Origin of the sequence: Flavobacterium sp. LM5, assembly GCF_002017945.1 — a bacterium.
GTDB classification, from domain to species: domain Bacteria; phylum Bacteroidota; class Bacteroidia; order Flavobacteriales; family Flavobacteriaceae; genus Flavobacterium; species Flavobacterium succinicans.
Map to the genome: position 1 here is coordinate 1267629 of NZ_MUFX01000001.1, position 57671 is coordinate 1325299.

49 protein-coding genes, 5 tRNA genes and 1 riboswitch (2 of these 55 cut by a window edge) are annotated in these 57671 nt (G+C 37.2%); of the genes, 27 read left to right on the plus strand and 27 right to left on the minus strand.

All coding sequences use genetic code 11. The features are described from left to right. From BXU11_RS05330 to BXU11_RS05345, 4 genes are all read left to right on the plus strand, one after another. Positions 1-432, plus strand: the final stretch of a protein-coding gene (locus BXU11_RS05330; protein ID WP_078211270.1) for a type I phosphomannose isomerase catalytic subunit. Its footprint begins 537 nt before the window's first position; 432 of the gene's 969 nt are visible here — the last part of the coding sequence; its start codon lies beyond the left edge, outside the window; its stop codon occupies positions 430-432. Between the two features lie 69 nt (positions 433-501). Then, positions 502-768 carry a hypothetical protein gene (locus BXU11_RS05335; protein ID WP_024982409.1) on the plus strand — a complete coding sequence of 89 codons (267 nt, stop codon included), beginning with the start codon at positions 502-504 and terminating at the stop codon, positions 766-768. A gap of 78 nt (positions 769-846) precedes the next feature. Beyond that, positions 847-920: transfer RNA gene (locus BXU11_RS05340), tRNA-Thr, on the plus strand. A 138-nt stretch (positions 921-1058) separates the two neighbouring features. Beyond that, a tRNA-Thr gene (locus BXU11_RS05345) sits at positions 1059-1132 on the plus strand. A 143-nt stretch (positions 1133-1275) separates the two neighbouring features. Here the strand turns inward: BXU11_RS05345 and BXU11_RS05350 are convergent. From BXU11_RS05350 to BXU11_RS05360, 3 genes are all read right to left on the minus strand, one after another. Next, a complete protein-coding gene (locus BXU11_RS05350; protein ID WP_078211271.1) occupies positions 1276-2109 on the minus strand; it encodes a hypothetical protein in 834 nt (277 codons plus the stop codon). 158 nt (positions 2110-2267) lie between these two features. Beyond that, a complete protein-coding gene (locus tag BXU11_RS05355) occupies positions 2268-8990 on the minus strand; it encodes an MBG domain-containing protein (RefSeq protein ID WP_078211272.1) in 6723 nt (2240 codons plus the stop codon). Between the two features lie 209 nt (positions 8991-9199). After that, positions 9200-9847, minus strand: coding sequence for a phage tail protein (locus tag BXU11_RS05360; RefSeq protein WP_223253672.1), 648 nt, complete (start codon positions 9845-9847; stop codon positions 9200-9202). 226 nt (positions 9848-10073) lie between these two features. Between BXU11_RS05360 and BXU11_RS05365 the strand changes: the two genes are divergently transcribed. Then, complete coding sequence (locus BXU11_RS05365) at positions 10074-10649, plus strand: pseudouridine synthase (RefSeq protein WP_024982414.1); 576 nt, start codon at positions 10074-10076, stop codon at positions 10647-10649. A 79-nt stretch (positions 10650-10728) separates the two neighbouring features. Further along, entirely contained in the window at positions 10729-11193 is a 465-nt protein-coding gene (locus BXU11_RS05370; protein ID WP_078211274.1) for a tRNA (cytidine(34)-2'-O)-methyltransferase, read from the plus strand. 667 nt (positions 11194-11860) lie between these two features. Here the strand turns inward: BXU11_RS05370 and BXU11_RS05375 are convergent. From BXU11_RS05375 to BXU11_RS05385, 3 genes are read right to left on the minus strand one after another with little or no spacing between them, the layout of a single operon-like run. Further along, complete coding sequence (locus BXU11_RS05375) at positions 11861-12646, minus strand: ABC transporter ATP-binding protein (RefSeq protein WP_078211275.1); 786 nt, start codon at positions 12644-12646, stop codon at positions 11861-11863. After that, the gene (locus BXU11_RS05380; protein ID WP_078212085.1) at positions 12646-13677 is read right to left on the minus strand and encodes an iron ABC transporter permease; all 1032 of its coding nucleotides are present in this window, start codon (positions 13675-13677) and stop codon (positions 12646-12648) included. Before BXU11_RS05380 ends, BXU11_RS05375 begins: the two co-directional genes overlap by 1 nt. Position 13678: 1 nt before the next feature. Beyond that, the gene (locus BXU11_RS05385; RefSeq protein WP_078211276.1) at positions 13679-14821 is read right to left on the minus strand and encodes an ABC transporter substrate-binding protein; all 1143 of its coding nucleotides are present in this window, start codon (positions 14819-14821) and stop codon (positions 13679-13681) included. Positions 14822-14940: 119 nt separating this feature from the next. Between BXU11_RS05385 and cobU the strand changes: the two genes are divergently transcribed. The 5 genes from cobU to cobC all read left to right on the plus strand — a co-directional run bounded on the left by cobU (position 14941) and on the right by cobC (position 20213). Then, a complete protein-coding gene (gene cobU / locus BXU11_RS05390) occupies positions 14941-15456 on the plus strand; it encodes a bifunctional adenosylcobinamide kinase/adenosylcobinamide-phosphate guanylyltransferase (RefSeq protein WP_078211277.1) in 516 nt (171 codons plus the stop codon). Positions 15457-15774: 318 nt separating this feature from the next. Further along, complete coding sequence (gene cobT, locus BXU11_RS05395) at positions 15775-17454, plus strand: nicotinate-nucleotide--dimethylbenzimidazole phosphoribosyltransferase (RefSeq protein ID WP_078212087.1); 1680 nt, start codon at positions 15775-15777, stop codon at positions 17452-17454. A gap of 994 nt (positions 17455-18448) precedes the next feature. Then, complete coding sequence (gene tnpA / locus BXU11_RS05400) at positions 18449-18889, plus strand: IS200/IS605 family transposase (protein WP_078211278.1); 441 nt, start codon at positions 18449-18451, stop codon at positions 18887-18889. Beyond that, positions 18886-19686 (plus strand): adenosylcobinamide-GDP ribazoletransferase, encoded by an 801-nt coding sequence (locus tag BXU11_RS05405; RefSeq protein WP_078211279.1) that lies wholly within the window; start codon positions 18886-18888, stop codon positions 19684-19686. Before tnpA ends, BXU11_RS05405 begins: the two co-directional genes overlap by 4 nt. After that, the gene (cobC, locus tag BXU11_RS05410; RefSeq protein ID WP_078211280.1) at positions 19671-20213 is read left to right on the plus strand and encodes an alpha-ribazole phosphatase; all 543 of its coding nucleotides are present in this window, start codon (positions 19671-19673) and stop codon (positions 20211-20213) included. Before BXU11_RS05405 ends, cobC begins: the two co-directional genes overlap by 16 nt. A 123-nt stretch (positions 20214-20336) precedes the next feature. Here the strand turns inward: cobC and BXU11_RS05415 are convergent, their stop codons facing one another. The 10 genes from BXU11_RS05415 to BXU11_RS05460 form a co-directional block, all read right to left on the minus strand. Beyond that, positions 20337-20636 carry a type II toxin-antitoxin system RelE/ParE family toxin gene (locus BXU11_RS05415; RefSeq protein ID WP_223253673.1) on the minus strand — a complete coding sequence of 100 codons (300 nt, stop codon included), beginning with the start codon at positions 20634-20636 and terminating at the stop codon, positions 20337-20339. Continuing rightward, complete coding sequence (locus BXU11_RS05420; protein ID WP_024982426.1) at positions 20633-20875, minus strand: addiction module protein; 243 nt, start codon at positions 20873-20875, stop codon at positions 20633-20635. Before BXU11_RS05420 ends, BXU11_RS05415 begins: the two co-directional genes overlap by 4 nt. 441 nt (positions 20876-21316) lie before the next feature. After that, complete coding sequence (locus tag BXU11_RS05425; protein WP_189318506.1) at positions 21317-23086, minus strand: discoidin domain-containing protein; 1770 nt, start codon at positions 23084-23086, stop codon at positions 21317-21319. Positions 23087-23319: 233 nt separating this feature from the next. Beyond that, positions 23320-25626 (minus strand): beta-glucosidase BglX, encoded by a 2307-nt coding sequence (gene bglX, locus BXU11_RS05430; RefSeq protein ID WP_078212093.1) that lies wholly within the window; start codon positions 25624-25626, stop codon positions 23320-23322. 128 nt (positions 25627-25754) lie between these two features. After that, positions 25755-27146, minus strand: coding sequence for a glucoamylase family protein (locus tag BXU11_RS05435; protein ID WP_078211281.1), 1392 nt, complete (start codon positions 27144-27146; stop codon positions 25755-25757). Positions 27147-27210: 64 nt separating this feature from the next. Then, positions 27211-27645 (minus strand): LamG domain-containing protein, encoded by a 435-nt coding sequence (locus BXU11_RS05440; protein ID WP_139363447.1) that lies wholly within the window; start codon positions 27643-27645, stop codon positions 27211-27213. A 41-nt stretch (positions 27646-27686) separates the two neighbouring features. Further along, a complete protein-coding gene (locus BXU11_RS05445; RefSeq protein WP_078211283.1) occupies positions 27687-28142 on the minus strand; it encodes a hypothetical protein in 456 nt (151 codons plus the stop codon). A 17-nt stretch (positions 28143-28159) separates the two neighbouring features. Beyond that, complete coding sequence (locus BXU11_RS05450) at positions 28160-29614, minus strand: RagB/SusD family nutrient uptake outer membrane protein (protein ID WP_078212095.1); 1455 nt, start codon at positions 29612-29614, stop codon at positions 28160-28162. A 4-nt stretch (positions 29615-29618) separates the two neighbouring features. Next, on the minus strand, positions 29619-32618 hold the full coding sequence (locus BXU11_RS05455) for a SusC/RagA family TonB-linked outer membrane protein (RefSeq protein ID WP_024982432.1): 3000 nt from the start codon (positions 32616-32618) through the stop codon (positions 29619-29621). A 241-nt stretch (positions 32619-32859) separates the two neighbouring features. After that, entirely contained in the window at positions 32860-35604 is a 2745-nt protein-coding gene (locus BXU11_RS05460; protein ID WP_223253674.1) for a histidine kinase, read from the minus strand. A gap of 120 nt (positions 35605-35724) precedes the next feature. Beyond that, positions 35725-35987, plus strand: a riboswitch (cobalamin riboswitch). Positions 35988-36018: 31 nt separating this feature from the next. On the opposite strand from BXU11_RS05460, the gene BXU11_RS05465 reads away from it, so the two are divergent. Together BXU11_RS05465 and BXU11_RS05470 are read left to right on the plus strand one after the other, a co-directional pair. Continuing rightward, entirely contained in the window at positions 36019-37872 is a 1854-nt protein-coding gene (locus BXU11_RS05465) for a TonB-dependent siderophore receptor (protein ID WP_078212097.1), read from the plus strand. Positions 37873-37876: 4 nt separating this feature from the next. Then, a complete protein-coding gene (locus BXU11_RS05470) occupies positions 37877-38926 on the plus strand; it encodes a YncE family protein (RefSeq protein WP_078211285.1) in 1050 nt (349 codons plus the stop codon). 75 nt (positions 38927-39001) lie between these two features. Here BXU11_RS05470 and BXU11_RS05475 read toward each other — a convergent pair whose 3' ends face one another. Both BXU11_RS05475 and BXU11_RS05480 read right to left on the minus strand, forming a co-directional pair. After that, positions 39002-39628: an N-acetylmuramoyl-L-alanine amidase gene (locus tag BXU11_RS05475; protein WP_078211286.1), complete on the minus strand. Its 627-nt coding sequence runs from the start codon at positions 39626-39628 to the stop codon at positions 39002-39004. 96 nt (positions 39629-39724) lie between these two features. Beyond that, positions 39725-41173 carry a S41 family peptidase gene (locus BXU11_RS05480; RefSeq protein ID WP_078211287.1) on the minus strand — a complete coding sequence of 483 codons (1449 nt, stop codon included), beginning with the start codon at positions 41171-41173 and terminating at the stop codon, positions 39725-39727. A gap of 123 nt (positions 41174-41296) precedes the next feature. Here BXU11_RS05480 and BXU11_RS05485 point away from each other — a divergent pair, with 123 nt between their 5' ends. The 5 genes from BXU11_RS05485 (at position 41297) to BXU11_RS05505 (ending at position 43902) form a co-directional block, all read left to right on the plus strand. Then, positions 41297-41806 carry an RNA polymerase sigma factor gene (locus tag BXU11_RS05485; RefSeq protein WP_024982438.1) on the plus strand — a complete coding sequence of 170 codons (510 nt, stop codon included), beginning with the start codon at positions 41297-41299 and terminating at the stop codon, positions 41804-41806. Further along, on the plus strand, positions 41793-42260 hold the full coding sequence (locus BXU11_RS05490) for a hypothetical protein (protein ID WP_024982439.1): 468 nt from the start codon (positions 41793-41795) through the stop codon (positions 42258-42260). Before BXU11_RS05485 ends, BXU11_RS05490 begins: the two co-directional genes overlap by 14 nt. A 13-nt stretch (positions 42261-42273) precedes the next feature. Continuing rightward, positions 42274-42849 (plus strand): DUF4252 domain-containing protein, encoded by a 576-nt coding sequence (locus BXU11_RS05495; RefSeq protein ID WP_078212099.1) that lies wholly within the window; start codon positions 42274-42276, stop codon positions 42847-42849. A gap of 256 nt (positions 42850-43105) precedes the next feature. Continuing rightward, positions 43106-43642: a DUF4252 domain-containing protein gene (locus tag BXU11_RS05500; protein WP_024982441.1), complete on the plus strand. Its 537-nt coding sequence runs from the start codon at positions 43106-43108 to the stop codon at positions 43640-43642. Positions 43643-43716: 74 nt separating this feature from the next. After that, positions 43717-43902, plus strand: coding sequence for a hypothetical protein (locus tag BXU11_RS05505; protein ID WP_078211288.1), 186 nt, complete (start codon positions 43717-43719; stop codon positions 43900-43902). 488 nt (positions 43903-44390) lie between these two features. Here BXU11_RS05505 and BXU11_RS05515 read toward each other — a convergent pair. The 3 genes from BXU11_RS05515 to BXU11_RS05525 form a co-directional block, all read right to left on the minus strand. Then, positions 44391-44473: transfer RNA gene (locus BXU11_RS05515), tRNA-Leu, on the minus strand. A 39-nt stretch (positions 44474-44512) separates the two neighbouring features. Beyond that, a tRNA-Lys gene (locus BXU11_RS05520) sits at positions 44513-44585 on the minus strand. 38 nt (positions 44586-44623) lie between these two features. Then, a tRNA-Lys gene (locus tag BXU11_RS05525) sits at positions 44624-44696 on the minus strand. A gap of 126 nt (positions 44697-44822) precedes the next feature. On the opposite strand from BXU11_RS05525, the gene BXU11_RS05530 reads away from it, so the two are divergent. Next, positions 44823-45341 carry a shikimate kinase gene (locus tag BXU11_RS05530; protein ID WP_078211290.1) on the plus strand — a complete coding sequence of 173 codons (519 nt, stop codon included), beginning with the start codon at positions 44823-44825 and terminating at the stop codon, positions 45339-45341. Here the strand turns inward: BXU11_RS05530 and BXU11_RS05535 are convergent. Next, positions 45333-45833 (minus strand): phosphoribosyltransferase domain-containing protein, encoded by a 501-nt coding sequence (locus BXU11_RS05535; protein ID WP_078211291.1) that lies wholly within the window; start codon positions 45831-45833, stop codon positions 45333-45335. The two genes, BXU11_RS05530 and BXU11_RS05535, sit on opposite strands and share 9 nt — an antisense overlap. Positions 45834-45907: 74 nt before the next feature. After that, positions 45908-46300, minus strand: coding sequence for an RNA-binding S4 domain-containing protein (locus BXU11_RS05540; protein WP_078211292.1), 393 nt, complete (start codon positions 46298-46300; stop codon positions 45908-45910). A gap of 78 nt (positions 46301-46378) precedes the next feature. On the opposite strand from BXU11_RS05540, the gene BXU11_RS05545 reads away from it, so the two are divergent. Next, positions 46379-47368 (plus strand): FKBP-type peptidyl-prolyl cis-trans isomerase, encoded by a 990-nt coding sequence (locus BXU11_RS05545; protein ID WP_078211293.1) that lies wholly within the window; start codon positions 46379-46381, stop codon positions 47366-47368. A 281-nt stretch (positions 47369-47649) separates the two neighbouring features. On the opposite strand, the gene BXU11_RS05550 is transcribed toward BXU11_RS05545, so the two are convergent. From BXU11_RS05550 to BXU11_RS05565, 4 genes are all read right to left on the minus strand, one after another. Continuing rightward, a complete protein-coding gene (locus BXU11_RS05550) occupies positions 47650-48603 on the minus strand; it encodes a transketolase family protein (RefSeq protein WP_078211294.1) in 954 nt (317 codons plus the stop codon). 115 nt (positions 48604-48718) lie between these two features. Continuing rightward, entirely contained in the window at positions 48719-49567 is an 849-nt protein-coding gene (locus BXU11_RS05555; RefSeq protein ID WP_024982450.1) for a transketolase, read from the minus strand. Positions 49568-49804: 237 nt separating this feature from the next. Further along, positions 49805-50119, minus strand: a complete 315-nt coding sequence (locus BXU11_RS05560) for a rhodanese-like domain-containing protein (RefSeq protein ID WP_078211295.1) — start codon at positions 50117-50119, stop codon at positions 49805-49807. 1 nt (position 50120) lies between these two features. Then, positions 50121-50414 (minus strand): rhodanese-like domain-containing protein, encoded by a 294-nt coding sequence (locus tag BXU11_RS05565; RefSeq protein WP_024982452.1) that lies wholly within the window; start codon positions 50412-50414, stop codon positions 50121-50123. A 351-nt stretch (positions 50415-50765) separates the two neighbouring features. Here BXU11_RS05565 and BXU11_RS05570 point away from each other — a divergent pair, with 351 nt between their 5' ends. The 7 genes from BXU11_RS05570 to BXU11_RS05600 all read left to right on the plus strand — a co-directional run. Next, positions 50766-51428, plus strand: coding sequence for a transposase (locus BXU11_RS05570; RefSeq protein WP_078211296.1), 663 nt, complete (start codon positions 50766-50768; stop codon positions 51426-51428). Positions 51429-51593: 165 nt separating this feature from the next. Next, positions 51594-52724 (plus strand): tRNA guanosine(34) transglycosylase Tgt, encoded by a 1131-nt coding sequence (gene tgt / locus BXU11_RS05575; protein WP_078211297.1) that lies wholly within the window; start codon positions 51594-51596, stop codon positions 52722-52724. 103 nt (positions 52725-52827) lie between these two features. Next, positions 52828-53919 (plus strand): LptF/LptG family permease, encoded by a 1092-nt coding sequence (locus tag BXU11_RS05580; RefSeq protein ID WP_035717894.1) that lies wholly within the window; start codon positions 52828-52830, stop codon positions 53917-53919. After that, complete coding sequence (locus BXU11_RS05585; protein ID WP_024982456.1) at positions 53906-54793, plus strand: DMT family transporter; 888 nt, start codon at positions 53906-53908, stop codon at positions 54791-54793. The genes BXU11_RS05580 and BXU11_RS05585 overlap by 14 nt, the downstream gene beginning before the upstream one ends. A 112-nt stretch (positions 54794-54905) precedes the next feature. Further along, a complete protein-coding gene (locus BXU11_RS05590) occupies positions 54906-55859 on the plus strand; it encodes an acetyl-CoA carboxylase carboxyltransferase subunit alpha (RefSeq protein ID WP_024982457.1) in 954 nt (317 codons plus the stop codon). Between the two features lie 141 nt (positions 55860-56000). Beyond that, complete coding sequence (dnaB, locus tag BXU11_RS05595) at positions 56001-57539, plus strand: replicative DNA helicase (RefSeq protein ID WP_078211298.1); 1539 nt, start codon at positions 56001-56003, stop codon at positions 57537-57539. Positions 57540-57634: 95 nt separating this feature from the next. Further along, positions 57635-57671: the 5' end (the start) of a hypothetical protein gene (locus BXU11_RS05600; protein WP_024982459.1), read on the plus strand. 338 nt of this gene lie beyond the right edge of the window; only the first 37 of its 375 coding nucleotides appear in the window; its start codon is at positions 57635-57637; its stop codon lies beyond the right edge, outside the window.

Here is a 57671-nt window from a genome sequence, read left to right on the forward strand (position 1 = left end):
CATGCCATAGGTGCTGGATTGGTCATTGCAGAAATTCAGCAGACCTCAGATATCACTTATCGCTTGTACGATTTTGATCGAAAAGATGCCGCTGGAAATACTAGAGAATTACACGTTGATCTGGCTTTAGAGGCCATCAATTACCAAAAAGTAGATACGCAGCAATCGTATACTAAAATCAAAAACGAGTCCAATGTTATGGTGGATTGCCCTTATTTTACCACCAATTTGATTCCTTTAGAAGGGCAGGTTGAGGTGAACAAAAACGGAACTTCATTTACTGTCTATATGGTGGTTGAAGGAAGTTGTAGTATTGAAGCAAATGGAGAGCAACATGGCTATAAAACTGGGGATACCATTTTAATTCCTGCTGCCTTACAGTTGTTTACCTTAAGCGGAAATGCTTCTCTTTTAGAAATTTACATTTCATAGCTCGTATTCAAAAGATTATATGTACTTTTGCAAACGCAAATTTTAATACACTATATAAATTAAATAAAAATGGCAAACGTTAAGAATTTAAAAAAAGACATCAACTACGTTTTAGGAGATATTATTGAAGCAGTTTATTTATACGAACTGACTACTACAGGAAAACCAACTGAAGTGACTAATGCACTTATTGACGAAGCAATTAGTGCTTTTGATGCTTTAATTGTAAAAGTGAACCAAAAAAATGTAGAAAATAAAAAATCTCATTTCAAACAAATCAATGTAGAGTTGGAACAAGTTGCCAATCAATTGATTGCTAAAATCAACGAATTGTAATTCAAAAAAAGTAAAAAAAAGTCTGAATTTGTTTTGTAAAATTCAAATTCAGACTTATATTTGCACTCGAAATAAGACGCCAGCGTAGCTCAGTCGGCTAGAGCAGCTGATTTGTAATCAGCAGGTCGTGGGTTCGAGTCCCTCCGCCGGCTCTCAGTAAAACCATCTAAGAAATTAGATGGTTTTTTTCATTTAGATCAGTTTTTAATCGATATTTTTTTTAAAAAAACTTTATAAAAAATGTTTTGTATATATGATTTATGTCATTATATTTGCACCCGAAATAAGACGCCAGCGTAGCTCAGTCGGCTAGAGCAGCTGATTTGTAATCAGCAGGTCGTGGGTTCGAGTCCCTCCGCCGGCTCTCAGTAAAACCATCTAAGCAATTAGGTGGTTTTTTTATTTACGAAAGTGTACATAAAGGATCAATATTTTGAGATGAGAATGTTTTGCAAAAAAAAGGCCTTGATTGAGTCAAGACCTTTCGTAGGAGTTTAAAAAATGAACTTATTTAAAATTCCATCCAAGGGTTACACCGAAAGCTACAGGTTTTATTTCAGCATCTTTATCAGTACTGTACAAACCATTAGCTTTCCTATCAGATACAGATGTTGGGTTATAACCAATATAGGATTCATTCTTGTTTTGGTCTAAAATTGTACCATATCCATTTTCCAGAAACATTGCCGCATATAACGAATTTTTCTTTCCCATATCAAATGTAAATCCTAACTCAAAAGAACTCATTATAATTCCTTTAGTTTTGTACTCTCCTGATGAGGAGTACTTATCCTGGCCACCAAAACCGTATTCTGGTAAATCAACAATAGTCAGGTTTACATCAGGATAATAAGCGGTTCCATTTACGTAATCGGCTGTTGCTTTAATTTTATAGTTTACCGGTAAAAAATATTTAGCACCCGCTCTAAGGATAAAATCAATGCCTGTGCCAATATTTACGTTATACTGCACAAAAAGTGGGATTTGCAAAGCGTGTAATGTTTGCTTTTCCATATAATTCTTAGTGGTAACATTGTAGACAAATGCTGATGTGGAAGCATCAATTTCAAAATTTGCCAGCGTGGCTGTAGGCTGAGACAAAGAAACGTATTGTTTGTATTGTGAAAATTCAAGACCTGAACCAATACCAAAATGAGTAGTTAAGGAGTAGATATAACCTGCTTTTACAGCTCCACTAAGGCGATTACCTTCTTTTGTACCAGCAATAGTACTCTGAATATTTCCTATTCCCGACTGTAAACCTACATAAAACTGTGCAGTTATTCCTTGGGAAATTAAAAAAGCTATAGTTCCAATTATGTTTTTACTATTGAATTTCATAGATGTAAAAGTTATTTGTTAGTGGTCATATATGGTGTCGCCTTTTCTAATTCGTAATTGTTTGCAACAAACCTGATTGTAATGGCGATTTCATTTTTTTATTAGAATAATCCATCCTCATTCATTACAAATGAGGATGTCCTATTCGGTAAATTATGTTAATTTTTCACTAAAAGGTTTTTAGTGAAATATTTGCCATTTGCTAAGGTCATTTTTACGATATAAATTCCCCCAGCATTTGGAGCTATCATGTCAATAGTGTTTTGATTTGGGTTTGTAATAGTAGTCAACAAGCTTCCTGTTAGATTATAAAGTTCAACACGTGCATTTTGTAATTTGCTTGAGCTAACGTTAGTAATCAATTGGAAATTCGCATTACTTCTAACAGGGTTTGGAACAATTCTTATGTATTCTTCTTCCACTGATGGAGATAAAGTTAATGGACAGGTTGTAATTAATGTTCCGTCTAATTTTGTTGCTACAGCATAATACGTTCCATTCAAGGCACCATTTTCTTTGAAATATTGTGAGGTTTGGCCCGGAACTAAACCCCCATTTTTATACCAGCTATACGATTTAAAACTCTTAGAACTATTGTCAAAAAAGATAATATTTTCAAATTGTTTTCTAATCAGGTTAGGTTGACTAGTTACTACTGGTAAAACTACAGTTGGAGCTGCATTGTAATTCATATTACCTGCCTGCGAAGCTGTTATAGTTGTAGACCCATAATTTTGGAAAAGTAATGAATTATTTGATACACTAGCAATAGTAGCATTAGAAGAGGTATAATTTACCGCTAAACCACTATTAGCAACTGCAGTCATAACAAGACTAGTTTCTCCATTACAACCTAATCCCAAAGTCTGATTCCAAGTAATTACCTGATCTGCCTTAGTAATAGTGAAATTAGAGCCGTTGTACATAATGGTATAATTTCCACCTGCACTTAAGGTGCCTTGTGTTATAGCATAAATGCCCACGTTCTCTCCAGCAGCTTTTGTTAATGTTCCAGTGAAAGAATCACCACTTACTAAACTCGGAGAAACCGTATAAGCAAAAACAGGATCTGTTGTTCCATATATTTTGGTTTGTGAAGTATTTGCAGTTACTGTAATCGGTTTTACCGTAATAGTAAAGTTAGCACCTGCGTAACTAATGGTATAATTAGATCCGGCACTCAAACTTCCTTGTGTGATAGCGTAGTTTCCAATGTTCTCTCCAGCAGCTCTGGTTAAAGTTCCAGTGAAAGAATCGCCACTTACTAAACTTGGCGAGACAGTATACGAGTAAACAGGATTTGCAGTTCCATATTCTTTGGTTTGTGAAGGATCAGCCGTTACTATAATGGGTTTGGCGGTTATAGCAAAATCCTTACTTATATAACTAATGGTATAATTAGAACCTGCACTTAAGTTTCCTTGTGTAATGGCATAGTTTCCAATGTTTTCTCCTGCAACTCTAGTTAAAGCTCCTGTAAAGGCATCACTACCTACCAAGTTTGGTGAAACTGTATAAGTAAAAGCAGGATCTGTTGTTCCATAAACTTTAGTTTGCGATGGAGTTGCCGTTACTGTAATTGGTTTTGCGGTAATAGTAAAGTTAGCATCTGCGTAGCTAATCGTATAATTAGATCCGGCACTCAAACTTCCTTGGTTAATAGTATAAGTTCCTATGTTTTCCCCCGCAACTCTAGTTAAAGCCCCAGTAATGGCATCACTACCTACTAAACTTGGCGAAACAGTATAATCAAAAATAGGATCTGTTGCTCCGTAAACTTTGGTTTGTGATGGAGTTGCTGTTACTGTAATTGGTTTTGCTGTAATAGTAAAGTTAGTGCCAACGAAAGTAATTAAATATTTAGATCCAGCTGAAAGCGAACCTTGATTAATAGCATAATTACCAATATTTTTACCACTAACTCTTGTCAAAGATCCAGTAAATGAATCTCCAGGAAGCAAACTTGGTGACACTGTATAAGTTAAAACGGGATCACTCTCCCCATATACTTTAGTTTGAGAAGGTGTTGCAGTTACGGTAATTGGGATTTGATTTAATTTCAGCACATAATTATAGGTAGCAATACAATTATTATCATCAGTAGCGGTAACTGTAAAATTACTATCAGCAATTTGAGTTGAAATACCCGTTATCTGCCCAGCCGATGATAGCGAAAAACCAGAAGGTAGACTTCCCGCTGTAACAGCATAGGTTTTAGTTCCTGTTCCTCTTGAAGTTACTATAGTTTCACTATATCCAGTATTATAATCATAACCAGACAAAATGGTTGTTGTGAAATCAATTGGCATGGGTTCTGTGATGGTAAAGTTTTGAGTAGCAGTACAAGAATTTGCATCGGTAACAGTTACGGTATATGTTCCAGCTGCAAGTCCAGTGGCTGTAGCAGCCGTTCCACCCGAAGGCGACCAAGAATAAGTATATCCACCAGCACCTCCCGAAGGAGTAACGGAAGCAGAACCATTAGAATCTCCATTACAAGACACATTTGTTTGCGCAGCAGTTGCTGTACTGATAGCAGTTGGTTGTGTAATTGTAAAGTTTCGAGTAACTGTACATGCGTTAGCATCGGTTACCGTTACAGTATAAGTGCCTGCACTTAATCCAGTTGCTGTAGCAGCCGTTCCACCTGAAGGCGACCAAGAATAAGTATATCCACCAGCACCACCAGACGGAGTCACGGAAGCAGAACCATTAGAACCTCCATTACAAGACACATTTGTTTGCGCAGCAGTTGCTGTACTGATAGTCATTGGTTGTGTAATTGTAAAGTTTCGAGTAACTGTACATGCGTTAGCATCGGTTACCGTTACAGTATAAGTGCCTGCACTTAATCCAGTTGCTGTAGCAGCCGTTCCACCCGAAGGCGACCAAGAATAAGTATATCCACCAGCACCTCCCGAAGGAGTAACGGAAGCAGAACCATTAGATCCTCCATTACAAGACACATTTGTTTGTGCAGCAGTTGCTGTACTGATAGTCGTTGGTTGTGTAATTGTAAAGTTTCGAGTAGCGGTACATGCGTTAGCATCGGTTACCGTTACAGTATAAGTTCCAGCACTTAATCCGGTAGCTGTAGCAGCCGTTCCACCTGAAGGCGACCAAGAATAAGTATATCCACCAGCACCTCCTGAAGGAGTCACTGAAGCAGAACCATTAGATCCACCGTTACAAGACACATTTGTTTGCGCAGCAGTTGCTGTACTGATAGTTGTTGGCTGTGTAATTGTAAAGTTTCGAGTAGCTGTACATGCGTTAGCATCTGTTACCGTTACAGTATAAGTTCCAGCACTTAATCCGGTAGCTGTAGCAGCCGTTCCACCTGAAGGCGACCAAGAATAAGTATATCCACCGGCACCTCCTGAAGGAGTAACGGAAGCAGAACCATTAGAACCTCCATTACAAGACACATTTGTTTGCGCCGCAGTTGCTGTACTGATAGCAGCTGTTTGTGTAACTGTAAAATTTTGCGTTGTGTTACAACCATTAGCATCCGTCACAGTACAAGTCCATGTTCCAGCAGTTAAGCCAGTCACAGATGTGGTTCCATCACCTGTTGGGGTTCCTGGTGTCCAGTTGTAAGTATATGGTCCTGTTCCTCCAGTAGCAGCATTTACTGTTGCAGCTCCAGTTGAACCACCATTACAAGCAATGTTTGTTTGAGATGCTGAAGTTAAAACAATATCACATAGATTATTCACAGTAATTGTAAACACTTTTTCGAAAGTCAAACCTCCTTGATCTGTTGTACGAATGCGAACCGAATACGAAGATTTAGTTTCAAAATCAGGACTTGCATTGATGGTCAGGCTGTTTCCAGTGATGGTGAATGCTGTATTATCGGTACTTCCCGTACCAGCAACTAAAGTATAGGTAAAAGTATTTGACGCATCAGCATCGGTAGAAGACAAAGTTCCCACGGTTGAGTTAGCCGCTACATTTTCGTTGATAGCAGACGTAGAAAGAGCGACGTCAGTTGGTGCTTCATTGGCACTATTCACAGTAATTGTAAACACTTTTTCGAATGTCAAACTTCCCTGATCCGTTGTACGAATACGAACAGAATAGGATGATTTGGTTTCAAAATCCGGACTTGCATTAATGGTCAGGCTGTTTCCTGTAATAGAGAACGAGGCATTGTCTGTACTACCTGCTCCAGCAACCAAATTATAGGTAAACGTATTTCCTGAATCAGGATCAGTAGAAGAAAGAGCTCCTACAGCCGAATTAGCACTTACATTTTCGTTAATCGAAGTATTTGAAAGGGCAATATCCGTTGGCGCTTCATTCACATTATTAATGGTAATCGTGAACGCTTTTTCGAAAGTCAAACCGCCTTGATCCGTTGTACGAATACGAACCGAATACGAAGATTTAGTTTCAAAATCAGGACTTGCATTGATGGTCAGGCTGTTTCCAGTGATGGTGAATGCTGTATTATCAGTATCACCCGATCCAGCAACTAAAGTATAGGTAAAAGTATTTGACGCATCAGCATCAGTAGAAGACAATGTTCCTACAGCCGAATTAGCACTTACATTTTCATTGATTGAAGTAGCGGAAAGAGCAATATTCGTTGGTGCAGTATTTGATGCGACTACTGGCGATGATACCTGAATAGAGTTTATACTATGATTGGTAGCTGATTGATCATTAAAGTATCCTCCAGCAGTTATATAAAATCTTACCTCGTCTACATTTTGAAAGGCAGATGTTAAGGTTATCGTTTTTGGAGTATAATCTGAATCAAAACCATCAAAAGTGGTAGAAGCTACTTCACTGCCATCCCTATAACCCTTTACTGTATTAGTAAAAGATGAGGCTTCTCCCCAGTTGTAATAAATAAACTGGTTAAGACGAAACTCACTTCCATTAGCTGATTTTATCGCCATTCCTTTTGAACCAGCATTGTTTTCATTGGTTAGACCTGTATAGGAGGTGCTGGAACTTGCCATAAAAGTATTGTTTTGCAAAGATAATGCGGATAGTAAAGTTCCGTTGCTATTTGAAATATTATATACTTGGATATCAATATCGGATATAGTTTGAGAACCACCTTCTCCATCGCTTGCAATATCATCGCCAGTAATGGCTGCGGAATTACTGGTAAATGTCAATGTTGGAGAGCTATTTAGTAAAATTCCTTCAGCAAGATTATTGATTGTAATGGTAAATTGTTTATCAAAAGTTAATCCGCCTTGATCTGTTGTACGAATACGAACAGAATACGAAGATTTGGTTTCAAAATCCGGACTTGCATTAATGGTCAGGCTGTTTCCTGTAATAGAGTACGAGGCATTGTCTGTACTACCTGCTCCAGCAACCAAATTATAGGTAAACGTATTTCCTGAATCAGGATCAGTAGAAGAAAGAGCTCCTACAGCCGAATTAGCACTTACATTTTCGTTAATCGAAGTATTTGAAAGGGCAATATCCGTTGGCGCTTCATTCACATTATTAATGGTAATCGTGAACGCTTTTTCGAAAGTCAAACCGCCTTGATCCGTTGTACGAATACGAACCGAATACGAAGATTTAGTTTCAAAATCAGGACTTGCATTGATGGTCAGGCTGTTTCCAGTGATGGTGAATGCTGTATTATCAGTATCACCCGATCCAGCAACTAAAGTATAGGTAAAAGTATTTGACGCATCAGCATCAGTAGAAGACAATGTTCCTACAGCCGAATTAGCACTTACATTTTCGTTAATGGTATTAACGGAAAGTGCAACATCTGTTGGCGCTTCATTGACATTATTCACCGTAATTGTAAACACTTTTTCGAAAGTCAATCCGCCTTGATCCGTTGTACGAATACGAACCGAATACGAAGATTTAGTTTCAAAATCAGGACTGGCCGTGATTCTTAAATCAGAATCATTGATGTTGAACGAAGCATTATCGGTATCACCTGTTCCAGCAACCAAAGTATAAGTAAAAGTGTCTCCTGTATTGGCATCCGTAGAAGTCAATGAGCCTATAGTAGAATTTCCAGTCACATTTTCGTTGATAGTAGTAGCTGATAAAGCGACATCCGTTGGGGCAGTGTTAGGAGGAGTAGTAATTGTGAAAATAGGATTTAAACCTGGAAAGTTTGTTCCCCCAGGATCTATATTATAAGGAACTGTTTCATGATGATTCCATTTGTTTAAATTACATATTTCTGCAAGTATAGATTCTTTTGTACCTATTCTTATCCCAGTATAAACATTGTTGTCGCCGTGATACGTTACAGTTGTCAGTGCTATCGCGTTTGTGCCTAATGTTAGTGATGGTGGTAAGTAGGTAACAGTAGTAAGGCTTAAATCTCCAATTCCTGTTGTTACAAATTTGCCAGCGGTAATATTAATACTGTTTATATTGAATGGAAATCCATTTCCCCAAAGAAAAATAAAATTACTTACGTTAGTTATACTGCTGCCTTGATAAATAAACCAATTTTCTCCACCAGGGTTTCCAGGACTAGCTGTTGGAGATGGATCGGTCCATCCTGTAACGGTGACATTTCCAGGTAAACCGGTTACAGTATTTGCTCCCTTAGTGATTTCAATTTTGAATACAGTTCCAGGAGTTATAGCAGCGGTTGGTTGCCATAAAATACCACCTTCGGCTTTCAAAGCAATACCGCTTGCAGCCGAAACATTTGTTAAGGTGTTTGGAGTACTTTCGTTGTACCAATAGTCACTAATTCTAATTTGAGTATTAGCAACAATCGGAGCAAGTGTAACGATAGTTATTTCGTAATTTGGAGAGGTGTCAAAGTTAACTCCAATAATTGCAATGTCACCAGCTGACAATGTTTGAGCATTTAAGGATGTAAACAAACTTAGAAAACATCCAATTAGAAGTAGTTTTTTTATCATAATTTTTTAATATAAGTAATGGTAAAAATTTGATGTCGTGTTTTAAAGCTATACATTTCTTAACCACAGCTTTCAAAGATTAGCACAGATTAATTCGTGGCGTAGCAAAAACTCTTTTAAATAATTATGACAATATAAAGTTCTTGCTACTTAGTTATTTTCAAATAAATTAAAAATGGACTATTGAATAATAGTCCATTTTTAATTTATTATGGTCTAGAAGGATAAATACCTATGTAGCAAATTATATATTGCATAGCCACAAAAGGAGGTACCGTTGGAAGAGCTTGAACTCCATTTCCCCAAGGAGTCAAAGTTAATCCTGTTGGATCAAAACTCAAGGAGTTGTTTACTGTTGAACTGCATCCTGCTAAAGGGATGGTTGGTTGAGTATTAGTATAGAGACTGGGTTGGCTAGCTCCTCCAAGATCTATTGCTGTTCCCAAAGCATTATTTGGTGATGCAGATGGAGATACTCCATCTGCAGTACTCGCTTGTAAAACAGTATTTACTGTTACACCACCTGAAAAATTTGTTCCAGCTCCTTTTATAATTGAGTGAGAGTGAGGAGGCATGTTGTTAGCAGTAACTACTACTGATGGTGCACCGCCAATTTCTCCTAATGAGTATGTTTCGCCTGGATGCGAACCAGAAAAATTGGAACATTGTGTTGGAAATGCACCGCGTAAATCAGGAAGTCGAAATGTAGTTTTTCCATCTCCGCCATAAATATTTCCAATTATAGAAAATAAAGCTGTGTTTTGGCTTATTGATAAAATTTGTCCTTCACAAGTATAAAATCCTCGTGGCGCAAAATTTCCTGCAAAAAGTTTAATAGTTCCCATTATTTCGTCCATAATAGTATAATTTTAGGTTTATAATTATTTAAAAATGTAGAAATTGAGGTATTTTTTAATTGTCTTATATAAAGGTAGTTAAAATATGTTAAAAAAAATATTTTTTGTTATGGCATTGATTTTTAATGGTATAAGATGGGGATAAAGAAGCATGAAAAAAGACTTTTTATTGGCTAGTTTTTTTAAAATAAGATAACCAAGTATCTTTGTTGTTCAATACTAGAGTATGCATCATCATTTCCTTCTTCACAAACCCTACGGCTATCTTAGTCAGTTTATCTATGAACTTAAACGAAAAAAACGTTTGTTGGGGGAACTCTATGATTTTCCAGAAGGCACCATGGCAATCGGTCGTTTAGACGAAGATTCAGAGGGATTGCTATTGTTGACAACAGACGGAAAAGTCAGTGAGCAAATTAGAAGCAAAAAAGTGGATAAAGAATATTATGTGCAAGTGGATGGGCTAATCACTCCCGAAGCCATTGAGCAAATAAAAAAAGGTGTTGAAATTGGTTTCAATGGAACCAAATATACAACCAAGCCTTGCGAAGCTTTTATCTTGAATGAAATCCCTAATTTTGGTCCACGCGGCAAGAAAATTAGAGATGAACGTCACGGTCCCACTTCGTGGGCTTCGATTATAGTTAGTGAAGGTAAATTTCGTCAAGTACGCAAAATGACTGCCGCTGTAGGTTTTCCCACCTTGCGATTGGTTCGCGTTCGAATTGGAAGTGTACATTTGAATAATTTACAAGCAGGCGAAGTACGTGAAGTAAAGAGTTTTGAAATAGCTACTTCCTAAATTCCAAAACCCAAATTCCAAAACCCAAATTCCAAAACCCAAATTCCAAAACCCAAATTCCAAAACTCAAAACCCAATTATGTTAAACATTGTACTCGTTGAACCCGAAATCCCTAATAATACTGGTAACATTGGCCGCTTATGTGTTGGCACTGAAAGCCGTCTGCATCTCATTCATCCTTTTGGTTTTGTGATTAATGACAAAAACCTCAAACGTTCTGGACTGGATTATTGGGTGCATTTGGATGTGACCGAATACCAAAATGTAGCCGAATGGATGAAAGTAATACCTGATACTTCAAGAGTTTTTTTAATGAGTTCGCACGCGGAGCATTCCTATTTGAATATCGAATTTCAAGACGAAGATTGGTTGGTTTTTGGTAAAGAAAGTGTGGGTTTGAGTCAAGAAGTATTGGATTTGTTCGCCAAAGAAAATCAATTAAAAATCCCTATGTCGCCTCTAATTCGCAGTTTTAATATTGCCAATTCAGTTGCCTTTGTTGTTGGTGAGGCAAGAAGACAACTTTTAGTTGGCAAAAAATAGTTGGCAGTATACAGTTGTTAGTGTTCAGTTTTTATAAGCTGTTACTATTTGTGCCTTTTGCGGTTAATTTTTTACCACAAAGGAACAAAAAGTAGGCACGAAGCAACACAAAGTTATTTAGTTTACTTTGCGATTAATTTTTTACCACGGAATACACGGATTATAAGGATTTATTAATTGTTTAGTGTGCTTTGTCATCTTTGTGATCTTTGTGTTTGATTTTTAGCTACAGGATTCAAAACTAACCTTATATGGTCTAGTTTGCCTTATATGGTTCAAAATAAACAGTCAATTCAAAAAACTGTTCTGACTTATATGTTTTAGTTGACTTTGCGCCCCTTGCGTAATTCCTTTGCGAACTTAGCGGTTAAACTTTTTTGCCAAGGATTACAAGGATAAAACGGATTTATAGCAAATTTAATTGTTAGTGTGCTTCGTGTCTTCTTTGTGAATCTTTGTGTTTGAATTTTTTCAGTTATAGATTTCAAATCTAAACTTATATGCCCTTATTTGCCTTATATGGTTCAAAAAAAGCATTCCAATTCATAAAAAACTGTTATGTCTTATATGTTTTAGTTGACTTTGCGCCCCTTGCGTAATCCCTTTGCGAACTTAGCGGTTAATTTTTTAGACACAGATTTTAATTATCCTTTTGGGGTTAGGGGGGCTAGTTCGTAATCACAAACTTCCCTTTTTCAGCATCAAAAACAATATGCTCATCTTTAAAAAGCGTATTAAAACTTCCTTTCGCAATCAAATTACAAGGTTCATCTTGCACTACGGTTTCTGGCGTCATAATAATCATTTCGTCGCTCAATTGAATCGCCATATCGATATCGTGAGTAGAGAAAAGAATACATTTACCCGTTTCGTGGGTAAGTTTTTTAAGTAATTTCAATAACGAAACTTTGTGTAGCAAATCCAAATGCGTAGTAGGTTCATCCAAAATAATCAAAGGCGTATCCTGAGCTAAGGCGCGTGCAATGAGTACTTTTTGCAATTGCCCATCACTAATTTGATAATGTTTTTTATCGGCCAAATGACTGATTTGAGTAAGCGACAAGGCTCTTTCAACTTGAATTTTATCTTCTTCGGTTAAGGTGCCAATCCAATTGGTGTAAGGCTGACGTCCTAACGCGACTAATTCATATACGGTTAAATTACTGGGAGGTAATTTTTCGGTCAATACCAAACTCATTTCTTGTGACAAATCGGAAGCGCTATAGATTGCTATATTTTTACCGTGCAACAAAACATCACCCTCAATAGGCGTTTGAATTCCAGTAATGGTTTTTAAAAGGGTCGATTTTCCAATGCCATTCGCACCAATCAAAGCCGTTAGTTTTCCTTTTTTAAGCGCAATGGAAACCTCCTTAGCAACAAGAGTGCTTACTTTTTTGTTCTGATAACCAATGCTTATTGACTCAGTTTGAAGGATGATAGTGTGTTCCATTAGCCCATCATTTTTTGTTTTCTAACTAATAACCAAATCACCACAGGAGCCCCTAAGATAGAAGTCACCGCATTAATGGGTAGACTCACTTCGGTGCCGGGGACTTGTGTAAATATATCGCAAACTAGCATAATGCCTGCTCCAAAAAGGAGTGTACTCCAAAATAACACACGATGATTACTAGTTTGGAAAGTCAATTTGGCGATATGAGGAACGGCCAATCCAACAAAGGCAATCGGACCAGCAAAAGCGGTAATGCTTCCGGCTAGTATACTAGTAGCAAAAATGATAATTAATCGTGCTTTGTTGTAGTTGAGCCCCATGCTCTTGGCATAGTTTTCACCCAAAAGCAAAGCATTGAGCGGTTTGATGCTAAAGGCACTCAGAACCAGCCCAATTCCCACGCAAAGACTCAAAATCCACACCGATTCCCAAGATAAATTCCCTAAATTTCCCAACGACCAAAAGGTGAATTTCTGCAATTGCTCTGCCGAACTAAAATAGGTGAGTGTCCCTACAATGGCAGAGGTTAAGCTGCCAAACATTAGACCAATAATGAGTATCGCCATAGTATCTCGTAACCGTTGGGATACAATTAGTACCAGTAATAAAACGCTACTGCTTCCAATGGTCGAAGCCAAAACAATACCGTAATTTGAAAGTAACAAGGGAATTAAAAAGGAAGGCATAAAACCAGCACCTAGAATCACAAAAGCCACACCCAAACTCGCACCAGAGCTCAATCCCAATACATAAGGACCAGCCATTGGATTTCTAAACAACGTTTGCATCAACAGTCCGCTCATCGATAAGCCCATACCAACCAATACAGCTGTAATCGCTTTCGGTAATCGATAATTCAAGATAATGTATTCCCAAGTGTCTTTGGAAGCGGTTTGGCCTAATAAACTTTTCAAAACTTCCTTTGCAGGAATAGCGATGGAGCCATAACAAATGTTGACCACAAACAGCGCAAACAATCCTAGACTTAAGATGATAAAAAGAATACTGTGTTTATAGGAAGACCTCAATTTATTGTAATTTTTCAGCAAAGGTAAACGTATAATTCGGAAGTAATTCGGGATGAAAAATTTTGATATAATCTTTCAATACCAAATCGGGTCGACTTGCTGCCAATTCATAATAAACAGTACCACCGGTGGCTCCGTGTTTATTTTCAAAAGTATAGACATTTTTGTTTTTCACAGCGTAAAATTGTTGGTAATGCGGATTGCTATTTTGCAATTCCGCTAAGTTTTTAAAGGAGCCCGTGGCAATCCAATAATCAGCCTTTTGTGCTTTTTCCAAAATCTTTTCAAAGGGCAACGATAAACTTCCAGTTCCTTTGGTAGTGCTCCACAAATAATTAGATTTGGCATCTTTTAAAAACTGTGCCACCCAACTGTCGCCTTTGGCCACAAACCATTGATCTTGGTACATTGAACCATACAATACCGTTGAATTTGTCTTTTTTTGAGCGATCAAGGCTAGGGTTTCGTTGTAACTTTTTACAATGTCATTAAATAAAACTTCGGCTTCTTTTTCTTTGCCAAACAAAGCGCCGTACAATTTAATCCATTCGGCTTTGCCTAGTGGCGTTTGTTCCATCCAATCGGCTTGAATGAGTACTTTTAAACCGCTTTTTTGCAGATTAGTGATAGCGGTATTGGAATTGTCAATCCCAAAAGCCACAATCAAATTAGGACTTAAATCAATCAATTGTTCGGTGTCTAGTTTTTCATTTTGACCAATGTTTTTCACTTTTCCCGCATCGATTAATTGACGTGTTTTTGGAGACGAAATATAATCGGTATGCGGAAAACCAAGTAATTTTTTTTCCACACCCAACATTTCCAAAAACGGAATATTGGTGGTCGAAGTCACCACTATGCTCTGTAAAGGAACAGCGATGGTAGGGTATTTTTGTAAACTATCTGGAACGATACCGTTTTTTTCTTTCAAAATATAGGTGAAGTTCTGCTTCGCGTCAGGCCAAGCATTGCGAACCGTTACCACCGAAAATCCTTCGTTTTTCTGTATCGAAAGTCCAGAAGCATAACGAATACTATTGATGGCAGCGGTTTCCGAAAGAGGGGTAGTGTTACCTTTTTTCTCGCAAGCACTCAAAGTGAGCAACAAGCTTATTAAGGCAATAAGAACAATTTTAGTCTTCATAATCAAATTTTGATAGCAGCAAATGTAACGCAAAAACTAAAATTTCTTGTTTATTTTTAACATTAAAAAATTCAACAAAGACTATCTTTGCTCTTTAATGAAACCATAAATTAGCCCAAATGATGTACTTGATTACTGGAGGAGAACGTTCTGGAAAGAGCGGTTTTGCTGAAAAATTAGCCAAAGAAAAGTCGGATAACCCAATGTATGTTGCCACAGCGCGTCAATGGGATGCCGATTTTAAAAACCGCATCGACAGACACCAAAAAGACCGTGACGAACGTTGGGAAAACATCGAAAAAGAAAAATTCCTAAGCGAGATAAATTTCGAAAACCGTGTGGCTGTCATCGATTGTGTGACCTTGTGGTTGACCAATTTTTTTGTAGATAACAACAACGACATCGATTTGTGTTTGGCACAAGCCAAGAAAGAAATCGATGCCCTCGTACAGCAACCCAACACCACCATCATCATCGTTTCGAACGAAATCGGGATGGGTTTGCACGCAGATACACACATCGGTCGAAAATTCACCGAGTTGCAAGGTTGGACCAATCAATACATCGCCCAAAAAGCCGATACCGTAGTTTTTATGGTAGCGGGAATCCCAATGGTAATCAAAGGCGAAGTTTAAAATAAGATGCTACTCCAATTGTTTGGGTTTTGTAATTGATAATTAAAGTAAACACGAATTACACTAATTGACACCAAAAAGATACCATTTTAAATATACAAATGTATTGACGCCAAAAATATTTGTGTAATTATATTTTTAAATTGAATAGTTTTCGTGTCAATTCGTGTCGAAATTTGTACCCAATACTATTTGAGTTAGAGCCTATAATAAAGTAGATTTGGGCGTTTCCACAAGGGCCGGGCTGTACGTTATATCTTTACTGCCGAACCCCGGCAGTAAAGGATGCCACTACCATCCCTAACGCAAAAAAAGACTATGACACTACAAGAAATCATACAATCCCGTCGCGATACCCGCCACTTCACCACCGACGAAGTGCCAGAAGACGTCTTGCAAAAAGCGTTACAAGCTGGGCATTATGCACCTTCTGTTGGACTTACCGATGCCACACGATATTACGTTATACGTTCCTCCGAAGTCAAAAAAGCCATCAAACTTTTGTTTGAAGACTATGATAAAAAAGCTGCTAATGCCACCAATAACGAGCAACAAAAGCAACAATACCAAGCCCTAAAACTCGAAGCCATCGAAGAAGCTCCTGTGGGATTGGTCATTGCTTACGACCGTTCGGTGCTGAATAGCTTTACCATCGGAACCGTGGGGAGCAATGAAGCGATTAAGTTTAGCGCGGTTTGTGCGGCACAAAACATTTGGTTATCCTTAACTGAACAAGGCTATTCTATGGGATGGGTGTCGATTCTAAACTATCACGAATTCAAATCCATTTTAGGATTACCCGAAAGCATAGAGCCTTTGGGCTATTTTTGCGTTGGCAAACCCGCCTCTAATTATGAACATCAGCCGATGTTGCAACAATTAGGTTGGAAGAAAAAAGAGCCATTTCCGGCTATCACTGCGATTGATTCGGTACAATCAAAAGAAACTATAATTTCCTCCATCGAAGAAAAAGTAACGAAACCCAACGCGATTTTATCTAACCAATTGCAACACAAAATCGATAACAAAACGAAACCAACAGGAGCCTTGGGAGATTTAGAAGCACTCGCTCACCAAATAGGGATGGTGTTTCAAACTACTTCGCCCCAAATTAAACAACCGCATTTGGTGGTTTTTGCTGCCGACCACGGTATTGCCAATCACGGCGTAAGTGCCTATCCACAAGAAGTAACCCGACAAATGGTGACTAATTTTCTGGAAGGTGGAGCAGCAATCAATGTGTTTTGTAAACAAAACCAAATCGAATTGTCGATTGTAGATGCGGGAGTGAATTATGATTTTCCAACAAACACCAAGTTGATTCACAACAAAATTGGCAAAGGCACGCAGTCGTTTTTGCATTGCGCTGCTATGAGCCCTTTAGAAGTTGAGACTTGTTTTTCGAAAGGTGCTGCTGTTGTGTCACAAATCGCGCAATCGGGTAGTAATTGCATCGGTTTTGGAGAAATGGGGATTGGGAATACGGCAACGGCTTCGGTAGTAATGCATTTTTTGACCCAAATTCCCTTAGCAGATTGCATCGGAAAAGGAACGGGAGTTACAGCTGAAAAGCTACAAAATAAACATCAAATTTTAGCAACAGCAATTGCGAATTATAAAGGCACTACCGATTTAGACTCGATTTTGGCCTACTTTGGAGGTTTCGAAATTCTGCAAATCGCTGGCGGAATGCTCGAAGCTCATCGAAATAAGATGTTGATTTTAGTCGACGGATTCATTACAACAGTAGCCTTTTTGATTGCTTTTAAGAAAAACCCAGCTATTATGGGTAAGGCTGTTTTTTGCCACGCTTCGGCTGAAAAAGGACACCAACAACTCTTGGAATATCTAGGAGCAAAAGCATTGTTGCACCTTCAATTGCGCTTGGGGGAAGGAACGGGTTGTGCTTTGGCTTTCCCTTTGGTGCAATCAGCAGTGGCTTTTTTGAACGAGATGGCTAGTTTTGAATCGGCTGGGGTGAATAACAAAAAGGAATAATTGTTTTGGCTAAAGCCATTTGAGGCAAATGCTAATTTTATTCCTCCAGATAAATCTGGAGGCAATTCAAAGAGAGAATAATGAAAATCATTGTTTTAGATAAATTTGGAAGCAAATCAAAAGATGAATTAATCAAAAATTGTGTTTGTTTTATTGCAAAATTTGAATAGGAATGGGCTTTAGCCTGTTTTGTTTTTATTGTAAAACTTGAATAGGAATGGGCTTTAGCCCATTCATTAAAATGATTTTAGCATTGGGCTTTAGCCTAAATTACTATTGTAATTTAGGCTAAAGCCCATTTGAGGCAAATGCTATTTATTCCTCCAGATAAATCTGGAGGCAATTAAAAGAGAGAATTATAAAAAAAACATTGTTTTAGATAAATTTGGAAGCAATTCAAAAAGATGAAATAATAAAAAACAATGTTTTTTTTATTGCAAAATTTGAATAGGAATGGGCTTTAGCCCATTCATTAAAATGATTTCAGCATTTGGCTTTAGCCAAACTATTGTAATATAGGCTATAGCCCATTTGAAGCAAATGCTAATTTTATTCCTCCAGATAAATCTGTAGGCAATTCAAATTGAGGAATAATAAAAAACATTGTTTTAGATAAATTTGGAAGAGATTCAAAAAGATGAAATAATAAAACAATGTTTATTTTATTGCAAAATTTGAATAGGAATGGGCTTTAGCCCATTCATTAAAATGAGTTTAGTATTGGGCTTTAGCCAAAACCTATTGTAATTTTGGCTAAAGCCAGTTTGAGGCAAATGCTAATTTTATTCCTCCAGATAAATCTGTAGGCAATTCAAATTGAGGAATAATAAAAAACATTGTTTTAGATAAATTTTGAAGAGATTCAAAAAGATGAAATAATAAAACAATGTTTATTTTATTGCAAAATTTGAATAGAAATGGGCTTTAGCCCATTCATTAAAATAAAATCTCTAAATTGGCTTGAGCCGAATTTTAAACAACTAAAAATATAAGAATGCCATTTGTAAAAGTCTATCTTCATAGTGTTTGGAGTACAAAAAACAGAATTCCATATTTAAATACTATTGAATTACGCCAAAAAGTTTGGAATCATATCAGAGAGAACGCCATTCAAAAAGGAATTTTTATTGATTTTATAAATGGATATTCTGACCATTGTCATTGTTTGATTTCCTTAGGAGTGGACCAAAATATTCAAAAAGTAATTCAGCTTATCAAAGGAGAATCCTCTTTTTGGATTAACAAAAATGAATTGACTAAAGAAAAATTTCAATGGCAGGAGGAATATTTTGCCGTTTCCGTGTCAGAATCGGTTCTCGATAAAGTTAGAGATTATATTAAAAATCAAGAGACACATCATAAAAAGAAGACATTTCAAGAAGAGTATGATGAATTTATTTTAAAATATGGATTTAAAATGATTGATAATAAATGAAAAAACAATTCCACATCTTTTTTACCGCTTTGATGTTCTACACTCGAATTCCGTGTCCGAAGAACATTGACCATAATCCTGATTATTTGAACAAAGCGTCTCGTTATTTTCCATTAATTGGTTGGATTGTGGGGGCTATCGCATTTGGAGTGTATGCCGCGGCTTCTTGGTTGTGGAATACGGAGATTGGGATGGTGCTTTCGATGATTGCGAGTGTGTTGGTTACAGGCGCTTTTCACGAGGATGGTTTTGCCGATGTCTGCGACGGATTTGGTGGCGGTTGGACCAAAACTAAGATTTTGACCATTATGAAAGACAGCGCTATTGGCGCTTATGGTGCGATTGGTTTGGTATTGCTTTTTTTGTTGAAGTATATGAGTTTGGTTACTTTGTCCAAAAGTGATTCACTATTCACTAATTACACTTCACACTTCATACTTTTCTTTGTTTTCATAACAGGGCATTCTTTGAGTCGATTGGCGGCGATTTCGATTGTGTTTACCCACGAATATTCTAGGGAGGATGCTACGAGTAAAAGCAAACCCATTGCACAGCAATATTCTTGGAAAGAAGTGCTAGGCGCCTTGTTTTTCGGGCTATTACCTCTGTTGTTTTTGATGTCGAGTCACCTGATTATTGGGTTGGTAGTGTTGCCTGTTTTTTTGGCTCGTTATTTTTTGGCTCGTTATTTCCAGAAATGGATTGACGGCTACACGGGCGATTGTTTGGGAGCAACACAACAAGTGTGTGAAGTTATTTTTTACTTAAGCTTACTAGCGATATGGAAATTTATTTAGTGCGCCACACCGAAACGGTTTGTGAAAAAGGCATTTGTTATGGGCAAAGCGATGTTGGCATTCGAGCACCTTATGAAGCTGTATTTCAAGAGATTTTGGAGCAATTGCCAGAGCAAGGTATTTTGTATACCAGTCCGCTACAACGCTGTTCGATTTTGGCGCAGCATATTCAGCAAATAAAAGGAATTCCTATAGTTGCCCAAGAACCTCGACTGAAAGAAATGCATTTTGGTGATTGGGAATTGCAGGCTTGGAACGCCATTCCGAGAACAGTTTTGGACCCTTGGATGAATGATTTTGTAAATGTTGCGGTGCCCAATGGCGAATCGTTTATTGATTTGGACCAACGGGTTTGGGAATTTTTGGAGGAAGAATTAGAGAAACCCAATGAAATACCGCTGATTTTAGTCACGCATTCTGGAGTGATTCGAAGTGTTTTGTGTAGAATAAATAAGATTCGTTTACAGGAGGCATTTGCTACACCCTTAGATTATGGAGTGGTGGTGAAAGTAGATTTTACTGGTTGAGCAGGCTTTGCGTGAGGGCTTGACTATTTAACTGTGTGATGAATTTCATTTGTAGTTAGATGATCGAATACTCTCTACAATTAAAATTGTAGCTATAAAACCAGCCTACATTGTCTTGTTTTTTTATCTATTGGAATAATCCTTAGGTTCTTTGTGCGAATGAATAATTGCTAAGATTACAATTTGTTTTTGGTTATCATCAATCATATAATGGATGTGATACGGAAATTGTTGGAGTAAAATAGTCCTTACGTTATTGTATTTTATTTGAAATCCAAAAGGAGTCTGTGCGATATGTTGTTTAGCCTCTTTAACTCGTAACAAAAAGTGTTGTGCCAGTTTGGGACTGATTTCTTTATAATATTCAATGGCATTAATGATGTCAGCCTCTACAAGCGGACGGTTCTTGATAGAATAAATCATAGCAGCCGTTTTTCAATAGCCTCTATCATTTTGTCAAAATCCATGACATCTGTGGGGTTTTTGTAATAATCGTCTAGTCGAGCATCGAGTATCTCTTTTTGCCATTGTGGCAATTCATCCTCTACAGCAACCTCAGAGGGTAAGATGATTACCTCTACTCTACGCGCCGTAAATCCTTCGGGTAGAGAAACCTGAATGGCATTATCTTTTACGTCTATAAATTGTCTGATAGCCTCCATACGATTATATTTATTGAATTGTTGTTCTATTTATTTAGAGAGTCCATGCATAAGGTTTCAAAACATTTTTTCTTCTGAAAATAGTGTGAACTAAAGTCGGAATGTTTGTTATCACAGCGGTAGTGCATCAAAAAAAACGCTGTGTGGTACTTCCGTAGATAATCAAAATTAGCAAAAACAAAACTGGCATCCTAAAAAAAATCTAGTTTATAACGTCATTACTTCAAGACCTAAAAAATTATTCCTTTAAAAATGTGCTTTCAGTTGAAAAGTATAGATGTAAATTTGCTCCTTTTCAGTTGTTTTTTTTTTTTGATTCTAATGAAAAAACAAGGTTCATTTAGTCATCGAATTTGAAAATCCAAGCATAAATCAAAAGGTCGAAAAAACAAATATTTTTTCGACCTTTCACTTTTAGTCACCTCTTTATTTCAAAATGTACTACTCCACTTTTGCCACAGGAGTTTTGGGTCCGATACCATTATTGTTAAAGGCTTCGATTTGGAAATAATACGCATCGGAGCGGTCTAAGGCATTCAAATAGTATTCGTTTTTGCCGTACACCATGACAGATCCGTATAATTTATCAGGCGATTTTCCGAAGTAAATCACATAACCATCCGCTTGGGGTTCTTGTTCCCATTTGAACCACACGTTGCGGCGTTCGCCTTTTACTTTGGGTCCGGAACGCAGTGGCGCGAAGTTTTTGACCATTGCAGGGGCTTTTCCGTTCCCTTTTCCAAAAGCTCTGAAGCCACTGATGGCAAATTTACCGTCTGGCATGGCTATGTTTTCTATTTTCAAATAGCGGCCTTTGATTGGTTTTTCGAATTCTAGGTACTCGTGCGGCACGTCTTTGGTACTTTTACTTTTATCAGCAATCACTTTCCAGTTTTTTTGATTGTCAGAAACCGAAAGGATGTATTTATGTCCCGAAGTCGTTTCGGGTTTGCCCATTAGCGTGGCGTCTTGATCGGCAAAATTGATTTGCACGGCGTTGATGGTACTTACTTCACCTAAATCCGAAATTATCCATTCGCCTTTGCCACCGGTTTTGGCCGACCAATAGGTTTTGATGTCTTCATTAACCGCATTGTTGGCTTGAAAGCCACCCAAAGTTGAGGAAACACTTACTGGTTTGTTGTAATTCAGCAACATCCAACCCGAAAAACTTTCTTGGCCATGGCTTTTTTGTTGGGCAGGCAAGAAGGTAGGATAGTCGCCATAAGCAGTGTTAGAATACAAAATCCCATCCTTGTCGATACCCGCGGGCCAAATCCCTAATCGACGTTCGAAGTTATTTTTGGTACCCACCACAATGGTCGAAACGTGCCAAAACGCATCGTTCGCGTCTTCAAACGTGGCACCATGTCCCGCGCCACGAGCATACCCACCCGGTTTGTATGAAAACGGGTTGTGTGATTGGTATTCAAAAGGCCCTAATGGATTTTTACTAGTGTACACGCCGTCGCCATAACCGCTAAATTCGGTACCAGGCCCTCCGTATTGCAAGTAATACGTGCCTTTGTGTTTGGTCATAAACGCACCTTCCATAAACGGTTGCATGAAGGTATTGTCGTTGTTTTCGCCAAAACGTTCCCAGCCGTGCTCGTGGTCGTTGAGAGCGATAAGCGGTATCACTTCGCCTTCGGGTTGAAAGGTTTTACGATTCAATTTCACGCCATACAACGGATAGACATTGCTTGAACCATAATATTCATAGACTTCGTCTTTCTCTTTATCCCAAAAAATTTGTGGATCCCAAGCGCCGGCTTCTGATTTGTGCACCAATTCTTTCCAGTCGTCTTTGGTGGGGTTTTTACTCATCCAAATCGGGAATTCTTTCCCATGCGTAGAACCCACCACGAGTAGCGTATCGTTCACAAACGAAAGCGAAGGCGCACAAAGTTCGTCATACACTTTGTGTTCTGGACGTAAAAATTTACGCGACACAAACTTCCAATCCAGCATGTTTGTACTGTGCCAGTAGCCCCATTGATTGGTGGCAAACAAATAATAATTGCCTTTGAAAAAAGTAATCACCGGATCGGCCGTAGCGCGGTGTTTGCCTTGGGTAACAAAGTTAGGAATAGGGCAGTAGCCATAATCAATATTTATGGGGTTGCAATACGTTTTTTGTTGCGCTTGAACCGAACCAAAAAAGAGGGTCAGCAAAAGAGCAACAGCTAATTTTTTTATAGATAAAATCATTGTAGTCAAATTATTTGAAGGGTTAAGACAGTGTTAGTTTTTTAGGAACAAAAACAAAAGGCCTATCAGGAAACATGGGACCCGCTATCCGCTATATCTTTGTTTTTTTTGAAAAAAAAACAAAGGATGCCGCTACTATCGGGGTTAAAGAGTCACAAAGAGCTTTTTTATTATCATCCCAATGCTTGTAAAAAAAACACCCTCCGAAATAAGTATCGAAGGGTGTTTTTAGTTTAGTCTACTAACTCGAAACTTACTTTGTTTTCGGCATTGGAATCGGTGCCTACAAAAACTTCGAAAAGTCCAGGTTCGGCTACAAAATCCAAATCAGAGTTATAGAATTTTAATTTTTCAATTGAAATTTCAAACGTAACGGTTTGTTTTTCTCCTTTTTTCAAACTGATTTTTTTGAAATCTTTCAATTCTCTAACCGGTCTGGTTACACTTCCTACCATATCTCTGATGTATAACTGAACCACTTCTTTACCATCGTAATTTCCGGTGTTGGTTACATCAACCGAAACTTTCACAGTTTCATTGGCTTTCATTTTATTAGAAGAAATAGCCAAATTACTATAGTTGAAAGTCGTATAGCTCAATCCGTAACCAAAAGCAAATAAAGGCTCGTTACGCTCGTCAATATAATTTGAACGGAATTTTTCAAATTTACCTTCTTTGTTCATCAATGGGCGACCCGTATTTTTTGCGTTATAATAAATGGGCACTTGCCCGATACTTCTTGGGAAAGTAGCGGTTAATTTTCCAGAAGGATTCACGTCGCCAAACAACACATCAGCGATCGCTAATCCTGCTTCACTACCCGCAAACCAAGCATTCAAAATAGCAGGTACTTTTTCATTTTCATCTACCAAAACCAAAGGTCTTCCGTTGAAAAGCACCAAAACTACTGGTTTTCCTGTTTTTAATAAAGCAGCCAATAAATCCTTTTGTACTTGAGGAATTTCAAGATTCGTACGGCTACTTGATTCTCCGCTGTACTCTGCAGATTCTCCAAGCGCCGCCACAATCACATCTGATTGGTTGGCAATTTTTAATGCTTCGTCTAATAATTCTTTATCGGTACGGTGGTCTCTGTGTAATGTTTTTCCAAACATGGTCGCTTTTTCTTCCAAAGCAGCGTCGTATTCTAAGTTACTTCCTTTAGCGTACAAGATATTGGCGTTTTTTCCTGCCACGGTTTGCATACCTGAAAGTAATGAAATGGATTTTTCAAAGCGTGTAGCCACACTCCAAGTTCCTGACATGTTTTCTTTAGCATCTGCCAAAGGTCCAATTAAAGCAATCGTACTTGATTTTTTCAAAGGCAATAGTTGTCCTTGGTTTTTTAACAATACTAAAGACTGTGCTGCTGTAGTTCTGGCTTCATTACGATTTGCTGTAGTGAAAATTTCGTTTTTAGCACGTTTTTCATCGCAATATTTGTATGGGTCGTGGAATAACCCAAGGTCGTATTTGGCTTCCAACATCAATCGAACGGCATTGTCGATTTGTGCGATGGTTACCTTTTTTTCATCCACAGATTTTTTTAGGGTTTTCAAGAAACCTTCTCCTACCATGTCCATTTCAACTCCTGCATTCAAGGCCAAAGCCGAAACGGTTTGTAAATCGCCCATACCGTGATCGATCATTTCAGGAATTCCTGTAAAATCCGTTACTACAAATCCTTTGAAACCCCATTGTTTTCTCAATACATCGGTCATTAACCATTTGTTTCCAGTAGCTGGAACACCGTCTACTTCGTTAAATGAGGCCATTACTGATCCTACACCTGCGTCGATAGCTGCTTTGTAAGGGGCGAAATATTCGTTGTACATTCTGATTTTACTCATGTCAACTGTGTTGTAATCTCGTCCTGCTTCTGGAGCGCCATACAAGGCAAAGTGTTTTACACAGGCCAAGATCGTATTGTTTTTGGTCAAATCATCGCCTTGATACCCTTTAACCATGGCCTCAGCGATTAGTGAACCCAAATAGGGGTCTTCTCCTGAACCTTCAGAAACTCTTCCCCATCTAGCATCTCTCGAAACATCCACCATAGGCGAGAACGTCCAGTTGATACCATCGGCGCTGGCTTCTTGAGCAGCGATTTGTGCACTTCTTTTGATCAATTCCATGTCCCAAGTGCTTGATAATCCTAATGGAATTGGGAAAGTGGATTCATATCCGTGAATCACGTCCATCCCGAATAACAACGGAATTTTAAGACGGCTTTTTTCAACGGCTATTTTTTGAACTTCTCTAATTTTTTTAGCCGATTTGATGTTGAATAAACCACCTACTTTACCCTCTTCAATATTTTTACCCACATTCGTACTACTAGAAGCTCCTGTGGTAATGTCTCCTGAAGTCGGAAGGTTTAGCTGACCAATTTTTTCATCCAACGTCATTTGGGAAATTAAATCGGCTACAAATTCGGCTTTTGGTTTGATTTTGGCAGTGTTTTTTGCTCCCTTTTTTTGGCTGTAGCCAATACAGGAAACACTTAATAGTAGTACTAGTAATCTTGTCGTGTTCATCATCATTGTCTTTTTTTAATTGATTCTATGTTCTTTTGAAATCTCAAAAGAAGGGTAAAATTTGTACCAGAATTAGGCTTGTTAAGGCTCAATTCTGGTACAATTGATAATTCATTTAACCGAAATACGGCTTATCGAATTCCGTATTTTGGGGATTCAAATCCTAATTTAGTCAAGCCGGCTTTTACTTCGGGGGCGTTCATAAATAGTTTCCATAACAATCCAGATCTATAATTTTCGATCATAGGAGCGATGGTTCCTTGGTCGATGGCCAAATAGCGAGGCGTTACCCAATTGTAATGCGGTGAAAAGGCATCGTAAGGACCAGCGATTCCGACATATTTTGCTTTATTTTCATCGTATACATAGCGTAAAAATTTCATAGATTCTACGGGAGTAAACGGGAACGAAGACAAGGCAGCCGTTGGTGTAATTACTCCGTTATCGTTTTTGGGTTCATGGGCGGTGTAGCCTGTGGTGCCATCAGGATTACGGGTGTAACTTGCTGTTAATCCCCAACATTTGTCAGAGTAATCTTTAAAGTTTTTAGGATTGTCTTGACTGTATTTCACCATGATTTTGGCGTGATTTTGCGTCAAAGTGCCATAGTCGGCATATTGGTCTTTCAATTGGTTTGGATCTAATCCTAAATAGGAATAATGCGACCAAAACATTGGGCCCACATGACCCGCTGAACCGTTATAGCTCAACACGACAGGTAAGCCGTATTGCGAACCACCGTGTTTGATACCGCCATTTCGAGCCCAACCTTCGGTATAGGCTTTGTTGGGAATAGTATGCGTTGGAGAGGCAGCAGCCATGATATAGGTGATGAAACATTCGTTGTATCCTTCCAATTTAAAATTCATGTCCCAACCGTAGTTAGGTGACCAGTGCCAATACAAGGCGTTTTCACCTTTGGTATACCAATCCCATTCTACACCTTTCCAAAGCTCGTCAGCTTTTTGAGCTAAGGCTTTTTCGGTAGCGTTTCCGTTTTTGAAATATTCTCTAATGGTGATTAAAGCCTGGCATACAAAAGAAGTTTCTACTAGATCTCCTCCGTTGTCTTTGGTGCCAAAAGGAATCACTTTACCATCTTTATTATTCATCCAATGGGGCCAAGCTCCATGAAAACGATCGGCTTTTTCCAAAAAGTTTAAGGAAGTAGTTAGTCTTGCAACAGCTTCACCTCTTGGTAAAAAACCACGGTCTATTCCAACAATTAGCGTCATTAACCCAAAACCAGAGCCACCTGTTGTAATAATGTTAGCATCGAAATTTGGGTCGTCCGTAATATAGCGTTCTCTTGCCAATTTTGAGATCGGATCGGCATAGTCCCAGAAGTATTTGATGGCGTCTTTTTGAACCAAATCGAGTAACTCATTGTCGGTCAAAACGGCTTCTGGTGGAGTAGGTAGTGGGCTACCTTCTCCTTTGTTGTTGTTGTTGTTGTCAGAGGTGCATTTAGTACAAGCACTGACCGTCACAGCTATTAATAATATATACCAGTATTTTTTCATCTTCATTTATTTTATGATTTGATACCCATCAGAGAGAAGTATTCTGATGGGTACTAAATCCTTATTATCGATTGTCTTTTTCTAGTTTGAATAAAGCAGACACTTCATTGTCGGTTAGTGCCGAGTCATACATCCTAAATTCATCCATCAAGCCAGCAAAACTTGTTGCCCAAGGTTGGTCAGAACCGTTATTTAAAGGTGGAGTGGTTTCAAATTGATGCGTTCCAAATACTACCTTTCCATTGGTGCCTACCATTTCGAAATTGCCATATTTTGGGGCATTGTTCGGATTGTCAGGACCACCAGGATTGTTGGCATAACATAGTTTAGCTAAAACGACAGCACCATTTAGGTAACCAGAAATAGTGCTTGTTGTTGCGTTATATGAAAGCACTACATGAATCCATTTGTTTAAACTATCATCAATATTCATGATAATACTTTGTCCTCTCCATACTACACCAGCTCTTCCATTTTGAATGTCGAGTTTTAGTCTCAATCTATTTGGGAAGTTTTTATCTGGATTTTCCAAAAAGACATTTAGTCCCCCCAAAACTCGGTAGGTCGTACAATAGAGAACAAGCCTTGTGCTCCTTTTCCTTGTCCAGGACTACCTGCATCAGGCACGGTGTTGGCGGTGTTTAGCCAAAATGAGATCGTATGGTTGTTAACACTAGTAATTTTAGATGTACCAGTACCTATGGCATATCGAGCTTCTGTACTCGATCCTTTATAGGCATTACCTTTGATTCCTTTAGTGAAGTTTACTTTTGTGCCTTCTACATTCGAAATATTATTTTTACTATCGTTTAAGTTTCCATCAAAACTAAATTTAGCCACTAAATGATCTTTGGCGATATCGTCTGAATTTTCATATCCACCTACCGGTACGTAGGGAATAGGACTATTTACTTTGTCGATACTATCTTCGCAACCCAAAAGAAAAAGCGAGGCAATAGCAGCAGTTACTAATGAAATTGGTTTTATGTTTTTCATTTTGATTATTTTAAAAGTTAATAGTTAGGGTTTTGGGTAGTAATACCAGCACTTTGACGGATAAAATCAAATGGGATTGGGAATACTTCATGTTTGCCTTTGACAAAAGTTTTCCCTTGTTTAGCAAATGCGCTTTCTGCTTGTCCTGTTCTCACTAGGTCAAAATAACGATCGTGTTCAAAGGCTAATTCTACGCGTCTTTCTTTCCAAATAGCTTGCTTCACTTCGCTTTGTGAAAGCGCAGTAGTGTTGGCTAAACCTGCACGGTTTCTAATTTGGTTCAATAAAGGAATGGCTGCACTTGTTTGTCCTAATTCGTTCAATGCTTCTGCTTTCATTAAGAGTACTTCGGCATAACGCATGTACTTGATGTTGGTGTCAGAATGGTCAGCATCAGTAAATTTAGAGGAATAAGCTTTTAAATTATAGGCAGCATTTTCAACCGTATTTGGAACTACTCTGCCATCGTATAAGGTTGTACCTCTAAAAATAATAGTTCCCTCTTTACGGACATCACCAGGCTCATAAGCATCTATCAGACTTTGTGAAGGTGTGTTGAAGCCCCATCCCCAACCTCCGGCACCACGAGCACCTTGAACTTGGGAATATTGTTGAATTCCTTTTGCTGGAATTTCTCCCACTCCTTGAATTTCATAAATGGATTCCGCATCGTTTTCTCCTTCTATGCGAAACATTTTAGCGTAATCAGGGCTTAAGGAATAACCAGTCACTGCATTACAGTGGTCTACCACATTTTGCCATTTTTGTTGGTACAAACTTACTTTGGCTAATAAGGCATGTGCTGCACCTTTTGAAGCTCTTGCTTTTTCACTGCTTGGATAAGCAGATCTATCTGGTAAGGCTGCTATAGCATCTTTCAAATCATTTTCGATAAAAGCATACACTTCAGTGGCACTTTTACGAGTCAAAAGCATTAATTTATCTTCTTCAGAAGAAGGATTGGGTAATCGATCCACGATAGGTACTCCACCAAAGGTTTTAACAAGGGTAAAATACATCATGGCGCGTAGATACTTCGCTTCGCCAATTAATCGGTTACGAAGTCCTTCATCTGCTTTTGTTAGTTTAGGAAGGATATTCAAGGCTTGATTTGCTCTGTTGATTCCGACATAATTAGCATTAAAAACATCTCGTACCGATGGAATAGAAGAGTTAAACGTTAATGCATCTAATAGGTCTTTATCCGATCCTGTGTCGCCAGGAGACGATCCTTTGTCTGCATCATCAGAAGCGATACTCGTAAGGCCGATCCATTGGAAAGAAGACATGTCGTAGTCTAAAAATTTACTATAAATAGCCGTTACAAAAGATTTGGCACCTTCGTTGTTGTTGAACAATTCAATATCATCTGTAGAAATAGATTCGTTTTGATCTACGTCTAGAAAATCATTAGCACATCCCGCAAAAAGGAAAACGGATAGTGAAAACAGGGATATATATATCTTTTTCATTGTATTAAAATTTAATGTTAGCTCCAATAATAAAGGATCTTGTAGTAGGATAAGCATCTAATTCGATACCTTGAGAACCATAAGGATCACCATTACCATTCAATTCAGGAGAGAATCCAGAGTATTTTTGGAAAATAAAAGGGTTGATGACATTGACATACAAACGACAAGCGCTAATTAGCTTGTTATCCATTTGAAGTTTATAGCCCAATGAAATATTATTGATTCTAAAGAAATCTCCCGATTCTAAGTAATACGTTGAAGCTACAGGTACTTGATTGAATGGACCTACCGAGCTTCCTCCCGGGTTATTTGGCGTCCAAAAGTTGTTAGCTAATGATTCTTCGATATTCTCACCAGCAAAACGTTGTGCTTTTTTTCCGTTGTAGACTTTACTACCAGCGGTTCCGTATCCATCCACAGAGAAGTCCCAGTTTTTGTAGGCAACTCCTAATGATAAACCAAAATTTGAGGTAGGCAATACAGATCCTACGTATTTTTTGTCGGTTTCAGCTAAGGCATCTTGTTTTACTTTTTCCCCTTTGGCATTGAAATATTGCATTTTACCATCTGCAGGATCAAAACCTGCATATTCATACATAAAAAAGCTTCCTAATGACTGACCAATTGAAGTATTGTCTAATAGCTTGGTGTTTTGTCCATTACCTAAACCTCCTCCTACTATTGGAGAAAGCTGCACATCTTTTAATCCTTGCAATTTGTTTTTGTTGTACGAATAATTAGCTCCTACCCAGTACGAAAGATCATCGGTTATTTTATCGTCCCAACGTAACGAAAGTTCTAGTCCTTTGTTAGATACTTCACCAACATGCGCTGGAGAGGCTTGATTAATTCCAGAAGTTGCATACGGTTTGGTGTTCAAAATGACATTGGTTGTCGTTTTATCATACACATCAAAAGTACCTTTTAATCGGTTGTCCAGCATTTCGATATCTATACCAAGAGAACCTTCTTGAGTGATTTCCCATGATAAGCTTGGGTCAATTTGAGAAGCAATAGTAGTTCCTTCATAAAGGATTGAACCTCCTAAATAAGAATTCAATCCAGAGGTATACCCTTGACGGTTCAAAGGCACACTTTGATTACCTAATTTACCCCAACCCCCTCTTAATTTCAATACATTGATTGCGGTTACATTGGCCATAAAGTCTTCTTTTGAAATTACCCATCCTAATCCAAAGGCTGGAAAGGTACCCCAACGATAGTCTTTAGAAAAATTGGAAGATCCGTCACGACGTAGCGTTCCTGTAAACAAATATTTGTCCATTAATTTGTATTGGAAACGTCCAAAATAAGAAGCTAAACGTGTTTGGTTGAACATTTCATCTTTGTAACTAATTACATTGGCAGCATTTTCAACGCCTGCTAATCCCCAATAATTTTCGTTTGGGTTTACATTTTTTCTAGCAATTGTTAGTCGTTCTCTGTTTCCTCTCACAGAAGCTTCCATACCTGCAGTTATTTCTAGATCGTGAATATCTGCAAACTTTTTGTTAAATGTAAGGTAGTTCATAAGGTTCCAATTGAAGTATTGCTCTCTTCCTCTAGTCAACACATTATTGAAATTACTAGTAGGGTAGGCTTCAGGAACACGTGTAGGATCTGCGGCTAACCAAATGTTTTTTCTATCCTCAAAATTATAGTTCTTCCAAGTATAAAATTCTCCGTTGAATTGAGAGGTGAATTTTAAAGGTTTGGCAATTTCGTAGTCTAATTTCAATCCCCCTTGAAGCATGACACTTCGTTGTTGTTCATTAAAAAAGTCCAATTGTGCTACTGGATTGCCTACATTATTAAAGGAGGATCCTGATGGGGAAGCAAAACCATTCGCTCCCACAAATGACACCCCATATTGACCATTCGGGAAACGAACCGGAACGATAGGCGATTGTTTGTAAGCGCTGGTAAAGGCACTTAAGGGTTTAGGTGCTGAATTAGCCGAGGTAAAACTGAAATTTTGGTTTAAGGTCAGTTTTTTAGAAATTTTATACTCATTATTGTTTCTAAAAGTAGTTCTGCTGTAATCTAATCCATTCAAAATACCTTTTTCCTCATAGTGACCCGCACTAAAGAAATACTTAACATTCTCGGATGACCCTAAAACAGAAAGGTTGTTTTGGGAATAAATTCCTGTTCTTGTAATTTCGTCAAACCAATCGGTGTTCACTGGTTGATCTTGAGAAAAAGTAGTGTTTTGTAAGGCGGCATTGGAATAGTGTGCATACTTATTGGAACCCGCCATTTTTACTTTTTTAAGGGTGTTTCTAAATCCTGTAAAGTGTTCAAGCTCTACCGATACCTTGTCACCTTTCCCTTTTTTGGTGGAAATGATAATTACCCCATTAGCGGCTCTTGTTCCGTAAATTGCCAAAGAAGAGGCGTCTTTTAAGATTTCATACGAAGTAATATCATTAGCATTGATGTTGGTAATGTTATCCGTTGGCATTCCATCTACCACATACAAGGGATTTCTTCCTCCCAAGGCGGTACCCAAACCTCTAATCAATACCGTTGGTGCGCTACCAGGTACATCTGAAGCGATTACTTGAACACCGGCTGCTTTACCTTGAATGGCTTGTGAGGCATTCAACACTTTAACTTTGGTGATTTCTTCTGCTTTTATAGATGAAATAGAAGTGGTATTGTCAATTTTCTTTCGAGATCCGTACCCAATGATGACTACGTCTTTCAAAAGGGTATCATCAGATTCGATTAGTGTTATTTTCATAAAAGCGGCAGTGGCTTTTATACTTGCGGCTGTAAAACCTAGCATGGAGACTTTTAGTAGTTCTCCCTCCTTTGCTTTGATTTCAAAACCACCATCAAAATCAGCCTCTGCTGAAGTATTTGAAGAGGTGGCAATAATTATTGCTCCCGGTATTCCTAGCCCTTGATTGTCTAGGACTTGTCCTTTTATAGTCTGTGCATAAAAATATGCAGGAGCTAAAAGGAAAAGTAATACAGTTAAATAAAGATTTCTCATAACATTATAATTAGATAAAGTTGTTGAGCAAAATTAGTTAATTACAACGTTGTAGTTGAGGTGTGTGAGTACTACATAACTACATCAATCGAGTTTTTTTAAATGTAAAAATTCTGTAAATCAGCAATTTAAAAGGCTTTTTTACGAAATTACACAAAGTGATGATGTAGTAATGATGTAGTATGTTGAAGTAGGATTTATAGCATTTAACTAATTATCGGTATGTGATAAAGAAGACGGTTTATATTGTTAGTAAGAATTTAGTTAAATTTTCTTCCTGTTTTAATTCCAATTTCTTTCTTAATCGATAACGATGTAATTCGACTCCTCTAAAAGAAATATTCATCATCGGAGCAATTTCTTTAGAAGAAAGGTTCATTTTAAGATAAATGCATAACCTTATATCTTTTGGAGTCAAATTTGGGAACGAAGTACTCAAGGTGGCAATGAACTCTTTGTGAATTTGATTCAAGTTGGTTTCAAAAGTTTCCCATTCATGTTTGTTAACCGCATTGATTTTAATCACTTTTCGAATATCACTCTTTAGTTTACTGATATCTGAATCTGATTCCAAGATGGTTTGTATGCTATCCATCATTTCGGTTTGTTTGGCAATAGAAAGCGATTTGCCAGCTACTTCAGAAGATTTAGTTTGCAATTCTAGTTCTAGTATGTGTTTTTCATATGATTGAATCTGCAAATCATTTTGCACTTTCAACTCCATTTGTTTTAACTCGTTTTGATGTTTAAATTCTTCTTCTTTTAATTTCATTATTTGGACGTAGCGAAGTTTGTTCCATTTATAATATAAGAAAAGAATACCTCCTAAGGCCAATAAGTAAAGGAGGATCATCCAAATTGAAAAATACCAAGGTTGTCTCACAGCAAAAGAAAAGCTTTTGACTTTGTTGTAGTGTATGCCGTCATAATGGTGAATCGTAAGGGAGTGAGATCCTGTACTCAAATTATTTAACCTAATGATACCAGTTCTCAAAGGAGTAAATCGGTTTAATCCGTCTAATTTGTAAAATAAATTGGGTTTGTTTATGCCAAAAACACCAGAAACCACCTGTATTTTTAATTCAGAATCATGGTCAATTTTAGCCCCATCTTTGACAATTGTTGTGTTATTATATGCCTCAATTTCTGGGATCTCATGAGGTCTGTTTTTAAAATCAAACTCCAATGAAATAAAGCCATCGTCTAAATTTAGCAAGTACTTGTTTTGCGTTTTAAAAATTTTCAACTGATTATTGATCAATTTTCCTTTGTAGTATTTTTCAGGAATAAGGTTCCATTGGAATCGATTTCCTTTGGATCGAATATGATACAACAATTCACCACTGATGACTAAAAATTGTTGATCATCTATAGGTATGATGTCTGAAATATTTTTAAAGTTAGATTGAAACCAATCGTTAATTTCTAAGGTATTGGTCAAAGAGTTGAAAACATACCACGAGTTATTGATCAAAAAGAGGAGTTGGTTTCTAAATTCAAAGAGTTTAACTCCAAAATCGTTTTTAATCTGCGAATTTTGGGTAATATTCTCTATTTTTTGGGTTTGATACTTCTCATCAAGAGTTACTCGGTACAATCCGCGATAATTATCTGCGGCCCAAATTTCGTTTTTACGAATTTGAGCTACATATTTTATGGGCTTTATTAATTTTAGAATAGCACTACTTTCCTTAAAATTATTCGTATTGGGATACAACCTGATGCCTGCATAGCTAGCTTGCAGGTAAGTCGAATTGATACTGCTTTTAACAAAATTCCAACCACCTGCAACTTGATTTATTAGGGATAATCCACTCGAAGTGTCATAAAAAAAAGTGCCGTCGTTATGTCCGATAATATAGCCAGAAGGTACGGCCGTTATGTTCCAAGCTTGTCTTTCGGTATTGGGAAGTTGCGTGAGTTTGTTTTGCTCGAATTCAAACAATCCATGGTTAGAAGCTAATAAATATTTTGAATTGGTAGTTTTTGTTACCGCATATACCGATCCTAAAACGCCTGAATTATCATTTAAAATAGCAACAGGCGAATTGGTTTCTATGTGAGAAATTCCATTGTCTAATCCTAGCCACAAATCTTTCTCTTTGTCCACAAAAACACTCAAGACCGTGTTGTTCAATAAGGTGTTTTTGCGATTGATATTTTGATACGTGCCATTTGTAAAATCATAAAGATACAATCCGTTTGATCCAGAACAGATAATCATTTTTTCTGGAGACAGCATTTTCGCTTTATTGATGTTTACCTTTTTTAAAACGGAATTTAAAGGAGAAGACCATGCTTTTAATTGGTTGTTTTCAGTAACAAAAACCCCGTTTTTTTGAGTAAAAACAAACCATTGTTTACCTCTTTTTTGTAAGCCGTGAATGACATTGTTTTGGAGTGCCTCCCAGCCCGGAATAGGTTGCAGTTTTTGACCCACTAATTTAAAAATTCCTTGCTCCACCGAGGCGACATAAATAGCGTTATCCACAAGAAAACAATACGATATTAAATACGGAAAATTTATTTTTTGAATGTTTCCGTTTTCATAAATGTATAAGTTGTTGAACGATTGAAAATAGAGTTGATTTTTGAGTTTGAAAATTTTCCAAACTTCTTCATTTTCTTTCTCATTAAAAACATTTTTACCTTTGGAAATAGAATAATACGTCATTTTTCCATCCTTTCGTTTCCAATATCCAAATTCTTTGTAGGACCCAGAATAGATGCGATCCTGATCTGCAAAAACCGAACGAATTACTGTTTTGTTGGGTAAATAGTATTTCTCCCAAACCACTCCATTGTATCGTAACAAATATTGGTTGTTGGCAAAATAGAGTGCGTTGTCTAGGCCTTGTGTTACATCCCACACTTGATTGTCACCTTTGTAACTTGACTTATCATATTTTTCGACAAAAGGGAGTAATTCTTGGGAGGAAGTGGTCAAAGTAGTTAAAAACAAGAAAAGGGAAACTATTTTTTTCAAAACGATATTTTTTGTATCAAATTTAATAGGTTTTTGTCAAAATCATTAATTTTTAGGTCAATTTTACAATTTGAACTTTTATTTTGAGAATAGCTATAGGACGATACTTTTTTAATTCTATATTTGCATCCGAATTAAGGTTGCGTTTTACTGTTTTTAGAAAACGCATTAAAAGGGAATTAGGTTCAAAACCTAAGCTGTACCCGCAACTGTAAGCTATCAAGCTTGTTGTTATCTACAAAGCCACTGTTTTTAAAGTGGGAAATTAGAAATTAGAAATAGAAGTATAGCTTCTGACCTCTAACTTCTAACTTCTACCTTGGAATGGGAAGGTCAACAACAAGACGCAAGCCAGGAGACCTGCCTTTTTTCTTAACCAATAGCGGACTTTCGGGAAAAAAGGTTCAGGAAATTATGATACATTTAAAATCTTTTCTTTGTTTTTGCCTGCTGGCAAGTCAACTGACTTTTGCTCAGAATGATTCGATTACTCGCTTGAAAGAGGTCATCATTGCTGATGCGAAGCTGCGCAAATTCTCTAGTTCTCAAACAATTTTGAGTTTGAACGATTCTATTTTGTCTAAAAATAGCGTGTTGTTGACCAATTTACTCAATTACAATTCGGTTTTATATTTTAAAGAATACGGTCGTGGTATGTTGTCGACGGTGGCTTTTAGGGGAACAACTGCGTCGCAAACGGCTGTGATTTGGAACGGTCTCAATATCAATTCTCAAATGAATGGGAGTACAGACTTCAACACTTTGTCTGGAATGGATTACAGTACTATTGCGGTTAAAGGTGGCGGTGGTAGTGTGATTTATGGCAGTGGAGCTATTGGAGGAACGGTACATTTGAACAACGACTTAAAGTTTGATGACTCATTTTCTAATCAATTGCGATTGGATTACGGGAGTTTTTCTACGCAAAATCTCAATTATAGTAGTCATTTTTCTAATACAAAATGGTCGGCTCAAATAGGTATTTCTCGAAACTATTCTGATAACGATTATGATTATCCTGATAGTTTTGATTGGAAAGGCAATCAACGGTTCAATGAAAACGGGGAATATGAAATTATTGGTTTCAATACAGCCATTGGTTTTAAAATTTCGAATCGTCAGATGTTGAAGTTTTACAGCCAATCTTCGAATACCGATAGGAATATTTCCTTGATCTTGCCCTCTGAATCTCGTACGAAATATAAGAATGATTTTAGTAGAAATTTATTAGAATATGAAGCCAAATCAGGGCTTTGGGTGACTAATTTGAAGGCCGCTTATCTTGCCGAAAACTATCAATATTTCCCAGACAATACGCTAAATCAATTCACTTATGGCGGTACCAATATGCTGATCGCCAAAGCCGATTTGAGTTATCAAGCGAGTCGTTCTATTCTTCTAAATTCTATCGTAGAATACAATAAAACCAAAGGTAAAGGTTCAGGATTTGGATATCATGAACGTGAAATTACTGGTGTTTCATTTTTGGTCAAACAAGAAGTTTCGTCCCAATGGCAAAATGAATTGGGGATTCGTAAGGAGTTTACCAGCAATTACAAATCGCCTGTTCTTTTTTCGGCAGGAAGTGCTTTGCGCATTGCACCTTGGTACCAATTGAAAGTCAATGTTTCGCACAATTTCCGAATTCCTACCTACAATGATTTGTATTGGGAAGAAGGCGGTAATCCCAATTTAAAACCCGAAAGTGCGTACCAAGGCGAACTGGCCAATGTCTTTACTTACAAAAATATTAGCTTGACGCAAACAGCCTATTACAATAAAATTAAAGATTTGTTGCGTTGGGTTCCGGGGAATAATGGTATTTGGTCTCCTCAAAATACAGATCGAGTAGCTGCTTATGGCATAGAAACCTTGTTGGCTTGGAAACAACAATTTGGAAACAGCATTTGGCAAATCAATGGGACGTATGCCTACACTATTTCTAAAAATGAGGAAACTCAAAAGCAATTGTTTTTTGTGCCTTATCACAAAGCTACCGCTGCTTTGGCGTATAGTTATCAAAAATGGAGCGCAAATTATCAATTCTTGTATAATGGTTTTGTTTATACCCAATCCGATAACGATCCTAGTGCTATCATTCCTTCGTATTGGGTTGCTAATGTGGGTGTGGATTATGAGTTTTTTAAGCGTAATCCCATAAAAATTGGTATTCAAGTACTTAATCTATGGAATGAAAAATATGAAAGTCTGGAAAACAGAATCATGCCCGGGCGCAATTTTAATTTGTATCTAATCTTTAAATTTTAATATAATGAAGTTAACTAGAGTTTTATTTGTAGCCTTTACTTTTGCCTTTTTGGCGTCTTGTAGTAATGATGATACCAACGAAAATGTATCCAAAGGGAATTATGATAATGGTGTGTTTATTTTAAATGAAGGTAATTCTTCAGGAGGATCTGTTTCGTTTTTAGGAGACGATTTGAGTAGTTTTAAGCAAGATGTGTACGGTGCTGAAAATCCAGGTGACTTACCAGGTAAGTATTTACAAAACATCTTTTTTGATGGCGATAAAGCGTATATCATTGCTGGTGGCTCTAACGTTATTAATGTAGTGAATCGTTATTCTTTTAAACTGATTACAAAAATAGAAACTGGTTTTGTGAATCCAAGATACGGAGTAGTTAGAAATGGAAAAGCATATGTAACCAATGCGAATGCCTATGGAGGAACATCGGGCAATACAGACGATTTTGTTGCTGTTATCGATTTGGCCACTAACAAAGTGGAGTCTAAAATTAACTTGAATGCTACGGCCAATCGTATTGTTGTAGATGGCGATAAGTTGTACATCACAGAACCCTATAATAGCGACAAAGTTTTGGTAGTAAATACGGTAACCAAAGCTTTAGAAACGCCAATAACTGTTGGGTCAAGTGCTAATACAATGGAAGTGAAAAACGGTGTTTTGTATGTGTTAGCAGCTCCATATGGAAGTGCAAGCAAAATTGTAAAAGTAAAATTATTGGATAAATCGGTTACTGAAGTGGTGTTTCCAACGACTTTGACCGATGCAGGAAATTTGGATATTTATGGTTCTAAAATCTATTTTACAAAAGATACAGGCGTGTATAGTATGGACATCACGGCTGCACAACCTTCTGATAAACCTATTTTTAAGTACTCATCGACTTCACAATATGGAGTAATGTATGGTTTTGCGGTAGAGAATGATAAAATTTTCATTGCTGATGGAGGCGATTTCGCTTCGAATAGTAAGGCTTATGTGTATTCATTAACTGGAACTTTACAAAAAGAATTAGTAGTAGGAGTAGGGCCAAACGGATTCTATTTTAATAACTAAAAGGTGTAACTTAAAAATAAAAAAGGCGTTTTCGCAAATGAAAACGCCTTTTTTTGTTTGGAATAATTGTTGTTTTTATTTTAGAGTTGAAGCCACATCTAAAACGGCATTCGCAATCTTAGTTTGTTCTACTTTATCGGTCAGGGTGCGTTTGTCAGTTTCATTAGTCAAATAACCTAATTCAATCAAAACACCAGGAACTGTAGCTTTCTTTAACACCATAAAAGGAGCGTTTTTTATGATAGTATTGCCTTTTAAAGCGGTTTGCTCCGTCAATCTTGCGTTAAGTTGTGTTGCAATTTCTTTAGATTGTTGAGCCGTGGCAGGATTTTGTTCGTTGATAAAAAATTCCAATCCAGATTTTTGACTTGTAGCGTTAGCATTAACATGCAATGAAATGAATAAATCAGGTTGTATGCTATTGATAAGAGCTGCACGAGAATGCAATTCCACGAATTCATCCTCATTTCTAGTAAAATGTAAAACAATAGCTTGATTGGTATTCTGTTCTTTGATTTTATTAGCAATTTGAGCAACGATTTCTTTCTCGATAGCAGCGTCATTTTTTGCGCCAAAATCATGTCCGCCATGTCCAGCATCGATAACTACGTGGATGGTTTTAGAAGGTTTCAATGCAGGCGAAATAAATGCTAAGGAAGCACAAGCTAAAAAGCCAATACCAATTTTTGAATACAATTTCATACTATAATGTTTTAAAAGTTACTAATGAAGTTTTAAAAAGCATTGCTTTTCAGAGATGTATTTATAACGCTATATTTTATGATTTTAGTATAATTACTATAAAGATTGTAATAATCCTTCAGGAATCGTTTCTAAATACATGTCGTTTCTAAAGCCTTTGATAGATTTTGAATCTTTGAAATATTCAAATGTTTTGCCTTTTGTTGTAGGAACACCTTTGGCAGTACCTGTAATTTTTCCGATGGCTAATTTTAATAAAGGTTCATTCACATCACCCAAAACACCAAAAGTACTGATGGTTTCTTTGAGTTCAAAAGTAGGCGTCAAACCACTTTGATAATCGCCAAATCCGTTCGCATTTACAATTTTAAGCACTAAAGGTTGCATAGCGTATTTATGGGATTTGTTTACGTTTTCTTTTTCAAAAGTTGGAGAATCGTACAGCGTGATGGAACCCACATTTTTACCTGTCGTCACATCTCCAATTTGAACGACCTCGATAAAAGGCTTTAAACCATTAATCACCAATTCACTTGCTGAAGCGGTACTTTTTGTCGTTAGTACATAGATTTTTTTTAATTTTAAACTATTGATTGGGGTAGAGCCAATTTTATCCGTGAAAAAGTTTTTCAATGCTTCAGGATTATTGGTGTTAAAATAAGCTTCTATCTTTTCGTTCCATTGTTGTTTGGCAAACACTTTCCCTGTTAAGTCTCCTGTAATCATGCTTGCTAAACGCGTAGCTGTTTGTACTGATCCTCCTCCGTTGTAGCGCAAATCCAGTACTAATTCGGTAACACCTGCCGATTTTAAACTTCCAAAAGCGTCGTTGAGTTGGGTGTCGTAATTAGCAAAAAAGCCATTGTACATCAAATACCCTATTTTTTTTCCTCCTGTTTCTATTACTTTATTGATTAAAATCGGATTTTCATTCAAAGTGGTTTTCGTTAAAGCAACTGATTTGCCATTACTAACAATAGTAGTTCCATTATAATCTGCTAAATTCAAAGTATAACTTTCGGCATTTAATAATAAAGTTTGATAGTTGCTTACTGTTAATTGCGTTCCATTAACTCCTGTAAACATATCACCACGTTTAATGGCTTTAGTAGCAGCATCGGATCCTGGAATGATATAACGAACATATCCAAAAATTTCGGTGGTACTTCCAGGTTTATAACTTAAACCAAAATCAACACCATCATTTTTGGTAGTACCTTGAAAGGATTGTTCTAAAGCTTCGTAGTCATCCACAATCCAGCTGAAACGGTCCGTATTTTTGTCTATACGCAAGGCTTCAAATAAGCTTTCGGGAGTGCTGTATCCGCTTAGAAAGGTGTTTAACTCGGCTTGATTTTTAAATTTGTTGTCCGCTAAATTAGGAACGCTACTTTGCCACAAATAATATTGGTTCATGCCTTTCCATATAAAGTTCTGAATTTCCAGACCTTTGGGTGCAGCGATATCGTCATCATCTTTTTGACAGCTCTGAAAAAGGAAAAGGCTTGTAACTAAAAGCAGGACAATTTTATAGGTTGTTTTCATATTGAGGTTAGGTCTATTTAGTTTTTGTAAAAATACTAACTTTAAAATTATTTTTTTATTGTTTGTAACAAAAATAATTGTCGTTCGTCTTGCTTATATGAACCGCTAGAAACAACCATTAGAATGAACCAAAATGAGTTTGTACAATTGATTACTCCTTTCAAAGACAAGGTCTTTCGATTGGCCAAACGATTACTCGTGAGTACCGAGGAGGCGGAAGATGCTACGCAAGAGGTTTTGGTAAAGTTGTGGAATAAAAACGAAAGTTTGTCTGATTATGGCAGTGTAGAAGCCTTGGCAATGACCATGACTAAGAATCATTGTTTGGATCAGTTGAAAGCCAAACGTTCTAGTAATTTGAGAATTGTACATAATAATTACACGGATCGCGAACCAAGTTTACAGCAAAAAGTAGAAGATAATGATAGTTTGAATTGGGTGGCTAAAATAATTGATCAATTGCCAGAACAGCAGCGCATAATTATCCAATTGCGAGAAGTGGAGCAATATGAGTTTGAAGAAATCGCCAAATTATTAGAAATGAATGAAACCGCCATTCGCGTGGCACTCTCTAGAGCTAGAAAAACCATCAGAGAGCATATGTTAAAAACACACCGTTATGGAACTGTATAAAATAGAAGCACTTTTAGAAAAATACTTTCAAGGAGAAACCAGTATTGCCGAGGAAAAAGAGTTGACGAATTATTTTTCTTCATCAAATGTTGCGCAGCATTTAGAGCAATATCAGCCCTTATTTGGCTACTTCTCCTTAGCCAAAGCAGAAACAACTCGACAAGTGGTATCAGAATTGTCTACAAAAAAGACTTATTTTGCACCATCAGCTTGGTGGTCTTTAGCGGCTTCGGTTGTGATTTTGTTTGGAATAGGAATGTATGTTTACACCACCAATGCAACAAAAAATAGTGTGGCCTCCAACGAATTAGGGACTTATGATACACCCGAAGAAGCGTTTAGAGAAACCCAAAAAGCACTAGCCCTGTTGTCAGGTCACGTAAACACCGGCATAGAAAGTGTGCAGGTCATTCAGGAATACAATGAATCAAAAGGAAAAGTTTTTAATCAATAAATCAAAAAACAACATGAAATCAACAGTTATAATCAGTAACAAAACTCGTTTTATTTCAATAACGAAAAAAGTATTTTTAGCTTTAGTATTTTTACTAGTCGCTAACCCCATTTTTGCTCAAGGTGCCTTCGATAAATTTGATGGCCAAGACGATGTCACTTCGGTGATTGTCAACAAAAAAATGTTCGAAATGATGAGCAAAGTCAAAGTCGATGCCTCTGATAAAGAGATGCAACAGTATTATCATTTGATAAAAAAATTAGACAATTTAAAAGTGTTCACCACCAAAAGTGCTCGTGTAGAAGCTGAAATGAAAGCCACTGCTGAACGCTATATGAAAACGGCTAATTTAGAAGAGCTAATGCGTGTAAATGATAATGGTCGTAGCATTAAAATATTAGTAAAATCAGGCGCCAAAGACACTCAAATCAGAGAGCTGTTGATGTTTATTGATGGAGGAAAAGGTGAAGATAGTGTCTTGATGTCATTGACAGGAGATTTTGATTTGAATGAAATCTCAGTATTGACTGATAAAATGCGTTTTCCTGGTGGAGATGATTTAAAAAAAGCCACAAAAGGGAAGAAGTAGGAGCTAGTAACTAGTACTTAGTGATCAGTACTTAGTATTTAGTAAGTATTAATTTGTCAAATCAGCTTACTTTATTAATATAAGTCATTATTCTAAAACAAAGCAATCCAATTCCTGCAAGGTTTTCAAAACCTTGTAGGTGTGTTTTCAGATTCTAAAAAAGGTCAAAACAAAAAAAGGAACTACAAGGAATTGTAATAAGCTAGTGTAAGAATATTCAAAATGGAACGCAGTTAATATTTAAAAAGGTAAAAAAATGAAAGCAGTAGTTAGTTTGGCTCTTTTCCTATGCCTGTGGTTGAGTAGTTGTAACTCTGAACCGAGTTTGCAAAAGTATTTTGTAGAGAATACAGAAAATAAAAATTTTATAGCGCTTGATATTTCCTCTTCTATTTTGAATTTGGATCAGGCGAAACTCTCTTTGGAACAAAAAGAAGCGTTACAGTCTTTTAAAAAGATGAATGTGCTGGCTTTTAAACGCAACCCCAATAATACGACCGAATTCGAAACAGAACGCGCTAAATTAAACGGAATCTTGAAAAACCCAAAGTACCAACAACTCATGAAGTTTGGTTCTGGTAAAGAAGGTGCTTCCGTAAGTTTTGTAGGAACAGATGAGCATATCGAAGAGTTTGTTTTGTTTGCCAACCAAAAAGAAACGGGTTTTGCAGTGGTTCGGGTGTTGGGCAAAGACATGAATCCTACTCATATTATGAACATGATGTCGGTTTTGCAGCAATCAAAAATCGATTTGGATCAGTTGAAACCGTTACAAGAATTGCTGAAGAAATAAAGGTAATGATAACACGGATTGATTTTAATAAAATAAGCGTTAAATTTGCGAGCTCTAAATCAATCCCCCAAATAATGAATAATAAGGTATTAAAAATAGCAATACTAGGAATTTTAGTATGCTTTATTTTTGGACTTCAAGGTTGTACCGTTCATCATGTTCATCCTACTAAAGTAGTTAAGGTTAAGAAAATCCCTCCGGGACATGCTAAGAAAATGTCAGGTGAAAAAAGCGCCAAAAACCATGCTCACAAGCATTAAAAAAAACAGTAACCGTTTCAAGGTGTTTTCTTGAAACGGTTTTTTTATTTTTTTGTTACTAGATTAAATTTTTTTGCTACAAAATCAATCTTTTCCGAAGGAACTCCAGTCGCTAAAAAAAAGAGTCGTAGACTCGACTAATATTGTAGGGCTGGATTTCAATCCAGCACAAGTACAAGAATTGATTTTACAAAATCAATCTTTTCCAAAGGAACTCCGGTCGCTAAAAAAAAGAGTCGTAGACTCGACTAATATTGTAGGGCTGGATTTCAATCCAGCAATATCAAGGTAATTGGAAATAAAAGCCTTTAGAAGCTAGTTTAGAGGGGTAATAAAGATAGATTTCTTCTTATTCAGATTATCTAATCTTTTTGCATAATCCCCAACTTTTGAACTTGATCCCTTTTGAACTTGATCCCTTGATCCTTTAAAATGTTCCAAACAAAAAAAGAGCAACAAATACAAGATTTATTGCTCTAAAAAAAATGTGACCACGGTGGGATTTGAACCCACACGCCCTTACGAGCACCACCCCCTCAAGATGGCAAGTCTACCGTTTCTCCACGTGGCCGAAAACAAAAAAGGTTACCCGTACAACGAATAACCTTTGTGACCCGACTGGGGCTCGAACCCAGGACCCCATCATTAAAAGTGATGTGCTCTACCAACTGAGCTATCGAGTCAATCATTCAAGAAACGTATGTCTAGTTCACACTATTTGTGACCCGACTGGGGCTCGAACCCAGGACCCCATCATTAAAAGTGATGTGCTCTACCAACTGAGCTATCGAGTCATTTCGTTCCCTGAATGCGGGTGCAAATATACATACTTTTTTTCGAAGTTTCCAAGCGTTTTTATTATAAATTTGTCTTTTTTTATTAAAAACTTACAATCCCTTAGTTAGTAGGGCTTTAAAATCATGAAGAAAATAGTATTATTAGGGTATATGGGCTGTGGAAAGTCAACCATTGCTAATAACCTGTCTCAAAAAACAGCAATATCATATTTAGATCTGGATCATTTTATTGAAGAAAAGACTAATTTGTCGATCAAAGCGCTTTTTGAAAAGCATGGCGAGGTGTATTTTCGTAAAGTAGAACACCAAGCTTTTGTAGAAGTATTGGCCATGCCTGGCGATCTGATCCTTGGACTTGGTGGTGGAACGCCATGTTACGCTAATAATCATGTGTTGTTGCAGCAGCCTGAGGTTATTTCTATATACCTAAAAGCTTCTATCGACACATTGTTTGAGCGATTGTCTAAGAATAGAAGTAAACGTCCCGTAATTGCCAACCTAAATGAGGAGGAATTGAAAGAGTTTATCGCAAAACATTTGTTCGATAGAAGTTTTTATTATCATCAAGCTCAGCATATCCTTCCTATTGATGGGAAGTCTGTCTCCGAAATTGTGACAAGTATTGAGCTACTTTTAGCTTAGATAAGCGTAGCTGTTACCCGAATCTTCAAAAACCACCTGTACGTGTTCAAATAAAGAAGTCGATAATGAGATCCCCTTGAAATCGGCTTTTACAGGATATTTTTTGTGGTTTCGATCAATGAGTACTGCGGTTTTGAATTTTTTTAAGGGAACTTCTAAGAAATGACGCACCGCATAGATGAGTGTCGTGCCGGAATTCAATACATCATCCACTAAAACTAATCCTTTGTTGGTGTAGTTTTCTTTGGATAATGAAGTGCGAATGGCTAAGTCAGGTTGGTGTTTGTTGAGTATCACTTCGCAAAGCGATACTTTAATTGGAGAAATCAAAGCCAATGCTGCGGCTATTTTTTGAGCAAAGAGATAACCGTTTTTGGTAATGCCTGCCAAGACAATTTCTTCTTCTTCTACAAAGGTTTCGTATATTTGATAAGCAATTCGCTTGGTTTTATGTTCGATTTCTTGATGGGATAAAATGATATTTTGGCTCATAGTTTTATTTTTTAATTTATTTAGTAAAAATGAAAAGATAGTGATGCCTGAAGCAAGAGTTTGTGTTTTGTAGACTAAAATAAGACTTCGTCGTCTGTAGTAATCACATTGCCAAACTCGTCAATGTCACGTCGATCTTTTTTGGTAGGGCGTCCGGTGCCATTTTTGCGATAGTGTTCTTTGGATAATTTTAGTAATTCAAGATGTTGATAGACTTCTGCAGGCGTGTCGTTTCGGCGATACATATCGACTAATTTGGCTCCCAAACGGCTTTCGGGAACATCCAAAACGGTGATGGTTTGTGTGATTTGATCCTTACGAAAGGTGATGACATCCGTAGGAAAAACTTCCTTCGAGGCTTTGGCAACTTGACCATTTACAGTGACTTGGTTTTTTTTGCAAGCTTCGGTAACCATGTTACGGGTTTTGTAGTACCGAACGCACCACAAATATTTATCTATTCGCATAATTTTTCAAAAATCAAAGTTAAATACTTCATCAAAATCAATCTAAATTGTATCTTGCGCACCTAAAAACTAGTACTAATGAACAAAATTAAGTTTTATTTTATTTTATCAATGCTAACGTTGGCATTATTTTCATGTTCTAAAGATAAAGAAGATGAGTTGACACCGCCGAGAGAATATAGCGTGCAATATGCTACCGATATTAAGGACATTGAAGAATACTTAAATACTTTTTATATAGAAGAGGTTACTGCTGATTTTGATATTAAAATCACTAAAATCCCTGCTGGAGGTACTCAAACTTCCATAATGAAGCAAACTAAGTACCCGATTCAGTTTAGAGAAGTGGATTTGCATGGCATAAAATACAAGTTGTATTATTTGATTTTAAATGAGGGAAAAGGGGAATCTCCATGTAATGTAGATAGTTATTTTATAGGATATAAGGGGGATTATTTGCAGCAGGTGACCAAAGATGGAGTTACGACACTAACGGCAACTGAATTCCAACGAAATGATTTTTATCTGCTTTCAAACGCCTTAACAGGATTTTCCGAATTCATTCCTAAGTTGAGAAAAGGGACTTATTCTTCAAATGCTGATGGTACAGTTTCGTATAAAGATTTTGGAGCAGGTGTAGTTTTTATTCCTTCTGGATTGGCCTATTTTAGTAGTGGTAGTGGTACGATTCCTGCTTATGCACCAATCACTTTTAATATTAAATTATATGAAATTCAACGATCGGATTTGGATAGAGAAATTAACGGAACCTTTAGTCCTGATGGTATTCCTTCCTATTTGGAAGATATAGATGGTGATGGGTATTTATATGATTTCAGAAGTGAGATTCTTTATCCAAACAAGCCTGTTAATCCAGACGATACGGATGGGGATGGGATACCTGATTTCTTGGATGTGGATGATGATGGTGATGGTTATACGACTAAATTAGAGCGTTCATATAAAGACGCCAATGGAAAAACATTGTATTATGATTTTGCCGATATTCCTCTTTGTACAGGAGGGAATGGCAAGAAAAGACACTTGGATCCAAAATGTCAGAATTAAAGAAAACGTAGTTTTAAACATATAATAAACCGTTCCAGTTTTGGAGCGGTTTTTTTGTGCAGTTAGTTGAGGTTTTATTTTTTTTAAATCTGCGTTTCAAAGGCGCTGGATTGAAATTCAGCGTTACAATATCGGTCGAGTCTCCGACTCTTTTCATGCTAAACTGTTTTGGGCTAATTTTTTAATCTGTGTCAATCTGAGAAATTTGTGTTTCGTTTAATAGATAAAAAAAATCCCGCCAAGTATACACAAGACGGGATGATTTTGGGATGGATAAAAAATTATTTTCTAGCCAATACTCTTTCTACAGCTTCAACAATCGCTTGGTTGTTTAGCTTGTATTTTTCCATTAATTGTTCTGGGGTTCCAGACTCTCCAAAGCTATCATTTACGGCTACAAATTCTTGTGGCGCAGGATTATTTAGAGCTAAAACTCTCGAAACGCTTTCGCCTAAACCACCTAAGATGTTGTGTTCTTCCGCAGTCACTACACATTTCGTTTTGGTAACTGATTTCAAAATAGCTTCTTCGTCCAAAGGTTTGATGGTGTGGATGTTGATTACTTCTGCTGAGATTCCTTTAGCTTCCAAAGCTTCAGCAGCGATTAAAGCTTCCCAAACTAAGTGGCCTGTTGCAACGATAGTAACATCTGTTCCTTCGTTTAATAAAATTGCCTTTCCGATAACAAAAGGTTCGTCTGCTGGCATAAAGTTAGGCACCACAGGACGACCAAAACGCAAGTAAGCTGGGCCGTGGTGATCGGCTAAAGCGATCGTAGCTGCTTTGGTTTGATTGTAATCACAAGTGTTGATTACGGTCATGCCAGGCAACATTTTCATTAATCCAATATCTTCAAGGATTTGGTGGGTTGCTCCATCTTCTCCAAGGGTTAAACCTGCGTGTGATGCACAAATTTTCACATTTTTATCAGAGTAAGCAACGGATTGACGAATTTGATCGTACACACGACCAGTAGAAAAGTTAGCAAATGTTCCTGTGAAAGGAATTTTTCCTCCGATAGTCATACCAGCTGCAATTCCAATCATGTTGGCTTCTGCAATTCCGATTTGGAAAAAACGCTCTGGGTGATTTTTTTTGAAATCATCAAATTTCAATGACCCGATTAAATCCGCACAAAGTGCTACTACATTCTCGTTTTTTTGACCCAATTCAGTCATTCCCGCTCCAAAACCTGAACGAGTATCTTTACTTCCTGTATTTGTATATTTTTTCATAAGCCTCCCCAACCCCTCCGAAGGAGGGGAGTTCCTATTGGGGTAAATAGGATTTATAATTTTTTATTTTCTAATTATTTAACTAAGCTTTTTTTCCTTTTGGAGGATGAGGAGCTTAATAATCTGCTAAAGTTGAACTATTTTGTGCTAGACCATTTTCTAATTGAGCATCATTTGGCGCTTTTCCGTGCCAAGCATGTGTATGCATCATGAAATCAACACCATTACCCATTTCAGTGTACAACAACACACAAACTGGTTTTCCTTTTCCAGTTTTAGCTTTAGCTTCGGTCATTCCAGCAATAATCGCTTCGATGTTGTTTCCTTCTTTGATTTCAAGAACATCCCAATCAAAAGCTTCAAATTTAGCTTTTAGGCTTCCCATATTCAATACTTCGTCAGTAGTTCCATCAATTTGTTTCCCATTAACGTCGATGGTAGCAATAAGGTTGTCTACGTTTTTTGCAGAAGCATACATAATCGCTTCCCAGTTTTGACCTTCTTGCAATTCGCCGTCTCCATGTAACGTATAAACGATATGTGAATCACCATTTAATTTTTTAGCTTGAGCAGTTCCCAACGCTACAGAAAGTCCTTGTCCTAAGGAACCAGAAGCCATACGTACTCCAGGTAATCCTTCGTGTGTAGTAGGGTGTCCTTGTAAACGAGAATTTAATAAACGGAACGTAGCCAATTCTGCTACTGGAAAATAACCGCTTCTAGCCAATACGCTATAGAATACAGGCGAAATATGACCATTCGATAGGAAGAAAACATCTTCTCCAATACCGTCCATGTCAAATCCTTCTTTGCGATCCATTAAATATTGATAAAGAGTAACCAAAAATTCTGTGCATCCTAGAGAACCACCTGGGTGTCCAGAATTAACAGCGTGTACCATACGAAGAATATCTCTTCTAACTTGGATAGTTAAATCGTTTAATTGTTGTGTGTTAGGCTTCATTTTGTGTGTAAAAGTTAAACTGCTGCAAAAGTAATTTTTATTTTTGGGAAGACCAATGATTTCGGGTGCAATTTCCCCTATAATTCGAAAATAGCATCCTGCCATAATTTCGGGCTGTATTTAAAGCCTCTGAAACAAAAAAAGATTAGCGTATAGCCAATCTTTTCGAATGTTGTTGCGAAGGAGGAAGTGTGGCAAAAGGATACATCGTGAGCCACAAACCCTATACTTCTTGTTTTATAATTTGCTTTTTAAGCTTGCCCATCCACCACCGTTGTATACTTCTGAAAATCCATTAGCTTTTAAGATGCTTTTGGCCGATGCGCTTCGCATACCTGAGGCGCAACACGTAATGATAATCTGGTTTTTGTTTTTAAGTTTTCCTAAATTTAGCCTTAGTGCGTCTACGGGAATGTTTAGAGAATTTTGAATGTGGCCGCTATTGTATTCGCCTTTGCTTCGAACATCGATAATAATGGCGCCTTGTTGCAATAATGCTTTGTAGTTTGTAGTAGGTCCCAGACCCAAAATACGTTTTAAAAAAGTAATCATGTTAATCGATTTTGTTTTGTAAAGATTGATAAAAATTCACGTTCAACCAAGAACCTCCGTTTGTGCAATCAATACCATGTTGTAAGAGGAAATGCTCGGCTTGACCACTTCGGCCACCAGAAGCACAGCACAAAATAAGAGGACTAGGTAAGGCTTTCATTTCTTCAAGACGCTCGGGAATTTCATTCAGAGGAATATTGATAGACGTGGCTACATGACCGCCCATAAACTCTTCGTGAGTTCTAACGTCTACAATGGTGCCATGTTTTTCTTTAATTAAATGTTCTAAGGTCATAGGAATTCAATTTAGTTGTTGTTGAATTGAGTTAGGCAAAGATAAAGGTACAAAATGAGGTTTTGTGTAACAATTGTTACACTGTAGGGACAGGTCGTGACCTGTCCAGATTCATTTGTTCGTGACCTGTCCAGATTCATTTGTTCGTGACCTGTCCAGTTCATTTGTTCGTGACCTGTTCCAATTTGCAAATTTAATTTCAAATAAGGCATGTTAATTTGTAGTATTTTAAATGTTATTTTTATATTTGATTATGTGATGATTTGATTTTTAATTAATGATATTGCCTAGGGACAGGTCGCGACCTGTCCGTACATTACGCCTGTCCCATCCGAAAAAAATTATAATAGAATGAAAAGAAAAAATAGGAAAAGAAATCGAAAGGAAGGATTTGATTATTCGCAGGATAATTTGTATTTCATTACCATTTGTGTTCAAAATAGAATATGTTGTTTTGGATCCATTCCTGTAGGGACAGGTCGTGACCTGTCCATTTATGTAAATCGTGACCTGTCCCGAAATCAAAACCACGACCTGTCCATTAATGTAAACCACGACCTGTCCGTACAGGATTCGCATTCGAATGATCAGCATTTGAGTAATTCGATTCATTACAATGAAGAAGAAAAAAATGAAACAGATGAAATACAAATGAATTTGAATGCATATGGTCAGATAGCCAAAAAACAAATGCATTGGTTAGAAGAGCAATATCCTTATGTTGTAATTCATTGTTTTGTAATTATGCCCAATCATGTACATGCAATTTTAGAGATAGATAAAAATTTGGTTTCAGATGAGGAGATTAAAATCAAGTCGTTATCAGAATTAATTGGAGCCTACAAAACCACGTCTTCGAAGCATATTCATCTAAAGGGATTGTTGTCTTTTGCGTGGCAGCGTTCCTTTCATGATCACATTATCAGAAATGCGATTTCATATGAAAGGATTTTTAATTATATACAGACGAATCCATTGCGTTGGCATGCCGATACATTTTTTGCGGCACCGTAGGGACAGGTCGCGACCTGTCCGTACAGATGTTCTGTCTGTACAGATGCCCTGTTCGTACAGATGTCCTGTCTGTATGCAGCGACATTTCGTTCGTGTTAAATAAAATGGTAAATAGCAATTCGTAAATCTTAAATAAATTATCTTTGCGCACTGAAAAAAGAGGATATGAAATTTGATTTATTACAAAAAGATACGCAATCTAAAGCGAGAGCAGGGAGTATTACAACAGATCATGGGGTGATTGAAACCCCTATTTTTATGCCTGTGGGTACCGCTGGAACGGTAAAAGGAGTGCATCAACGCGAACTGAAAGACGATATTAATCCAGATATTATTTTGGGTAATACTTATCATTTGTATTTGCGCCCTCAAACCCCAATTTTGGAAAAAGCGGGTGGTTTGCATAAATTCATGAACTGGGATCGTCCTATTTTGACGGATTCTGGTGGTTATCAAGTGTATTCATTATCGGCTAGCCGAAAAATTAAAGAAGAAGGAGTGAAATTCAAATCACATATCGATGGTTCGTATCACTTTTTTACACCCGAGAACGTAATGGAGATTCAACGTACTATTGGAGCCGATATTATCATGGCTTTTGATGAATGTACGCCTTATCCTTGTGATTTTCGTTATGCGCAGCGTTCCATGCATATGACACACCGTTGGTTGGATCGTTGTATCAATCATTTGGAAAAAGTACCTTATAAATATGGTTATGAGCAAACCTTTTTTCCAATTGTTCAAGGAAGTACTTATAAAGATTTGCGTCGTCAATCGGCCGAATATATCGCCAATGCTGGACAGCAAGGGAATGCTATTGGAGGACTTTCAGTAGGAGAACCAGCCGAAGAAATGTATGAGATGACCGAAATTGTTTGTGATATTTTACCCGAAGACAAACCCAGATATTTGATGGGTGTAGGAACACCGATCAATATTCTGGAAAACATTGCCTTAGGAGTCGATATGTTTGATTGTGTAATGCCTACGCGTAACGCCAGAAACGGAATGCTTTTTACTGCTAATGGAACAATTAATATCAAAAATAAAAAGTGGGAAGATGATTTTTCACCTTTAGACGAAATGGGTATGACCTATGTAGATACGCATTACACCAAAGCGTATTTGCGCCATTTGTTTGCTGCCAACGAATACTTAGGAAAACAAATTGCAACCATTCATAACTTAGGTTTTTATATGTGGTTGGTTCGTGAAGCAAGAAAACATATCTTAGCCGGCGATTTTAGACCTTGGAAAGATATGATGGTCAAAAATATGAGCCAAAGATTGTAAAAAAAAACAGAAGTCAGAAGTTAGAGATTAGAAATGTTCGATGATAACGTATTATCTAATTTCTAACTTCTAACCTCTAACTTCTAACCTCTAACTTCAAATAATGAAATTAACCATAATAGACAAATACATTCTGAAGCGCTACTTGGCGACTTTTGCTGTAATGTTATTGTTGTTTATCCCGATTGGAATTGTAATTGATGTTTCGGAGAAAATCAATAAAATGTTGGAAAACAAAATTCCGTTTTGGGATATTGCTTTGTATTATTACAACTTCACCATTTATTTTGCGAATTCTCTTTTTCCGATATTTTTGTTTTTGTCAATCATTTGGTTTACTTCCAAATTAGCCAATAATACCGAAATTATTGCCATATTGGGATCTGGAATTTCTTTCAGTCGTTTTTTAAGACCTTATATCATTGGAGCGACTATTGTTTCGATTTTAGTCATGTTGATGGGGTTTTTCTTGGTTCCATCGGCTTCTGAAGGTTTTAATAATTTTAGATACACTTATTTAAAAGGTGGTGGTAAAGAAGCCATGCGAGGTGATAATACCGATGTGTATCGTCAAATTAATGAGAATGAGTTTATTTATGTCAATAGTTTTAATCCGGAAACCAAAATGGCTTTTAATTTTTCGTTAGAAAAGTTTAAAAAAGAACAATTGGTGACCAAAACGACAGCGAGCAGGATCAAATGGAATCCTAAAGACAGTACCTATACATTGTATGATTATACCAAACGTACGTTAGGGGAGTTGGGTGATAAAATTGAAAAGGCGCCAGAGAAAAAAATGCGTTTGGCCTTTGATCTAGAAGATTTGACTCCTGTAGTGTACATTGCTGAGACTTTGAATTTAGGGAAATTAAACGCCTTTATTGACAAAGAGCGAAAACGTGGTTCCTCAAATATCAACACCTATTTAGTGGTGTTGTATAAAAAATACAGTGTTCCTGTTTCAGCCTTTATTTTGACTATTATTGCAGTTTCTGTCTCGGCCATGAAACGACGTGGTGGTATGGGAACCAATTTGGCCATCGGAATCGCAATTGCCTTTTCGTTTGTGTTTTTTGATAAAATTTTCGGCACTATCGCTGAAAAATCCTCTTTCTCTCCCTTGGTAGCGGTGTGGTTACCCAATATCTTTTTCGGAATTTTAGCCATTTATTTATTACGTAATGCCAAACGATAATTTAAAAAGTTACTTAAATCTTCATTTAATTGTTTTTATTTGGGGATTTACGGCCATATTAGGCGCCTTGATTACTATTGATGCTGACTTTTTAGTGTGGTATCGTATGTTATTTGCCGCTGTTTTTTTAGGAAGTTTTTTATGGATAAAGAAAATTCCATTCCAAATTTCATTTAGTGCGGTGCTAAAACTAGTATTTGTTGGTTTGTTGATTGCCTTGCATTGGATTACCTTTTTTGAGTCCATCAAAGTTTCTACCGTTTCGATCACTTTATCTGTTTTTTCTTTAGGTGCTTTTATTGCCTCTATTTTGGAACCCCTTTTTTATGGGCGAAAAATATTGTGGTATGAAGTGTTTTTTGGGTTAGTCATTGTGGCCGGTTTAGCCTTAATCTTACAAGTAGAAATCAATTACCTAAACGGTATGTTGTTGGCTTTGGTTTCGATTGTTTTAGGAGTAGTGTTTACTTTATTCAATGGTAAATTGATCGAGCATCATGAACCCGCTGTGATTTCTTTTTATGAGTTTTTAGCCGGTTTTGTTTTTATCACTATTTACTTTGTTTTCAATGGCTCTTTTTCAACCGATTTTTTCATCATGACTCCAAAAAACTGGGCGCTCATTTTGTTGTTGGCTTCCATTTGTACCGCCTATGCCTTTACAGCTTCGGTAAAAGTCATGAGGCGATTATCGCCTTATACCGTGATGCTTACGACCAATCTAGAGCCGGTATATGGTATTGTTTTGGCTTATTTTATTATCGGTGGGAAAGAAAAAATGAGTACCGAATTTTACTTGGGTGCCTTGCTAATTGTTATCACGGTGATCCTCAATGGTGTAGTAAAGCATTATAAAGAAAAGTCTGTTCAATAACCCAAACTGAGGCATAAATCGGGAGTTAAAACATAAATTTATCTTTTGTTTATCTTTTTAATTTTTACATTTGCAGTTCCTGAATTGCAAATTCATACAAACGCAAAACCCTATGGAATATTTAGATTTTGAGCTACCAATTAAAGAATTAGAAGAGCAATTGCAAAAATGCGTCCTTATCGGTAAAGAATCGGATGTGGATGTAGCTCCAACTTGTAAAGAGATTAACAAGAAGCTGGTAGAGACTAAAAAGAACATTTATAAAAATCTTACGGCTTGGCAACGTGTACAACTGTCTAGACATCCAAATCGTCCTTATACTTTAGATTATATTCGTGCCCTTTGTGGTGATACTTTTTTAGAATTGCACGGGGATCGTGGCTTTAAAGATGATAAAGCAATGGTGGGTGGTTTAGGTAAAATTGGCGGACAGTCGTTTATGATTATCGGTCAACAAAAAGGATTCAATACCAAAACACGTCAGTATAGAAATTTTGGTATGGCCAATCCTGAAGGCTACCGAAAAGCGTTACGCTTGATGAAAATGGCTGAAAAATTTGGAATTCCTGTGGTGACTTTAGTTGATACTCCTGGTGCTTACCCTGGACTAGAAGCTGAAGAACGCGGACAAGGAGAAGCCATTGCCAGAAACATCCTTGAAATGGTTCGTTTAAAAGTACCTGTTATTACCGTAATTATTGGTGAAGGAGCATCGGGAGGTGCTTTAGGTATTGGAGTAGGAGATCGCGTTTTTATGCTTGAAAACACTTGGTACTCTGTAATTTCTCCAGAGTCATGTTCTTCTATTTTATGGAAAAGCTGGGAGTACAAAGAACAAGCCGCAGATGCTTTGAAATTGACTTCGGCCGATATGAAGAAACAAAAATTAGTAGATGATATTATCCCTGAACCGCTTGGTGGGGCACACTTTGATCGAGAAACAACGTTCAAAACAGTAGAGCATTATATTATTAAAGGGTTCAATGAATTAAAAGACTTATCAACAACCGAATTAATCGCTCAAAGAATGGACAAATACAGTAATATGGGGCATTTTAAAGAGTAAAAACCTACATTAAATTTCGAAGTCCGAAGCCTTTGGTTCTCGGACTTTTTTTATGGTTATCAACAAAAAAAGGTTAGTTATGAACATAACACTGTTATAACTCTAACCTTCTTTATCTCTATTTTTATTTAAATTAGCAACATGGAAAATTTTAAATCTATAAACCCTGTAAAAGTGGATCGTTCCACTATTATTAACCTAGAAAAAGGAAAGTTACCTCCGCAAGTCCTAGAAATAGAGGAAGCGGTGTTGGGAGCTATGATGATTGACAAGAAGGGTGTAGATGAGGTTATTGATATTTTGCAACCCGATGCTTTTTACAAAGAGGCGCACAAACACATCTTTGAGGCTATTGTTCAGCTCTTTACAGAATCTCAACCTATTGACTTATTAACAGTTTCGGCTCAGTTGAGAAAAAACGCCAAATTAGACCTTGCAGGAGGCGATTTGTATTTGATTCAATTGACTCAAAAAATTTCATCCTCAGCGCATATCGAATTTCACTCGAGAATCATTCTGCAAAAATTTATTCAGCGTAGTTTGATTCGAATTTCTTCCGAAATTATCGAAGATTCATACGATGAAACCACCGATGTGTTTGATTTGTTAGACAAAGCTGAATCCAAATTATACGAGGTAACCCAAGGTAACGTGAAACGTAGTTCCGAAACGGCGCAAAGTTTAGTGTTACAAGCCAAGAAACGTATTGAAGAAATTGCAGGTCAAGAAGGATTAAGTGGTGTAGCTACTGGTTTTGAAAAGCTAGACAAAGTAACTTCTGGTTGGCAACCTTCGGATTTGATTATTATTGCCGCCCGTCCAGGTATGGGTAAAACGGCTTTTGTATTGTCAATGGCGCGTAATATTGCGATCGATTTTCAAAAACCCGTAGCTGTATTTTCATTAGAGATGTCGTCGGTGCAGTTAATTACCCGTTTGATTTCTTCTGAAACAGGCTTATCTTCTGAAAAACTCCGTACGGGTAAGTTAGAAAAACACGAGTGGGAACAATTGAGTACCAAAGTGAAAAACTTAGAAAAAGCGCCTTTGTTTATCGATGATTCGCCCTCGCTTTCTATTTTTGATTTACGTGCCAAATGTCGTCGTTTGGCATCGCAACATGGTATTAAATTGATCATTGTCGATTATTTGCAATTAATGACTGCTGGTGGTGGTGGAAAAGGAGGAGGAAACCGTGAACAAGAAATTTCGACCATCTCTCGAAACTTGAAAGCCTTGGCTAAGGAGTTAAATGTTCCTGTGATCGCCCTTTCACAGTTATCGCGTGCGGTGGAAACCCGTGGATCTAGTAAACGCCCTTTGCTATCGGATCTTCGTGAATCGGGAGCGATTGAGCAGGATGCCGATATTGTATCGTTTATTTATCGTCCTGAATATTATAAAATTGAAGAATGGGATGACGAGGAGCAATCTCCAACGGCAGGTCAGGCCGAGTTTATTATCGCCAAACACCGTAATGGTGGATTGGAAAATGTGCGATTGAAGTTTGTGGGTAACTTAGGAAAATTCGACAACTTAGAGGATTATAGTAGTGGCTATGACGATTTACCGTCAAGTATGAATCAAGATGACTTTACTAAAAATTTGCCTACAGCGCATGAAGCCTTTGGTAGTACTTTTAACAATGATCCTGATGATGATAGTGATGTACCGTTTTAATTTATAAAAGATAATTCTTCCTTTTTTTCTTTTCTTAAGTCTTAAAAATACTCTAATTTAGCCCAAACTATTATTAACCAATATATTTTTACGTTATGACTGAAGAAAAATTCCCAGGAAAAATTGAAATCA

Excerpts from the sequence above, each read along its gene's own strand:
- BXU11_RS05480 (WP_078211287.1), bottom strand. The coding sequence starts at position 41,173 with ATGAAAACAACCTATAAAATTGTCCTGCTTTTAGTTACAAGCCTTTTC.
- BXU11_RS05565 (WP_024982452.1), bottom strand. The coding sequence starts at position 50,414 with ATGACCTTAGAACATTTAATTAAAGAAAAACATGGCACCATTGTAGAC.
- BXU11_RS05555 (WP_024982450.1), bottom strand. The coding sequence starts at position 49,567 with ATGAAGCCTAACACACAACAATTAAACGATTTAACTATCCAAGTTAGA.
- cobU (WP_078211277.1), top strand. The coding sequence starts at position 14,941 with ATGATGTACTTGATTACTGGAGGAGAACGTTCTGGAAAGAGCGGTTTT.
- BXU11_RS05535 (WP_078211291.1), bottom strand. The coding sequence starts at position 45,833 with ATGAGCCAAAATATCATTTTATCCCATCAAGAAATCGAACATAAAACC.
- BXU11_RS05355 (WP_078211272.1), bottom strand. The coding sequence starts at position 8,990 with ATGATAAAAAAACTACTTCTAATTGGATGTTTTCTAAGTTTGTTTACA.
- BXU11_RS05545 (WP_078211293.1), top strand. The coding sequence starts at position 46,379 with ATGAACAAAATTAAGTTTTATTTTATTTTATCAATGCTAACGTTGGCA.
- BXU11_RS05475 (WP_078211286.1), bottom strand. The coding sequence starts at position 39,628 with ATGAAATTGTATTCAAAAATTGGTATTGGCTTTTTAGCTTGTGCTTCC.
- BXU11_RS05435 (WP_078211281.1), bottom strand. The coding sequence starts at position 27,146 with ATGAAAAAATACTGGTATATATTATTAATAGCTGTGACGGTCAGTGCT.
- dnaB (WP_078211298.1), top strand. The coding sequence starts at position 56,001 with ATGGAAAATTTTAAATCTATAAACCCTGTAAAAGTGGATCGTTCCACT.
- BXU11_RS05445 (WP_078211283.1), bottom strand. The coding sequence starts at position 28,142 with ATGAAAAACATAAAACCAATTTCATTAGTAACTGCTGCTATTGCCTCG.
- BXU11_RS05490 (WP_024982439.1), top strand. The coding sequence starts at position 41,793 with ATGGAACTGTATAAAATAGAAGCACTTTTAGAAAAATACTTTCAAGGA.
- tgt (WP_078211297.1), top strand. The coding sequence starts at position 51,594 with ATGAAATTTGATTTATTACAAAAAGATACGCAATCTAAAGCGAGAGCA.
- cobT (WP_078212087.1), top strand. The coding sequence starts at position 15,775 with ATGACACTACAAGAAATCATACAATCCCGTCGCGATACCCGCCACTTC.
- BXU11_RS05360 (WP_223253672.1), bottom strand. The coding sequence starts at position 9,847 with ATGGACGAAATAATGGGAACTATTAAACTTTTTGCAGGAAATTTTGCG.
- BXU11_RS05365 (WP_024982414.1), top strand. The coding sequence starts at position 10,074 with ATGCATCATCATTTCCTTCTTCACAAACCCTACGGCTATCTTAGTCAG.
- BXU11_RS05385 (WP_078211276.1), bottom strand. The coding sequence starts at position 14,821 with ATGAAGACTAAAATTGTTCTTATTGCCTTAATAAGCTTGTTGCTCACT.
- bglX (WP_078212093.1), bottom strand. The coding sequence starts at position 25,626 with ATGATGAACACGACAAGATTACTAGTACTACTATTAAGTGTTTCCTGT.
- BXU11_RS05450 (WP_078212095.1), bottom strand. The coding sequence starts at position 29,614 with ATGAAAAAGATATATATATCCCTGTTTTCACTATCCGTTTTCCTTTTT.
- BXU11_RS05405 (WP_078211279.1), top strand. The coding sequence starts at position 18,886 with ATGAAAAAACAATTCCACATCTTTTTTACCGCTTTGATGTTCTACACT.
- BXU11_RS05465 (WP_078212097.1), top strand. The coding sequence starts at position 36,019 with ATGATACATTTAAAATCTTTTCTTTGTTTTTGCCTGCTGGCAAGTCAA.
- BXU11_RS05560 (WP_078211295.1), bottom strand. The coding sequence starts at position 50,119 with ATGATTACTTTTTTAAAACGTATTTTGGGTCTGGGACCTACTACAAAC.
- BXU11_RS05500 (WP_024982441.1), top strand. The coding sequence starts at position 43,106 with ATGAAAGCAGTAGTTAGTTTGGCTCTTTTCCTATGCCTGTGGTTGAGT.
- BXU11_RS05530 (WP_078211290.1), top strand. The coding sequence starts at position 44,823 with ATGAAGAAAATAGTATTATTAGGGTATATGGGCTGTGGAAAGTCAACC.
- BXU11_RS05580 (WP_035717894.1), top strand. The coding sequence starts at position 52,828 with ATGAAATTAACCATAATAGACAAATACATTCTGAAGCGCTACTTGGCG.
- BXU11_RS05350 (WP_078211271.1), bottom strand. The coding sequence starts at position 2,109 with ATGAAATTCAATAGTAAAAACATAATTGGAACTATAGCTTTTTTAATT.
- BXU11_RS05485 (WP_024982438.1), top strand. The coding sequence starts at position 41,297 with ATGAACCAAAATGAGTTTGTACAATTGATTACTCCTTTCAAAGACAAG.
- BXU11_RS05585 (WP_024982456.1), top strand. The coding sequence starts at position 53,906 with ATGCCAAACGATAATTTAAAAAGTTACTTAAATCTTCATTTAATTGTT.
- cobC (WP_078211280.1), top strand. The coding sequence starts at position 19,671 with ATGGAAATTTATTTAGTGCGCCACACCGAAACGGTTTGTGAAAAAGGC.
- BXU11_RS05375 (WP_078211275.1), bottom strand. The coding sequence starts at position 12,646 with ATGGAACACACTATCATCCTTCAAACTGAGTCAATAAGCATTGGTTAT.
- BXU11_RS05495 (WP_078212099.1), top strand. The coding sequence starts at position 42,274 with ATGAAATCAACAGTTATAATCAGTAACAAAACTCGTTTTATTTCAATA.
- BXU11_RS05370 (WP_078211274.1), top strand. The coding sequence starts at position 10,729 with ATGTTAAACATTGTACTCGTTGAACCCGAAATCCCTAATAATACTGGT.
- BXU11_RS05540 (WP_078211292.1), bottom strand. The coding sequence starts at position 46,300 with ATGCGAATAGATAAATATTTGTGGTGCGTTCGGTACTACAAAACCCGT.
- BXU11_RS05590 (WP_024982457.1), top strand. The coding sequence starts at position 54,906 with ATGGAATATTTAGATTTTGAGCTACCAATTAAAGAATTAGAAGAGCAA.
- tnpA (WP_078211278.1), top strand. The coding sequence starts at position 18,449 with ATGCCATTTGTAAAAGTCTATCTTCATAGTGTTTGGAGTACAAAAAAC.
- BXU11_RS05470 (WP_078211285.1), top strand. The coding sequence starts at position 37,877 with ATGAAGTTAACTAGAGTTTTATTTGTAGCCTTTACTTTTGCCTTTTTG.
- BXU11_RS05420 (WP_024982426.1), bottom strand. The coding sequence starts at position 20,875 with ATGGAGGCTATCAGACAATTTATAGACGTAAAAGATAATGCCATTCAG.
- BXU11_RS05335 (WP_024982409.1), top strand. The coding sequence starts at position 502 with ATGGCAAACGTTAAGAATTTAAAAAAAGACATCAACTACGTTTTAGGA.
- BXU11_RS05570 (WP_078211296.1), top strand. The coding sequence starts at position 50,766 with ATGAAAAGAAAAAATAGGAAAAGAAATCGAAAGGAAGGATTTGATTAT.
- BXU11_RS05505 (WP_078211288.1), top strand. The coding sequence starts at position 43,717 with ATGAATAATAAGGTATTAAAAATAGCAATACTAGGAATTTTAGTATGC.
- BXU11_RS05455 (WP_024982432.1), bottom strand. The coding sequence starts at position 32,618 with ATGAGAAATCTTTATTTAACTGTATTACTTTTCCTTTTAGCTCCTGCA.
- BXU11_RS05425 (WP_189318506.1), bottom strand. The coding sequence starts at position 23,086 with ATGATTTTATCTATAAAAAAATTAGCTGTTGCTCTTTTGCTGACCCTC.
- BXU11_RS05550 (WP_078211294.1), bottom strand. The coding sequence starts at position 48,603 with ATGAAAAAATATACAAATACAGGAAGTAAAGATACTCGTTCAGGTTTT.
- BXU11_RS05415 (WP_223253673.1), bottom strand. The coding sequence starts at position 20,636 with ATGATTTATTCTATCAAGAACCGTCCGCTTGTAGAGGCTGACATCATT.